Annotated in this window: 38 protein-coding genes; 18 read left to right on the plus strand and 20 right to left on the minus strand. The window is 63.0% G+C overall.

From position 1 onward, the window contains the following. The 5 genes from F4Y72_12940 to F4Y72_12960 form a co-directional block, all read right to left on the minus strand. Positions 1-2,320 (minus strand): cadherin-like beta sandwich domain-containing protein (locus F4Y72_12940; protein MXZ29189.1); only part of this gene is annotated, 2,320 nt, incomplete at its 3' end. A 98-nt stretch (positions 2,321-2,418) separates the two neighbouring features. Further along, positions 2,419-3,369 carry an N-acetylmuramoyl-L-alanine amidase gene (locus tag F4Y72_12945; protein MXZ29190.1) on the minus strand — a complete coding sequence of 317 codons (951 nt, stop codon included), beginning with the start codon at positions 3,367-3,369 and terminating at the stop codon, positions 2,419-2,421. Next, positions 3,366-4,133, minus strand: a complete 768-nt coding sequence (locus tag F4Y72_12950) for a glutathione S-transferase family protein (GenBank protein MXZ29191.1) — start codon at positions 4,131-4,133, stop codon at positions 3,366-3,368. The genes F4Y72_12945 and F4Y72_12950 overlap by 4 nt, the downstream gene beginning before the upstream one ends. Continuing rightward, positions 3,965-4,534, minus strand: coding sequence for a nuclear transport factor 2 family protein (locus F4Y72_12955; GenBank protein ID MXZ29192.1), 570 nt, complete (start codon positions 4,532-4,534; stop codon positions 3,965-3,967). Before F4Y72_12955 ends, F4Y72_12950 begins: the two co-directional genes overlap by 169 nt. An 80-nt stretch (positions 4,535-4,614) precedes the next feature. Continuing rightward, positions 4,615-5,322, minus strand: coding sequence for a DUF3108 domain-containing protein (locus F4Y72_12960; protein ID MXZ29193.1), 708 nt, complete (start codon positions 5,320-5,322; stop codon positions 4,615-4,617). A 97-nt stretch (positions 5,323-5,419) separates the two neighbouring features. Between F4Y72_12960 and F4Y72_12965 the strand changes: the two genes are divergently transcribed. Continuing rightward, positions 5,420-7,351, plus strand: coding sequence for an NAD(P)-binding protein (locus F4Y72_12965; GenBank protein ID MXZ29194.1), 1,932 nt, complete (start codon positions 5,420-5,422; stop codon positions 7,349-7,351). Between the two features lie 15 nt (positions 7,352-7,366). Here F4Y72_12965 and F4Y72_12970 read toward each other — a convergent pair whose 3' ends face one another. The 5 genes from F4Y72_12970 to F4Y72_12990 are packed head-to-tail and all read right to left on the minus strand — an operon-like array spanning position 7,367 to position 11,132. Continuing rightward, positions 7,367-8,122 carry an SDR family oxidoreductase gene (locus F4Y72_12970; GenBank protein MXZ29195.1) on the minus strand — a complete coding sequence of 252 codons (756 nt, stop codon included), beginning with the start codon at positions 8,120-8,122 and terminating at the stop codon, positions 7,367-7,369. A 35-nt stretch (positions 8,123-8,157) separates the two neighbouring features. Continuing rightward, positions 8,158-9,051, minus strand: coding sequence for a nucleoside phosphorylase (locus F4Y72_12975; GenBank protein ID MXZ29196.1), 894 nt, complete (start codon positions 9,049-9,051; stop codon positions 8,158-8,160). Next, positions 8,915-9,772, minus strand: coding sequence for a carbohydrate kinase family protein (locus tag F4Y72_12980; protein MXZ29197.1), 858 nt, complete (start codon positions 9,770-9,772; stop codon positions 8,915-8,917). Before F4Y72_12980 ends, F4Y72_12975 begins: the two co-directional genes overlap by 137 nt. Beyond that, a complete protein-coding gene (locus F4Y72_12985) occupies positions 9,766-10,329 on the minus strand; it encodes a cysteine hydrolase (protein MXZ29198.1) in 564 nt (187 codons plus the stop codon). The genes F4Y72_12980 and F4Y72_12985 overlap by 7 nt, the downstream gene beginning before the upstream one ends. An 8-nt stretch (positions 10,330-10,337) precedes the next feature. Next, a complete protein-coding gene (locus tag F4Y72_12990; protein ID MXZ29199.1) occupies positions 10,338-11,132 on the minus strand; it encodes a GntR family transcriptional regulator in 795 nt (264 codons plus the stop codon). A 139-nt stretch (positions 11,133-11,271) separates the two neighbouring features. On the opposite strand from F4Y72_12990, the gene F4Y72_12995 reads away from it, so the two are divergent. From F4Y72_12995 to F4Y72_13035, 9 genes are read left to right on the plus strand one after another with little or no spacing between them, the layout of a single operon-like run. Further along, complete coding sequence (locus F4Y72_12995) at positions 11,272-13,554, plus strand: TonB-dependent receptor plug domain-containing protein (GenBank protein MXZ29200.1); 2,283 nt, start codon at positions 11,272-11,274, stop codon at positions 13,552-13,554. Between the two features lie 35 nt (positions 13,555-13,589). Further along, on the plus strand, positions 13,590-14,054 hold the full coding sequence (locus F4Y72_13000) for a VOC family protein (GenBank protein MXZ29201.1): 465 nt from the start codon (positions 13,590-13,592) through the stop codon (positions 14,052-14,054). 16 nt (positions 14,055-14,070) lie between these two features. Next, positions 14,071-14,811, plus strand: coding sequence for an SDR family oxidoreductase (locus F4Y72_13005; GenBank protein ID MXZ29202.1), 741 nt, complete (start codon positions 14,071-14,073; stop codon positions 14,809-14,811). After that, a complete protein-coding gene (locus F4Y72_13010) occupies positions 14,808-15,938 on the plus strand; it encodes an MFS transporter (GenBank protein MXZ29203.1) in 1,131 nt (376 codons plus the stop codon). Before F4Y72_13005 ends, F4Y72_13010 begins: the two co-directional genes overlap by 4 nt. Continuing rightward, positions 15,935-16,699: an SIS domain-containing protein gene (locus tag F4Y72_13015; GenBank protein ID MXZ29204.1), complete on the plus strand. Its 765-nt coding sequence runs from the start codon at positions 15,935-15,937 to the stop codon at positions 16,697-16,699. The genes F4Y72_13010 and F4Y72_13015 overlap by 4 nt, the downstream gene beginning before the upstream one ends. Positions 16,700-16,709: 10 nt before the next feature. After that, on the plus strand, positions 16,710-18,173 hold the full coding sequence (locus F4Y72_13020; GenBank protein ID MXZ29205.1) for an aldehyde dehydrogenase family protein: 1,464 nt from the start codon (positions 16,710-16,712) through the stop codon (positions 18,171-18,173). Between the two features lie 18 nt (positions 18,174-18,191). Further along, positions 18,192-19,139, plus strand: a complete 948-nt coding sequence (locus F4Y72_13025) for an alpha/beta hydrolase (GenBank protein ID MXZ29206.1) — start codon at positions 18,192-18,194, stop codon at positions 19,137-19,139. 14 nt (positions 19,140-19,153) lie between these two features. Then, complete coding sequence (locus F4Y72_13030) at positions 19,154-21,160, plus strand: pyrroloquinoline quinone-dependent dehydrogenase (protein MXZ29207.1); 2,007 nt, start codon at positions 19,154-19,156, stop codon at positions 21,158-21,160. Positions 21,161-21,165: 5 nt separating this feature from the next. Next, complete coding sequence (locus F4Y72_13035; protein MXZ29208.1) at positions 21,166-21,825, plus strand: thiopurine S-methyltransferase; 660 nt, start codon at positions 21,166-21,168, stop codon at positions 21,823-21,825. A 15-nt stretch (positions 21,826-21,840) separates the two neighbouring features. On the opposite strand, the gene F4Y72_13040 is transcribed toward F4Y72_13035, so the two are convergent. The 7 genes from F4Y72_13040 to F4Y72_13070 all read right to left on the minus strand — a co-directional run bounded on the left by F4Y72_13040 (position 21,841) and on the right by F4Y72_13070 (position 29,600). Continuing rightward, positions 21,841-23,568: a mucoidy inhibitor MuiA family protein gene (locus tag F4Y72_13040; protein MXZ29209.1), complete on the minus strand. Its 1,728-nt coding sequence runs from the start codon at positions 23,566-23,568 to the stop codon at positions 21,841-21,843. Further along, positions 23,519-24,334 (minus strand): energy transducer TonB, encoded by an 816-nt coding sequence (locus tag F4Y72_13045; GenBank protein MXZ29210.1) that lies wholly within the window; start codon positions 24,332-24,334, stop codon positions 23,519-23,521. The genes F4Y72_13040 and F4Y72_13045 overlap by 50 nt, the downstream gene beginning before the upstream one ends. A 5-nt stretch (positions 24,335-24,339) precedes the next feature. Continuing rightward, positions 24,340-24,723, minus strand: coding sequence for a biopolymer transporter ExbD (locus F4Y72_13050; GenBank protein MXZ29211.1), 384 nt, complete (start codon positions 24,721-24,723; stop codon positions 24,340-24,342). A 41-nt stretch (positions 24,724-24,764) separates the two neighbouring features. Next, on the minus strand, positions 24,765-25,163 hold the full coding sequence (locus tag F4Y72_13055; protein ID MXZ29212.1) for a biopolymer transporter ExbD: 399 nt from the start codon (positions 25,161-25,163) through the stop codon (positions 24,765-24,767). Then, positions 25,153-25,842 (minus strand): MotA/TolQ/ExbB proton channel family protein, encoded by a 690-nt coding sequence (locus tag F4Y72_13060; GenBank protein ID MXZ29213.1) that lies wholly within the window; start codon positions 25,840-25,842, stop codon positions 25,153-25,155. Before F4Y72_13060 ends, F4Y72_13055 begins: the two co-directional genes overlap by 11 nt. Positions 25,843-25,911: 69 nt before the next feature. Further along, positions 25,912-28,458: a TonB-dependent receptor plug domain-containing protein gene (locus F4Y72_13065; GenBank protein MXZ29214.1), complete on the minus strand. Its 2,547-nt coding sequence runs from the start codon at positions 28,456-28,458 to the stop codon at positions 25,912-25,914. Positions 28,459-28,469: 11 nt separating this feature from the next. Continuing rightward, on the minus strand, positions 28,470-29,600 hold the full coding sequence (locus tag F4Y72_13070) for a cytochrome-c peroxidase (GenBank protein ID MXZ29215.1): 1,131 nt from the start codon (positions 29,598-29,600) through the stop codon (positions 28,470-28,472). A gap of 141 nt (positions 29,601-29,741) precedes the next feature. Here F4Y72_13070 and F4Y72_13075 point away from each other — a divergent pair, with 141 nt between their 5' ends. Beyond that, a complete protein-coding gene (locus F4Y72_13075; GenBank protein ID MXZ29216.1) occupies positions 29,742-31,301 on the plus strand; it encodes a VCBS repeat-containing protein in 1,560 nt (519 codons plus the stop codon). Further along, on the plus strand, positions 31,301-33,292 hold the full coding sequence (locus F4Y72_13080) for a hypothetical protein (GenBank protein ID MXZ29217.1): 1,992 nt from the start codon (positions 31,301-31,303) through the stop codon (positions 33,290-33,292). The genes F4Y72_13075 and F4Y72_13080 overlap by 1 nt, the downstream gene beginning before the upstream one ends. 79 nt (positions 33,293-33,371) lie before the next feature. Here the strand turns inward: F4Y72_13080 and F4Y72_13085 are convergent, their stop codons facing one another. Next, on the minus strand, positions 33,372-34,748 hold the full coding sequence (locus tag F4Y72_13085) for a HAMP domain-containing histidine kinase (GenBank protein ID MXZ29218.1): 1,377 nt from the start codon (positions 34,746-34,748) through the stop codon (positions 33,372-33,374). Further along, complete coding sequence (locus F4Y72_13090; protein ID MXZ29219.1) at positions 34,748-35,419, minus strand: response regulator transcription factor; 672 nt, start codon at positions 35,417-35,419, stop codon at positions 34,748-34,750. Before F4Y72_13090 ends, F4Y72_13085 begins: the two co-directional genes overlap by 1 nt. Positions 35,420-35,492: 73 nt before the next feature. Between F4Y72_13090 and F4Y72_13095 the strand changes: the two genes are divergently transcribed. From F4Y72_13095 to F4Y72_13110, 4 genes are read left to right on the plus strand one after another with little or no spacing between them, the layout of a single operon-like run. Continuing rightward, positions 35,493-36,236: a type 1 glutamine amidotransferase gene (locus F4Y72_13095; GenBank protein ID MXZ29220.1), complete on the plus strand. Its 744-nt coding sequence runs from the start codon at positions 35,493-35,495 to the stop codon at positions 36,234-36,236. A gap of 19 nt (positions 36,237-36,255) precedes the next feature. Continuing rightward, complete coding sequence (locus tag F4Y72_13100; GenBank protein ID MXZ29221.1) at positions 36,256-37,524, plus strand: FAD-dependent oxidoreductase; 1,269 nt, start codon at positions 36,256-36,258, stop codon at positions 37,522-37,524. Beyond that, complete coding sequence (locus F4Y72_13105) at positions 37,524-38,693, plus strand: alpha-hydroxy-acid oxidizing protein (GenBank protein ID MXZ29222.1); 1,170 nt, start codon at positions 37,524-37,526, stop codon at positions 38,691-38,693. The genes F4Y72_13100 and F4Y72_13105 overlap by 1 nt, the downstream gene beginning before the upstream one ends. Further along, positions 38,690-39,664 (plus strand): pyridoxal-phosphate dependent enzyme, encoded by a 975-nt coding sequence (locus F4Y72_13110; protein ID MXZ29223.1) that lies wholly within the window; start codon positions 38,690-38,692, stop codon positions 39,662-39,664. The genes F4Y72_13105 and F4Y72_13110 overlap by 4 nt, the downstream gene beginning before the upstream one ends. A gap of 48 nt (positions 39,665-39,712) precedes the next feature. Here F4Y72_13110 and F4Y72_13115 read toward each other — a convergent pair whose 3' ends face one another. Continuing rightward, positions 39,713-40,231, minus strand: coding sequence for a hypothetical protein (locus F4Y72_13115; GenBank protein ID MXZ29224.1), 519 nt, complete (start codon positions 40,229-40,231; stop codon positions 39,713-39,715). A gap of 109 nt (positions 40,232-40,340) precedes the next feature. Between F4Y72_13115 and F4Y72_13120 the strand changes: the two genes are divergently transcribed. Both F4Y72_13120 and F4Y72_13125 read left to right on the plus strand, forming a co-directional pair. Continuing rightward, positions 40,341-40,535 (plus strand): hypothetical protein, encoded by a 195-nt coding sequence (locus tag F4Y72_13120; GenBank protein ID MXZ29225.1) that lies wholly within the window; start codon positions 40,341-40,343, stop codon positions 40,533-40,535. 103 nt (positions 40,536-40,638) lie between these two features. Beyond that, on the plus strand, positions 40,639-40,922 hold a 284-nt coding region (locus tag F4Y72_13125), incomplete at its 3' end, for a hypothetical protein (GenBank protein MXZ29226.1).

Genomic DNA, 40,922 nt, shown 5'->3' on the forward strand with positions numbered 1-40,922 from the left:
AAAGGGTCTTCTTCACGGTGAACGCGCCGCTGGCGAGGTTCGCGGCGGCGGCCAGGGCCTCGTTGAAGGCGATCGCCAGCGTTGTGCCGTTTACTGTCGCGCCCGTCGCTGTCGGCGCGGTCGTGTCGCCCGCCGCCCGCGTCACCACCACCGTGTAGGTTCGGGTGGTCTCGCCGTCGCTGGCCGCCACCTTCGCCTTGATCGTGTTCGCGCCGACCCCGAGGTTCACCTGGAAGCCCGCGGCGTTGCCGTCGGCGTCGGTCAGCGCCGAGTCGGCGCCGTCGAAGTAGTCCACCCTGGCGCCGATGTCGCTCTTGGTTCCGGCGATCGTGATCTGGCCCACTCCGTTAGCGACGCTCGCGGTGTAGGCGGTCGTCGACGAGTCGAATGTCGGGTTGAGCGCGATATCGGTAGCGGTACCGCCGTCGTCCCATGTCAGGCCGAGGTCGGTCAGCGTGGCGTCGCTGGAGGGCACCACGGCATAGCCGCTTACATCGACAAACGGCACCTCGTCCGCCGTCGTCCAGACCCCCGAATTCCGGATCCCGGTATGCCGATAGTTGTTCATGCTCCAGCCGTCCGCTACCTTGCTGATATCGTCCGACTTCGTACCCCAGACCTTGTAGTATCTATAGAGTTGCGAGAATTTTGAATCGAGCACCAGGAAGTACCGGGTGTTCGGCTCGAGGGTGGCGTTCGCCGGCGCGTCGAAGGTACTGACGCGGGCGGATTCCTCCGGCCCCTGGTCCGTGGTGGGGAGGACGACCGTGCCGCTCAGGGTGTACAGACTGCTGTCCGGGTTTCCCTCCGCTGTGCTGCTGAAGATCCTCACCCGCACGCCGGCCAAACTCGAGAGTTCCCAGATTAGAATCTTGACCGAGTTGAGGACGTAGCCTGCATCGTTGCCGCCGGTTTCGAATCCCAGTGCCTGGACCCGCAAGATCTTGCCGGGCTCGAGATTGCCGACGAAGAGCCTCTTGCTGAAGTGCTCGTCCAGATTGCTGGCCAGCGCATCCGCCGACACCCTCGACGCCTCTCGCGTCACCACCATCGTGTAGGTCCGGGTGGTGCTGCCGTCCTCGGCGGTCACCCGCACATTGATCGTGTTCGGGCCGACTTCCAGATCGACCTGAAAGCCGTCCTTCACCGAATCAGCGTCGGTCAGCAGCTGGTCGTCCTCGTCGAGGTAGTCCACCGTGGCGCCACCGTCGTTGTTCGCGGTCCCCTGGATGGTGATCCGGTCGATGGGAGCGCGCACCTTTTTGGCGTAGGAGGTGATCGACGAATCGAAGTACGGAGAGTAGGTGACGAGCTTTCCGTTCCCGTCCCGCATCCGCAACGCGCTCAGGTTCGCGTCTGTGGCTTGTACGACGGCATCGCCGTTGATCTCGATCAGCGGGACCGCGCTGTAGGTTGTCCAGGACGCCGAATCCGTGTTTCTGGCGTGCCGGTCCTCACTCAGGGTCCAGCCGACCGCCTGGCTGTTGAGGAAGTCCGACTCCGTTCCGCGAATTTCGTAGTCGTTGCCGGCGCCCGACGCTGTCGAGTCGAACACTACGAAGTACCCCGCGTTCTTCCGCAGCGTAGCGCTCGCCGGCGCGGTGAAGGTCAGGGTCCCGTCGGCGATCACCGGGTTGGTCAGCGTGAAAAAGCTGATGTACGGCGTTCCGATGCTCCTCGCGCCGAAGATCCGGACCCGGACACCGTCCAAATCCGAGGCGTTCGCGAGCACGGCCTTGACCGAGGTGATGTTGTAGCCCCGCTCGTTGCTGCCGGTCTGGAATCGAATCGCCTGGGTGAAATCGTCGTTCGGGGAATCGGTCGGCGTGCCTACAGTCATGCCGGCATCGTTGCTTTCGTCGAGATTGCTGAGCAGGGCATCGGTCGACGCCCTCGGCGCCGCCCGCGTCACGACTACCGTGTAGGTCTCGGTGTGGACGGTGTCTTCGGCCGTCACCTTCACCTTGATCGTGTTCGCGCCCGCTTCCAGAATGACCTGGAAGCCCTCCTTCACGGCGTCCACGTCCGTCAATTCCGATTCGGCTGCGTCGAGGTAGTCCACCCCGGCGCCGTCGTCGCTCTTGGTGGCCTCGATCGTGATCCACGCCACCCTGGCGGGCGCACTCGCGGTGTATGAGGTCGTCGCAGCATTGAAGCCGGGGGAGAGCGCCACGGCGTCGCCGTCCCTGTCCTGCACCGCCAACGCGCTCAGGGTCGCGTCGGTGGAGGCGGCATTGGCAACGGCGGCGGCAGAGCAAAGGAAGGCTGCGAGCGTTCGGGCCAGCACGGCCCGCAGAAACTCGTCCCAGTTCGCGCACACGCCTGCATTGTAGGAAGGACTTGCTCAATCCGCGTCCCCAATATTGGGGACTCTTCCCGCGGTTCGCCGTACTCACCGGGAGCCGCGAACAGAGATCGCTACAACGGCGATTCCAGCAGGTGGGACAGCGCCCTTGGCCGGTACTTCTCCAGCAGCGCAAACAGGATGGCGGCCGTTTCGGCGTCGGGCTGTCCGGACCAGTCCGACGGTCTGAAATGCATCTGGAACGCCCTTAGCGCGGCTTGCGTGCGTGGATCGTGGTCTCCGGTCTCGTCCAAGTCGTAGCCATAGGCCCCGAGGGCTCGCTGGAGCTGCGCCAGGGTTGGCGGCTGCGCCTCGAAGCGTTCCCGGTACCGGTCCACGGTGTCGTCGTCGTACCAGGCTCCAATGCCGTGTTCGTACAGCCTGCGCCAGGGAAATGTCGGCCCGGGGTCCAGTCTGCGATCGGGCGCTATGTCGGAATGGCCGACGATATCAGCCGGGTCGATACGGGGATGGCGTTCAAGGATGTCGAGCACGAGTTCAATGACGAGATCGATCTGTTCCGTGTCAAAATCGTGAAACTCGTAGCGATCTTCCGGCGGGTCCGGCTCAGTGCCCAGAGGCACCGGGGAGCAAGCCGACCGATTCACGATTTCGATGCCGATGGAACTGGCATTGAGTGCGTCGTCGCCGTTCCAATGGCTGCGTCCGGCATGCCAGGCGCGGTGTTCCTCGTCGACGAGCCGGTATACCCGAAGCCGCGGGTGCGGATAGGTCGGGTCGCCGCTTTCCGGCACCAGGTAGTGCGCGCTGACGGGGCGCTCCCCGCGTTCGGTCAGCATGCGCATCGACTGGGCGAAGTCGACGCTCGTGAAATGCATGACGAGGTGTTCGACGCGGCTGCTCTGGTTCTCGGACGCCACATCGACGAAGCGCAGGGGAGTGCAGGCGAGAAGGGCGAACGCGGTCATGAAAGCAACGGCCGCTGTGCGCGCCAGCGTGACAAGAGGGTTCGGGTTGCCCGCAGGCAACGTGCCCGGCGTGATCGGCGCAACCGTGCCGATCACTTCCCTTTGGGTCTGAACACCGTCGCCACGATGCCGTCGAGCCGGTTGCAGCGGTCCATCCAGGCCCGCACGTGCGGATACGGGACGTAGTCGATCGCCTGCCCGTGACGGCCGAGCAGGTACGGGGCGATGGCGAAATCCACGATGGAAAGGTCGCCGAGGACGAATTCACGACCCTCAAGCTGGCCGTTGAGGACTCCGATATTGAGCTCGACATCCTTCTCGGCAGTCTTGCTCTTCGCTCGCACCGCGATGACCGTATTGATCAGATGGAAGGCCTGCCAGTAGAGCCAGCGGTCGCAGTCCGCCCGTCCACCGGGATCGCCAGGCAGCATGCCGGTTTCCGGGTGCAGCGTCGCGAGATAGCAAAGGATCGCATTCGACTCCCAAAGGCAGAAATCGCCGTCCACCAGGAGCGGGGCCTTGCCCATCGGGTTCATGCGCCGATAGGCCTCCGTTCTGTTCTCCTGCTCGCGGAAACCCATCGAGTGGATCTCGACGGGCAGATCGAAGTGCTTGATGAACGCTTCGACCTTGCGGTTATTGGGCGTGGGCGAGAACGAATAGAGTTTCACTCGGAATCTTCCCTCGGCCGCTACTCGCTGGCGGCCTGCTCTGCGTATTCGGCCCTCCAGGCTTCCTTTACCTTGCGCGAGCGCTCGATCAAGGGTGCGAACTTCTCGTGGTCCACGTCCCGCTGGAAGAGCTTCTGGATATAGACCAGGGGCGCCATGGGGGACTCGGCCCAATGGATATAGCGCCATCCTTCCGGCTTCTTGCGCAGGACCGCGCTCACCCGGACGTCCTCTCCTATCGGGAGCTGGCCCCGTATCTTCATTTCGAAGTGCATGTTCCAGGCGGCAATGGCCAGGTCATCGGCGATGAGTTTGACCGATATGTCCCGCATCTCCTCGCGCAGGCCCTCCACCGCCGGGCTCGGCAGCGGCGGGTCGAGATAGTCCTTGAGCGGCTCCCAGCCGATGAACCAGTCGTCCTGCTCCTCGGCCAGGTAGAAGGGCACCTCTTCGTCGGGGTCCCAAAGATCCAGGACCTTTCGGAAGTCCTGTGAGTTCCATCGCTCCGCGGTCTCGTGAACGAGCGCCCTTACGGCCTCGATCTCGTCCTGCTCGGCGGCATCGGCCGAGTGAATCGCAAGTGCGGTCATGGTCAATGCCACCCCCAATGCAAAAGTCGCCCGCAGCGACGCTAACACAGTTGAATGCACAATCACCTCCCTTGCAGTCACTAGTACTCCTCATCGTATTCGATCAGGTCGAAATGGGCGTTCATGTATCCGCCCACGGTAATCTTGACGAAAAGGAACCCGTCCGGAGTGCACCACACGTCCTCGGTCGGGTGATAGTCGAGCAGGAACCGGTAATGGTCGGTTTCGAACGTCCCGGCCGGCACGGTGATCTCTTCGCGCCCTACGTATTCCAGGTCGAAATCGGTGGTGCACAGGTTGGGGCCGGAGCATCCGTCATGCTCGCGTGACGACATGAGCACGCCGCGGCACGGTTGCGGATTCTGTTTCGAGGAGTGAATGAAGCGGGCGCAGTGGATCGCGTCGCAGGACACGGGATGCGCTCCGAAGGACAGCGGCGGCGTGGTGAGATCCATTCGCTGGCTCGTGCGTCCGGTCGTGACATTGACCGCTTCGCACTCGGCGCCGCCGTCGGTGAAGCGGAACCAGCCGCTGCCGAGAAAATTCCCGCTCTGGTGCAATCGGACAAAACAGTCCAGCGGACGGTAATCGGGGTCCGTGGTATAGACCGTTTCCCGCAAGACGGACCGGTCGGCGACCACACCCGGTTCGATTTCGCAATGCGCCCGCAGGGTGCGCTGGCCGTCCTCGTGGAAGGTGACCGACCACCATTCCCGCCCGAAATCGCGCCGTTCTCCTTCCGGATCAAAAATGTAGGCGATCTTGCCTCGTACGTTTCGATGTTTCATTCCGCAAACCTAGCACAGTAATGTTGACGGAGCGTGTTTAAGGCATCATGTGAGCCCGCCTCAGGGACTCCCTCTCTACCAGATCTTTCCGGGAAAAATGCGCAAGCGGCAACAGGCACGATTCGGTGCGGGCATAACGCGGCGCGACTTCGTGAACGGGGTGGCGGCTGGCGCGGGCGCCGCACTTACGGCGGGCGCCGCTTCGGCGTATGGGCAGGCGGTTTCCGATCCGCTGGTGCTGCCGCTGGACGACGACTGGTACGGCTACGGCGGGGTCGGACCGTACCGTCATTCGCACGGCAATTCCCCGGAAGTCGTGGAAGCGGCGCATCGCATTCTCGACGGTCGCTTCCCGGTCGATCTGGACCAGCTGGATTCGGTCGAGGAATACGATCTGGCGATCGTGGGGGGAGGGATGGCCGGCCTGGGCGCTGCGCTTGAGTTTTCCCTCAGGCGCCGGAACGGTCAGACCTGCATCCTGCTGGACAACCATCCCATGATCGGCGGCGAGGCCAAGGAAAACGAGTTTCTGGTAAACGGCGAACGGCTGATTGCGCCGCAGGGCGCGAACGGCTTTTTCGTGCCGGACGTGCCCGGCGACTTGAGCTCCGCCCAGGGTGACCCGTACTACTATGCCGAACTCGGCGTCCCGCGGGAGTTCACGTTCGCCGCCTGGCCGCAAGACAGAAAGCCCTTGCGCTTTTGCCGTGACAACTACGGCTACCTGGTGGTCGGGCTGCAGCGCAACGCCAGCGTGGGGCACTTCTTCGACGATGGAGCCGGCGGGGAGGGCCATTGGGCCGTCGACATGTTCCGCAATCGGCTGGCCGACACGCCACTTTCCGAAGCATCGCGAAAAAGCCTGATGGCGTGGTTCGAGTCGGGCGCCGCCCGCCGTTTCCATTCGCCGGAGCAGGCGCGGCGGGCGCTCGACACGATGTCCTACGAGCAGTTTCTCCGCGACGAGCTGAACCTGGGCGAGGAGGGGATCCGTTACGCGGACCTTTTCCTCGCTTCCGCCTGCGGCCTGGGGAGCGACTGCGTGTCGGCCTATGCCGCATACCAGATGCCCATGCCCGGACTGTTCGGACCCATGCCGGACAACATGCGGCGGGTCTCGTTTCCCGGCGGAAACTCCGGGTTCGTCCGGTATTTTCTCAAGCGCCTGGTACCGGACTCGATTCAGGGTGGGACCAGCTTCGAGGACATCGTCACAAAGCCGGTGGACGCGGCCGCGCTGGACCGGCCGGGCCAGCCCATCCGCATGCGCACGAGCGCTACAGCCGTGCATGTTTCGCATGAAGGCGCCGCGGCAGGCGCGGGTTCCGTTGCCGTGATTTACGCGCGCAACGGGCGCTACCACGGCATCCGGGCGAAGGCGGTCGTGATGGCTACGGGGAACTGGATCAACCCGTATATCGTGGGCGATATGCCGCCTTCGTACCGGGAGGCCTGCGCAAGCTTCCTGCATGCCCCCTTTCTGGTGGCCAACGTGGCCCTGACGAATTGGCGCTTTCTTTACCGGCTCGGCATTACCGCCGCAATCTGGGACCGGCAGGAGGACGGATTCGGCTTCACCTGCAACATCCGCAACCCGATGCAGGTGGGCGACTACAGGCCGCCGCTGGATCCCGAAAAGCCGGCCGTCCTGTCGTTCTATACGCCCTTTCATTCGCCCGGCCTGGACCCGAAGGTGCAGGTCACGCTGGGCCGGGCGGAACTGCTCGGCGCCTCCTATCCCGAATACGAGGCACGAATCCGCCGGCAGATGATGCGTCTGTTCGCCCCCGCCGGCTTCGAGCCGGCAAAGGATGTGGCGGGGCTCATACTCAATCGCTGGGGGCACGCGTATTCTGTGCCGTATCCCGGGTTTTATGGCGGCGCGAACGGTACGGCGCCGCGCGATACGCTGCGGGAGCACTACGGACGCATCGCTTTCGCGCACTCCGAGCTTGACGGCAATCAGCATTATGGGCCGGCCGCCGACGAAGGCCGCCGCGCGTACCGGCAATTGGCGGACGCGCTTTGAGCCGTCCCCGCGGCGCTATACGCGGTCGGAGCGGCCGCCGTCCACCGTGATGTTGGCGCCGATGACGAACCGCGCCCGGCGCGAACAGAGAAACACCACGACGTTCGCTATCTCTTCCGGCGTAGCCATGCGGCCAAGCGGGATCTCCCCGGCCTTCGTGCGAACGTACTCCGGGTCGTCCGCCTCCAGTTGCGCCCAGATCCCGCCCGGGAAGTAGGTCGGCCCCGGCGAGACCATATTGACCCGGACGCCGCCGGCCGCAAGCTCATGCGAAAGACCCTTGGCGACATGCGCGAGCGCGGCCTTTGTGGCCCCGTACGCGTCCCGTTTGCGCGAGGAAGCGGCGGAGGTCGAGCCGATAACGACAATGGCGGCATCACCGCGTTCCCGCGCCGTCTTCAGAAGATGCGGGCCGGCGGCATCTACGATGCGCGTCAGTGCGGCGATTTCAAGCCGGTAGTTGGTTCCCCAGGCCTCCTCGGTATTGCCTGCAGCCATGGCGCTGGCATTGAGTACCAGTATGTCGAGGCCGCCCAGGCGATTTATGGCCCGCTCCAGCCATTCCAGCGTGGAACCGGAGTCCTCCAGGTCCACGGCCGTGCCCTGAACCGCGGTCGAGGAAGCGCTGCCCGAAGGCTTTGTTGCGGGCAGCGAACGGGCGCAGTACTCGACACGGCACCCTTCGGAAGTCAATCCTTCCACGATGGCGCGTCCTATTCCGCGGGAACCGCCGGTGACTATTGCCCGCGATTGTCCGAGATTCAGGTCCATTCCGCTTTGGCTTGGGCGGTCGAGATGCCGGGCCCTCAGGCCGGATCGACCTGCGTCAGGGCTTCAAGGGCGATGGAGATGAGCGAACGCTCGGCCTCGGCATGCTCCCGCTTGCCGATTTTCTGCTTCTTCAGGCTGTTGACGGTGGATGCGCACATGCTTCCCGCCCTGCACCCCAGTGCCTTGCCGACGGTGAGGATCGCGGACGTCTCCATGTCAACGGCGAGAACGTCCTGCTCTGCCAGTCGTTCCAGGTTATTGCGGACCCGGTCTTCGGTTGGTTCATCCAGCGCGAACATGTCCTGGTAGAAACCGTCGAAACTGGCAAACGCGCCGACATGATGGGTGGCTTCGCGCCGCGACGCCGCGAGGGTCAGGGCGCTCACCAGGCGGGGATCGGCGCTGGAGTTTCCGGAGCCGTGGGCGTATGCGGAGGACGTGCCTTCGAACGATTTGGCGTTCCGGGCGATGATCATGTCGCCAATGTTGACGGGAGAGAGCCCGATGCTGGTCCCTATGCGCAGGAAGACCGAAGCGCCCAGGTTGGACAGTTCGTGAAGCACGATCGCGGCGATGGGGGAGCCCATCCCGAACGCCGACAAGGTGATCCGGGTGTCCTCGTACATCCCGGTCACGGTAGCGAGCCCCCGGTTGACCGGCATCGCCTCTACGTCGCTCAGGTATTGACTGAACCGGGGCACCCGGCCCGGGTCGCCCAGCAGAATGACCCGTTCGGCCACCTGCTCGGCGCTGCATCCGATGTACCAGGCCTTTCGCGACTTCATCTCCCCGCTACCCATACGAGCGTTCCCGCAACAGCGATGCGGCCGCGTCGATGCCGCTCCCGACGACGGTGCGCAAGTCCGATTCCCCGGCAAGCAATGCCGCCAGGCAGCCGCCCGCCAGGGTATCGCCGGCGCCCGAGGCATCGTCGAAGGACAGGGGTTCCACGTCCACGCGAACCGTGCTGCCGTCCCGTTCCGCCTTGACGGCTTCGCCGCCGGCGGTTTCCACGATCACGGGCTGGCGATGCCCGGGAATTGCCGCTAACCCTTCATCGACCCACTTACGTTCCTGGCGGTTGCAGAAAATGTAGTCGGCGCGCGCGGCAAGCGCCGCGCGCAGTTCGATCGGATACGAGAGCGGATCGTTCTTCATGACCCATGCCACCTTGCAATCGCCGTCGATCAGATCCAGAGCCTCTCCGGCGATCCCGGGAGGCCCCACGGTGACGCACAGCAAATCCGCGGCCGAAATTACCTCCTTCTGCCGGTCGGTCAGCGTTTCCCGCCCCAGCATGCCCGGATCGAACAGGCAGCCGCAACTACCGTCCTGCTGGTAAATCATGAAACATACCGGCGTATTCCCTGGCTCGATGGTGGCGATCGCGTCCACGCCGACGCCATCGCCTTCGGTCCAGGAAGTGAACAGCTCGCCGTGATGATCCGCGCCCACCCAGGTCACGATGGAAACGTCAATGCCTTTCCCGGCGATGGGGCGGGCCACATACAAAGGGCAGCCGCCGGGCCGGGGAAAGGCGTCGGCTGGGCGCTGCTTGATCATTACCGTGCGGTCGCCTGAAAAAAAACCGTCGAGCACCGCGGGAAAATCGATCGACGCGTATCCGATCACCGCCACCTTGTTCACGATAGCAGCCTGACGCCCTCTTCAAGCGGCACGACCCAGCCCAGGTAGCGTTCGATATCCTCCAGGGATGCGTCCGCCAGGTGCGGGCGATTGGAGTTGACGGCGTCGCGCACGACGTGGCAGCGATATCCCAGCGAGAAAGCGTCCTGAACCGTGGCCCGCACACACACGTTCGCCTTGACGCCGCCGATGACCAGCGTGCCGACCTCGAGTTCCCGCAGCAGCAGGTCCAGGTCGGTGGCCTGAAACGCGCTCATGCGCCGTTTGGGCAGCAGGATTTCCGCGGGCCCCTGCGGCGAGAAGCCGTCCACAAGCTGCGAGTCGAATTCGCCGTCCACACAATGGACCGGAAGTTTTGCCTCCTCGAAGTCGGTCAGCCCGGGCCGGTGCCGCTCGGCGACGAAAATGACGGGACGTTGCGCGGTTCTGGCGCTCTGAAGCAACGCCCGCAGAGCGGGGAGCAACTCGGCGCTTTCGGAATAGTAGTTCTGACCGTCTTCGTGAAAGAAGGAATTCTGCAGGTCGATGAGCAACAGCGCGACGGCTGTGGCGTTTCCCATATGCTCGCTCACGAAGACTTGCGCGGGTCGTTCGGCTCTCCTTCATGGTACAGCACCGACAGCGGATTCGAGCGCACCAGGCGAGCGTCATACGTATAGCAGTCCTGAAGATAAACGGCTTCGATCAGCTCGATGAGATTGCCCCTTTGATCGAAGCTCTTTCGATGCACGAGCATCACCGCGGAGGGCAGCTCGATGCCGAGCTGTTCGGCCTCCTTGTCGGTGGCCAGGCGCACGTTGATGGTTTCGTCGGCATGGTCGATCTCGAGTCCGGCTTCATCGAAGGTCTTGTAAAGCGAGAAATCCGAATCCGCCACGCGGCTGTCCGTCCCAATCAGCGCCGGTACGGCGGCGGCTATGCGCGTTGGCACAAGCGCTGTGTGTATGGCCCACGGCAGGCCATCGACAAAGCGGATTCGCTCCAGCAGCAATGCGGGTTCGTCGCAGCCGTACTGCAGGGCCTCGCTTCGGTCCAGTTGCCGCTGCCCCATCAGGCGATGCGAAGGGACCCGGCCCTGGCGCCGCACGGTTTCCGAGAATCCGCGCAGGTAACCGGGAGAACGGTGCAGGGCAGGCCGCGACACGAAAGTACCCACGCCCTGGCGCCGCTGCAGCAGGCCCTCGGCGAGCAACACGTCGATGGCCTTTACGACCGTGCCCCGGCTCACGCCGAACTTGAGGCAGAGTTGCGCCTCGCTGGGCAGCAGGTCGCCAGGCACCCATTTGCCCGCGCGAATGCCGTCGCGGAGTTCGTCCGACAAGACCGCGTAGCGCGGTTTTCCTGCGTTCCGGTGTGGGGTCATCGGGAGGATTCCTTGTGTGGAAGTGCGATTGTGCAAATGACTACTTGACTAGTCAACTGAATAATTATATTTTCATTCCTACCGGTGCTTCAAATGCTGTCGGGTCATTCGACAAATCCATCCATCAAGGGGACACGCCATGCGAAAGATTTTATTGGTCCTTACCGCCGTTTCGATCCCATTCCTGATTGCGGATATCACGGTTGCACAGGATTCAACGGCAGTTCTCGAAGAGATCGTCGTTACCGCCCAGAAGCGCGAGGAGTCGCTCGCCGACGTGGGCATTGCGGTGGACGTGATCAGCGGTGACCGGCTGCGTGAGGCCGGCGCCCTGTCGCTGATCGAAGTCGGACGGTTCTCGCCGGGCCTCAACATACAGACGCCGTTCGGGGAATTCGGTTATCCGCTCATTGCGATACGCGGCGTGAACACGGACGGCTTTATCGAAACGCTGCCGCAGTCCACCGGTGTCTATGCCGACGGAGTCTATGTCTCGCAACCGCCCATGCAGGCTTTTCGATTGCTCGATCTGGAGCGCATGGAGGTATTGAAGGGGCCGCAGGGAACCATTTACGGGCGCAATACCATCGCCGGAGCCATCAATCTCATCTCGAAGCGTCCCACCTTCGAACCGGAGGGCTATGCGACCGTGGGGTTCGGCAACTACAGCAGGGCATCGTTCGAGGGGGCCTACGGCGGCCCGATATCGGACACGGCGGCCGGGCGGATTGCCGTGAAGTACCTGCGTCAGACGGACAGCCCCCTCACCAACCTGGATCCCAACCTGGACGATGGTGGCGAACTGGATCAACTGATGGCGCGCGGGTCACTGCTGTTCCGCCCGAACGATGATGTCGAGCTGCTGGTACGGTTCTACGCCGGGCGTGACGATTCGGACGTCTGGCCCTGGGCGGCCATCCCCGCGGGGCAGGACACCGACGGTGACGGCATTCCGGACCAGGTTTGCCCCGAATATGCGCGCGGGGACGTGGCCGCGGCACAGGTGAATTGTCTTGCCAGGGACCCGTTCGTCAGCGGTGACACGTTCAACGATACGGACGGTGATCCATACACGATCAACCAGAACGCGATCGGTAACCACGCATACCGGTCAAGCGGCATTTCGGCGGAATTGAACTGGAGCCTCAGCCAGATGACCTTGACTTCGGTGACCGGCTTAGACGATTTCGAACGGCACGACATACTGGATGAGGACGCCGGTCCGACCGTGGCTCTGGACGATGTCCGGAAATCCGACGTGTCGCAGTTCTCGCAGGAAGTGCGGCTCGCTTCCAACGCCGGCGACGGAATGCAGTGGCTGGCGGGAATTTACTACTCTTCCGATGAGATGGAGGGCGACCCCTCCTTCGATTCGGGCGGCCGCCAGGATTACTCGACACTGGAAACCGATACCCTCGGCTTGTTCGGGCAGATCGAGTACCCCCTTTCCGCCGATCTTGCCCTGACCGTGGGTGGCCGATGGACCGACGTGCAACGCGATTTCGATTATCGAACGACCGGTTTCTTCGCCTCCGCGGAACTCCAGGCCGGTGCGAGCAGTTCGTTTTCGGACAGCGATTATTCCGCCCGGGTGGCGTTGGATTGGAGCTACAACGACAACACACTGATCTACGCCAGCATTTCCCGCGGATTCAACGCCGGCACTTTCAACAGTCAGTTCCTGGCGACCGTCGACAACCTGGAGCCGACAAAATCGGAATCGCTGACCGCCTATGAGGTCGGTCTGAAATCGACATTTGCCGGCGGGCGGGCGAGCGTCGAGGCTGCCGTCTACTACTACGACGCCACCGATCCGCAGGTGGTCGCCGTTGAACCCTTAAGTCTCATATCGGCCAATTTCCTCATCAATGCGGATGATTCGAAGATGCAGGGCGGTGAAATTCAGCTTCGCGCACTTGCCGCAGACTGGCTGGAACTCAGTTTCGGCGCCGCCTACATCGATAGCGAATACGGCAACCTGGTGACTTCGGTGGCCGGGACGGGCACGGGCAGTCCGTACCCCGACAACGCCCCGGTGTTCGGGTCCACGCTGGCGGACCTCACCGGCAATCGCATTCCGAACACGCCCGAATTGAGCATCAATTCGTCGGCCACGGTCGAATGGCCCGTAAATGACGGATGGCGCTTCATCGGCCAGCTGGACTTTCTGTGGGAAGACGACATCCCGCGGGATCTCCGCGCCTCCCCGGCGTTGTTCACGGAGGCCCATATCGACGTGGACCTGCGATTGGCCGTACGGTCCGCGGACGACAAATGGGATGCCGCCTTCTGGGTGCGTAACCTGACGGATGAGGAATACCTGACCGAAGCCTACGAGGTGCTGGGTTTCGGCTTCTATATCGCGGCCGGCAACTACAGCTATCCCCGGACGTTCGGGCTCGAACTGACCCGCAGGTTCTAGGTCGGGAGCACGAAGCACAAGAGGTAACGCTGGCCATGCGGGAGAACAGGCCGAAGGTCGCGATTTCGATCATCACGCTGGGCGTTGACGACGTGGAGCGCTCGGTCCGTTTCTACACCTCGTTCGGCTGGGAAATGTCGCCGGATTCCGACCCCGCAATGTGCACGTTCATCAATACGCCCTCGACGGTGCTGGGGCTGGTCGGGTACGAGTTTCTGGCCAACGACGCGCTGCTGAAGGCAAAGCCCCGTGCGCAATACCAGGGCTTCACGCTGGCCGTGAACGGCGCCTCTCCGGAAGAGGTGGACGCGATATTCGAGAACGCCATCCGCAACGGCGGCACCGCGCACCAGCAACCGCAATGGAAGGACTGGGGCGGGTACGACGGCTATTCCGGCTATTTCCTCGATCCGGACGGTTACCCGTGGGAAGTCGCCTACGCCCCGTTTCTCGAACTCACCGAGGATGGCCGGCTGATGCCGAAATCCGTGTCCGAATAAAGGGACCTGCGCAGGCGTGGCAACGGAGACCTCTCGCGGGCTGGCGATCGTCACCGGCGCCAGCCGCGGCATAGGACGCGCGCTGGCGATCGGTCTGGCCGAGGCCGGTTACCGGCTGGCACTGGTCGCCCGCGACGAGGACGCGCTCAGCGGCGTGCAGGCGGAGATTCTAGGCATCGGTCCCGGCATGGCAGCGAGTTGCCATCCGCTCGACGTTACCGTCGCGGCGGCGGTCCGTGATCTCGTGTCCGGACTGGCCGCCGGGCACGAGGCGATCGACGTGCTGGTCAACAACGCCGGCCAGTTCCGGCCCGGCAGCATTGAAGCGGACGTCGAGGACCTGGACGCGGTTGTCGGGACCAACCTGAAAGGCGCTTTCCTGATGCTCAAGGCGGTCGTGCCCGTAATGAAGGCGCAAAAACGCGGCCACATCATCAATCTGTCGTCGATTACGGGAAAGTGGGGCTACGCGGGCTACGGTATATATGCTGCCTCCAAATTCGCGTTGCAGGGCCTCTCGGAGAGCCTGTACAAGGAGATGCTGGAGCACGGCGTGAAGGTGACGGCGATCTGTCCCAACTGGGTCGCAACGGAAATGGCCGTTGCGGCCGGCGGGACCCTGCCGCCGGAGGACATGATTCAGCTTGACGATCTGGTCAGGACGGTGTCGTGGCTGTTGAGCCTTTCGAAGGCTGCCTGTCCCCGCGAAGTGGTGATCGACTGCATGGGGCATCCGTATGACAGGAATACGCAATGAAATTGGACAACCGTAACTTCGCCGGCGCGCTGGGCATCTACACGATCGGCGGGCTGTTCTGGGCGTTCCTTCCGTTCTTCGTGGGACTGAAGGTGTCCACCGGAGGGTTCAGTCAGACGCAGGCCGGCTCGCTCGGTTCCGCCTACCTGATCGGCTTTTCGGTCGCGTCCATGACCGCATTGTGGTGGGCGGGCCGTTTCAATTGGCGGAAACTGGCCGCGGTCATGGCCGCTGTCGTGATCGCCGCACTGCTGCTGCTGGCGAGGGTGGACGGCTTTGCCCTCAGCTTCATGATCGTGCCCGTCGTGGGGCTCATGATGGGCGCGTTCTGGACGGTCGCGTACCGGATCTTCAGCGGCTCGGCGAACCCCGAACGCGCCTTTTCCATCGGCATTGTGGTGTCGTACAGCGCTCTCGCGCTGGTAACCTTCATCATTGGCGAGTACGTGGTCGCCGACTTCGGGCTGAGCGGCTCCAGCTACGTGCTGGGCGGCGTGGTGCTCGTGCTGGCGCTGTCGGCGCTGCTGCTGCCGCGGGGTCTGCAATCGGGCGGCGATGACACCGGCGAGGCCTCGTATCGGCCGTCGCTACCGGTAGCCCTGGCGCTTCTTGCGATCCTGGGCACCAGTTTCGGCTTTGCGGCCGTATGGGCGTTTACCGAGAGAATCGGCATCGACGCCGGATTCAACACGTCGCAGATCAGCCCGGTCATTGCTTCGAACCTGTTGGCATCGGCGGGCGGTTCGGTGCTGGCGACCCTGCTGGGCATGCGGTTCGGACGCATGCTGCCGCTGTTCGTGGGTATGCTCGCGATCCTGGTGTCCATCGTCAGCCTGGCCACGGTGGACAGTTTTTCGACCTACGCGGCCGCGGTCGCCGGCCTGGGCCTTTCCATCGGCTTCGTCATGCCCTACCAGATGGGCTATCTCGCCGCGCTGGATCGAGATAACCGTTTCGTGCTGCTGATTGCCGCCGCGCAGGGCATCGGCTCCGCCGCCGGGCCGTTTGCCGGAGGCGCCGCGGCGGACGCGGGCGGATACCGCCTGCTGGTCATCGTGGCCGGCGCCGTCGTTGCCGCCAGCATGCTGGCCATATTGATTTCATCAAGGGTGAAGAACCAACAATGAGCATTATTCAGGACTACCGGCGATTGCTGGATGAGAAGCTGGCCCTCGTTTTCGAAAACCAGGAAGATTCGATCGACAAGGCGGCGGAAGTCTGCGCCGCCAGCATCGGGAAGGGCAAGCTGGTGTTTACATTCGGCACGGGCCATGGCTCGTTCGCGGCACTGGAGATGTTTCCAAGAACCGGGACCGCGGTCGGGTTCCGGCCGATTGTTGAAAGCACAATGATCTCGTTTCATCGGGTGCTGGGCGATATGGGGGCGCGGCAATACCGCTTCATACACGCCCAGGAAGGCTACGGGAAGGCGATACTGTCCTCTCATCAGACCGACGCGGATGACGCGATGCTGATCTTCTCGCATTCAGGGATCAATGCCGTCACCATGGATATCGCCGTCGGCGCCAAAGAGATCGGCATGAAGGTCATCGGCGTAACCAGTGTCCCGCATTCTTCGCAAGTTCCGTCCCGGCATTCTTCGGGCAAGCGGCTGTTCGAGGCGGCCGATGTCGTAATCGATACCGGCGCCCCGCTGGGCGATGCCGGCATTTCCATCGATGGCCTGGAAGGTAGCGTCGGCGCCACCTCCACCAGCGTGGCCATTGCGGTGGGGCAGGCCATCAACGCCGCCACCGTGGAAAAACTGGTGGCGCGCGGCGCGCAGCCGATGATCATGGTCAGTCCGAACACCACCGAGAAGGCCAGGGCGAACCGGCTCAACGATCTGAACTACGAGGAGTTGTGGCGGCGCTTGTCCTCGCGGTAATCTCCCGCGAATGCCAGCGTCACTTGAGTGCCTGCCCTTCTATGGGGGCGAATTTCACGCCCCGGCGTCCGATGAATGGCATGTCGTAAACGATCCCGCGGACGGTTCGCGGGTCGGGCGATGTGCGCTCGCGAACGCCGCGGACATTGACCGGGCCGTCGGCCATGCGTTACGGGCCAAATCCGCCTGGGCGGACATGCACGCCGACGGACGCGCCGCGATCCTTCATCGTGCGGCGGACCGGATCGAGGCGCGAACCGACGAGATCGCGGAGCTCCTAACAAGGGAGCAGGGCAAGCCGCTTTGCGACAGCCTCAAGGAGATCGGCTTCGGGGTCCAGGTGATCCGCTATTACGCCGAGGAAGGCCGGCGCAAGTTCGGCTCGCTACGCCCTTCCTCCCTGCCGAACGTCAAGAACGTGGTTTCGTATTTCCCGGTAGGGGTGGTGGGCGCCATCGTGCCCTGGAACTACCCCGTGGACCTGTACTGCTGGAAGGTGGCGCCGGCGCTGGCGGCCGGCTGCCCGATCGTCGTCAAGCCTCCTCACGAGACGCCGTTCGCCATTGCCGTGGTCCTGGAGTGCTTCGTGGAGGCGGGTGTGCCTTCGGGAGTGCTGGCCAACCTGCCGGGCACCGGGGTGGAGGCAGGCGCCGCACTGGCGCGCCACCCCGATGTGGCCTGTATTTCCGCCACCGCCTCAGTAGCGGCCGGACAGGACATCATGCGAAACGCGGCCGGCAATCTGAAGCGGCTGTCACTGGAACTGGGCGGGCACTCCCCGTTCATCGTGCTGCCGGATGCGGACATCGAAGCGGCGGCCAAGGCCGCCATGCGTCGTTCGTTCTCCAACATGGGGCAGATCTGCATCACGGTGAACCGCGTCCTCACCCACCCCGACGCCCATTCGCCGTTCGTGGACGCGCTGGTCGCGGAAACGGAAACGATCGAGCTTGGCCCCGGCCTCGACCCCGGCAGGCTGTACGGTCCGGTCACGACGGCCTCGGTGATCGAACGCTCGCAGCTCCACATCGACGACGCGGTCTCCAAAGGCGCCAGGATCATCATCGGCGGCGGCCGCGCCGCAAGCGGCGAACTGGACAAGGGCCTGTTCTTTCAACCTACGCTGCTCGATGGCGCGTCGCTCGACAGCCTTCCCATGACCGAGGAAACCTACGGACCGGTGGCCGCCATCAGAAGCTGCGGGTCGCTGGATGAGTTGCTGGCCGTATCGAACAGCCTCAACTTCGGGCTCGCCGCCTACGTTTACTCCGAGAACCTGGAGCTGGCTTGGGCGTTGGCGGACCGTCTGGAATTCGGGGCCGTGGGCATCAACGTGTCCGACACTTCGGAACTCCAGGCGCCGTTCGGCGGCTGGAAGCTCAGCGGTTTCGGGCGAGAGCTCGGGCCGGAAGGCCTGGACGCGTTTCTTGAGCCCAAACATGTCAAGATGCGGGTGAACCCAATGGGTTCCTGACACTAGAGAGGAGTATGAGTGAGCATTCACCCGGAACTGCTGCCCTTTCGCGATCAATTCCCGACGCTGGAATTGACCAGCGAGAACCTCGTGCAGACGCGCGGAGAACTGAACCGGATGACGCTGGAGACGGCGGCCGCGATAGAAGGTTTTGATCATGTCGATGTCGAGGACAGGCGGATCGACGGCCCGTCCCCCGGCCAGTCACTCAGGCTCCGGCTGTATTCGAGCGGCGATTCACCGGGCTTGCGGCCGTGTCTGTTGTGGATCCACGGCGGCGGCTACATCCTGGGCTGTCCGGAGATGGACGAGCAGCTTCTTTGCCGCAAGGCCGACGAGCTGGGCTGCCTGGTCGTGGCCGTCGATTACCGTCTGGCGCCCGAGCATCCTTATCCGGCGGCCCTGGACGATTGCGATGCGGCCCTGGGCTGGATTCTGGAGAATGCCGGCGAGTTGGGCGTGGACACGAGCACGCTCGTGCTCGGCGGGGCCAGCGCCGGCGGCGGCCTTGCGGCGGCGCTGGCGCTCCGTGCACGGGACCGCCGGCCCGGCGCAATCACCTTTCAGTGCCTGATCTATCCCATGCTCGATTACCGCACGGGCACCGCGGAGGCGGAAAGCGCAAGGGATTACTGGCTGTGGGGCGGCGATCACAACCGCTTCGCCTGGAGCGCTTACCTCGGACCCAACGATATGACTCACGGCGTCTCGTCGTTGGCTTCACCGGCGATGGCCAAACGGCTTGACGGCCTGCCGCCCACTTACCTGTGCATAGGAGACCAGGACCTCTTCTACGAGGAGGACATCGACTACGCGCGCCGGCTTCGCGACAGCGGAGTGGCGGTTGAGCTCGAAGTCGTGCCCGGGGCTCCGCACGGCTTCGACAAACTGCCGGCGCCTCTGTCCGAACAGTCCCTGCAGCGCCGATTCAAGGCGCTTTTCCGGCACTTCTCGGCGCAAGCCTGAATCGAGGGGGAAAGATGCGCAATCTTCCGAACAACCGGCGGCCGTTGATGATGGCGATACTGGCAGCCGCCCTGCTCGCCGGCTGCGGGGATGACGGCGGGCGGCCGTTCGAGGCGCGCCCGGTTATCGAGGGTCCGGGCTGGCCCACGTATGCGGGCGCGGAAGGGGGAACGCGCTTTTCGCCGCTGAACCAGATCAACCGCTCCAACGTGGAGGACCTGGAGATTGCCTGGACCTACAACACGGGTCACCTGGAACTCGCGCCTCAGTTGCGACCGATGGTGGGCTTTCAGGTGACTCCGATTCTCCTGCCGGACGAGGCCGGGCGGCACCTGGTGCTGTGCGATCCATTGAATCGGATCATGGCGCTGGACCCGGCGACCGGAGAAGAGCGCTGGCGGTTCGATCCCGAGATCGATCTCAGGCCTTTCGCCGGGCGCTTCAACTGCCGAGGCGTTACGCACTGGCGCGACCCCGAGGCCGCCGAAGCGGACGCTTGCGCGCACCGTCTGATTCTGGCCACCAACGACCGGCGCCTTGTCGCCGTCGATGCCCGCAACGGCGAGCCGTGCGCAGGATTCGGCGAAGGCGGCTTTGTTGACGTAACGCCAATCATTCTCGAACTGCAGCCGGCCAACCGGCTCCTCACCATGCAATTGAATTCGCCGGCCGCGTTGGTGAACGGCGTCATCATCATTGGCGGGACCGCCGACAAGTTCAAGGACGCCAGCTCCATGAACGGCGCCGTGCGGGCCTTCAGCGCCCGGACCGGCGAGCACCTTTGGACCTTCGACACGCTGATCCGCGAACCCGCGGACGATCCCGAGAGCAGCGCCTGGCATGTCGGCGGCGCCAACGCCTGGATCAACATGAGCTGGGACAGCGAGCACGACCTGGTCTTCATCCCCACCGCCAGTCCCGCGCCGAATTTCTACGGCGGCAAGCGTCCGGGCAACAACCTCTATGCGAACTCCGTCATTGTTCTTCGCGCTGCCACCGGGGAACTGGTCTGGCACTACCAGATCCTGCATCACGACCTGTGGGACTGGGACCTCCCAACCAATCCCATACTGGCGGAGATCACGCGCGACGGCGAGAAGGTCCCGGTTGCGATGCAACTGACCAAGCAGGGAATGATCTTCACCTTCCACCGCTATACCGGCGAGCCTTTCTTCGAGATCGAGGAGCGTCCGGTTCTGACCGACGGCATGCCCGAGGACGACGTTTCGCCCACGCAGCCGTTTCCGGTCAGACCGCCGCCGCTGGTCAAGCACGGGATCGGCCCGGAAGACGCCTGGGGGCTAACGCCGTATGACCGAAACCAATGCCGCGAACTGATCGAGTCGATGCGCTACGGACCGATCTATACGCCGCCGACCACGGAGTTCACGCTGATGATGCCGAACGTGGGCGGAGGCATGAACTGGGGCGGTGGCGCCTTTGATCCCGCCAGCAATATCCTCGTTACGCCGGTGGGCCAATCTCCTTACAGGCTCCGCCTGATTCCCAACGAGGAGATCGATCCGGTAGCGGGCAGGCTGCCGACGGCTGGCCTGCCGATCGGTCCGCCCGGATACATTGAAGGCACCGACTACGGCCTGGAGCAGGGCCCGTTGTTCTCGCCCTTCATGATGCCGTGCACGGCGCCGCCCTGGGCCAAGCTCGTTGCAGTCGACATGGCCGCGGGTGAGATCCTGTGGGAACAGCCGCTGGGACTGGTCGACAAGCTGGCGCCGGTACCCATACCATTTCGCTGGGGCACGCCGTACGCGGGCGGGCCGATCGCTACCGGGGGCGGCCTGGTCTTTATCGGCGCGACCGCAGACGAGCGCTTCCGCGCCTACGACACCGAGACCGGCGAACTGCTCTGGGAGTTCGAAGGCCCCACGTCCGCCAACGCCACGCCGATGACCTATATGGCCGGCGGCAAGCAGTACGTAGTCGTCGCCACCGGAGGGCACAACTGGGTCTATCCCTTCAAGAAGGGCGACTCGCTGATCGCCTACAGCCTCCCCGATTGACACGCATGAAAGCGGAATTCTGGCTGAACAAATGGGAATTGGGAGAGATCGCGTTCCACCAGGAATCCATCAACGAGTCCTTGCAGGAGCATTGGCCGTCCGTGCGGGCGCCGGCTGGCGGTGCAGTTTTCGTTCCGCTGTGCGGCAAGTCGCTGGACATGCGCTGGCTGGCGGAGCAGGGCCACCGGGTCGTGGGGCTGGAAGTGAGTCCGCTGGCCTGCGACGCGTTTTTCGAAGGGCTTGAAGCCAGGCCGGTCATCGAAGAGGCCGGCGCCTTTCGTTGCTACAGCGCCGGGCCCTACCGCATCCTTCAAGGCGATTTCTTCACCGCGACGGCCCCGGATCTGGGCGAGGTTGCGGCCTTCTACGACCGTGCGGCGCTGGTCGCCATGCCGCCGGACCTGCAGCCGAAATACATGTGCAAGCTGACGAGTCTGCTGCCGCCGGGCGCGGTGGGGCTGATCAACAGTCTCGAATATCCGCCGGAGGTCATGGAGGGGCCGCCGTTCTCCATTAACGAGAAAAGGCTGCGCGGATTGCTGGGGCCTCGCTGCCGGTTAAGCCGGCTTGCGGCCCGCGAAATCAATACCGAGGGAACCAGCCTGGAACAAAAGGGGCTGGTGGGTCTCGCCGAAACCGCTTACCGGGTGCAGATCGGGGTTTGAGCGCTTGCCGGCGCGCTACAAGGGATCCGTCAGCATCGTGTCTTCCGGGAAGCTCACTTCATACTGGTGGGCGATCCGCCAGCGCTCGCCGGGCTCCAGCGTCTTCCGCCAGACAATCACGCCGGGGCGTTCGTCGATGTTCTCCTCGTCCGGTTTCGTGGCGCTGCGCGGAACCGACACCTCGATGCGTTCGTCGCGGGAGACCGGGTAGTAGTCGACGACTTCGATGGTCGTTTGCCTGGAATGACGGTTGACGACCTCGAAAAGAAAATCGGCCAGCTGTGTATTGCGCGAAGTGAGGAAGCCCTCGCTGCCTTTCCCGCCTCCCTGGTCCGTGGCGCTTACCTCGACCTGCCGGTCCGGTCCCATGGGAAGCACGGCCTCGGCACCGGGAAGCAGATCCGGCAGTTGCGCCAGGCCTGCGAAGGCTCCATCGACGAAGACACGCATGGGTCCGCCCAATAGCGGCGTTTCGCTATCGTGCGCATACCGCGCGCTCAGGAACGCACTCGCGTTCCGCCGGGGATTGGTGCGGGTCACCAGCGAAACACCCACGCGATATTCCGAAAGCGGCACGCCCTGGGCCTGATCGGCGACATTGGAAATGCTTGCGCGTTCCGATGCCCGGTAGAGAACCGCATACCTGCCGGAAGGCAATCGGGCCGATGAGACCACTACTTCTTCCAGCATCTGGGCCGCCTCGAACCTCCTCTCGACTCCCGGACGGGCCATCCTTGCACCCATCCGGGATTCGTAAAGATCGAGAAACCGGCTGTCCTGCTCGGGCGCCTGCATAGCGCCGCCGGGATTACTGGTGGACAGGGTCAGTTCGACGTTATTCCAGTCTTCGCTGGAAGTCTGGCTGACTTGCGCCTCGTGCGTAAGCCGCAGACGGTTGGCCTCCGTGTCGAGATAGGCCGCATAGGACGAACTCCAGCTCGCCTGCCGCTGGAAATAGGTGACCCGCAGGTTGGATTCCAGCGAAGATTCCGAATCCAGGGAGATGCGCAAAACAGCGGAATCCTCCCGGCGATCCCGTTTGTTCTCCAGTTCGCGCTCCAGCATCGACAGTTCCGCTTCCTGATCGCGACGCGACTTGCGGGCATTGCGGATCTTCTCCATTGCCGTGCCTGCGCCGCTGCCGATAGAGTCCATGGCCTGCTGCCAGGACGCGACGTCGGCCTGGCCCGACACCGCCTCGCGGCGTTCCCGGCTCGCGGAATCCTGTACGAGTCCTTCCAGGAACTTCAACTGGAATTCCGCTATGGCGATTTCATCGTCGATTGCCTGGATTGCGTCCTTCACCTCCGTAATTGCGGCCTGCAGGCGACGAACATCCGCGTCGTAGGCATCGCGCTGTTCCCGCACGTCCATCCGTATGGATCGCACCTCGACCGTCTGATTCTCGACGATGGCGGTCAGGCGGCCCAGATCGATATCGCCCGGGAAGCCTTCCAGCAGCACGCTGTTTGCGCCGGGCGTCAGGGAAACGCGCGCAACCCGGGTCACATCCGCGCCCCGCGGGTAAACGGTCACCGCGTCGATGCGCGATTCGAGCGCCTGCGCCAGCGGCGCGGCTAAAAGAGATGTTGTCAGGAGGGTGGCGGCGATGGCCGGAGTTCTTGATTTCATTGGAATATCTCCCGCTGCGGTGCACCTGGCCCTCGATGGGGTTCCGCCGATTGCTCTTGCCTCACAGGGCCTGCAGCGAAAACGAAACGGGGAAGTCCACGCGAATCTCATCTTCAGTCATTGATGCCGGAAAGGCCGGCAAGGGTTGCGCGCGTTCCAGCATTCGCAAGACCGCGGCGTCCAGCGCATCCGACCCCGAACTCTTGCTGATCCGGAAGTCCTTGACGGTGCCGTCACGCAGAATAACCAGCGAGAGAGTGGCTGTGCCTTCCTCGCGGGCGCGACGCGCGGCCATGGGGTAGTGCTTGTAGCGATTCACCTGTGCGGCCAGGGTCGCCGCGTATGCCGCCTGCCGGCCTCTCGAACCTCCCGCACCGGGGGAATCTCCCGCGCCGGAACCCTGGCGTCTTTGTGTGATGGCGTCATCGCCGGTGCTGCCGCCGGCCGACGGCGCCGCCGCCTGAACCCCGGTTTGCGGTCCGATCGCCGGAGCGTCGGTGACCGGTTCCGCTGTCTGCGATTGCTCCACCACCGGGATGATTTCCTCGACCGTATTGGTCTGCACCGCCACCTCGGTAACCTGCTGCGGTGTTTCCGGGTCCGTCGGCGGGGGCTGGAAATCAGTCTGTATGGGCTCGGGAGGCTGTGGCTCGGGAGGCTGTTCCACGGGCAGTTGCATCGTTTCGGCCGCATCCGAAGTTTCCAGCGATTCGCCCATGTCGCCCAGCATGCCCAGGCCGATTTCGATCCCGCCCTGGCCTTCGCCGGCCGCGCCGTAGGGGTTCAGGCCCATGTATCCCACCACCAGCAATAGATGCGCGGCAAACGCCACACTTACGGCAACGCTCCAATGGAGCATCTTTCGCTGAGGATGCATGCGGGTCAGCCGGGTGACGCAACCCCCAGCGCTTCGGTCGCCAGCGAAACGCGCAATAGGCCGGCGGTACGCAGCCGGGCAAGAACCAGCCTCAGCTCGGTGGCCGGCAACGTGGCGTCGGCCTTGACCAGCACCCGCACGCTCTGCGGGTCGGCGGCCGCCTCGAGAATGCGGCGGATTTCGCCGGCGAGTTGCTCCCGCCGCAGCGGCCGGTCGTTCAGATAAAGGGACTGTTGCGCGGTAATCAGCAGCGTGGCCGAATAGTCGCCCTGGACCTCGAGGCTCAATGAGTCCGGCGGGTCGAGCCGGACCGCGTCCGAGCGCTCGATCTGCCCCAATATCATGAAGAACGCCAGCATCAGGAAGACCACGTTGATCAGCGGAATCATGCTGTTTTCCTGCGTCTGCGGTTTACGCTGCCTGTAGAGATTCACGATGTTTCCCCGATCAGGGACAGGTTCCTGGCGCCGGCCATGTTCAGGCGGTCCAGCAGCGTGACCAGCGCCTGGCTGCTTACGCCCGGCGCCGTGTCGAGGGCATAGGGGGCCGCGGGATCCGTCGCAACGAGGCTTTGAAGCGCCTCGGGATCCGAACCCGGGTATTGAAGCCCCTCGAACGTGAACGACCCGTCTTCGGACTCCAGGCGAATGATCCTGACCTCCTGGGCCGAGGGTTCGGCGTCGGGGGTGGGGAAGTCCACCGGAATCTCCCGAGCGCGTATAAGGCTGGTGGAAAGCATGAAGAACAGCAGCAGAATGAAGACGACGTCGATCAGCGGGACCATGCTGATGGCGCGTTTGCGCCGCCGGACCAGGTGGTCAAGCCGCATGCGACCCCGGCGTGGATGGTTCGGCCGTGTCCTGGGCGCCCCGGCTGTTGTAGAGCGTGAAAACCTGGGTGACGGCGTCGTTGATCTGCTCCGACACCCGCTGGGTCTTGCGGTCCATCCAGTTGTAGGCGGCCATCACCGGGATCGCGATGGCCAGCCCCATCGCGGTCGTCAGCAACGCTTGCCAGATTCCTCCGGACAGCACCGAGGGATCGACCTGGCTGCCTGCGACCTCCATGGCGCGAAAGGCGGCGATCATGCCCAGCACGGTGCCCAGCAGGCCAAGAAGCGGAGTCAGAGTGCCGATGACCTCCAGCGCCGGCAGTTGGGCGCGCAGGCCGTTCAGCTTTGCCAGGGCGATGCGCTCCAGTTCCTCCCTGAGCGTCGCCTGATGCGCGTGCCCCTGGGCCAACTCGCGCATGGCCAGAGCGACGATCTCCGAACTGAACCGCTCGTTCTTGAGCATGCGCCAGGCCTCTTCATGCCGTCCCTGCCGCCAGGTCGAGAGGGCCTCGGGCAGCTCCTCGTTGTGCTCGGGCCTCAACTGGAAAAATTGCCAGAGTTTCATCAGCAGAATACTGAGCGCGGCGATCGAGATGGCGAGCAATATCCACACCACCGGCCCGCCCGTTTCCAGAAAGGCGGCAAGCCGTCCCAGACTGCCCTCGGCCCCATTCATGGCACTGGGAGTGAGTTATTCCCGCGCGCCGGGGCCACGCAGAGAAGCAAGAAACCGTTCATCCGTCCTTTAGAAGTAGCGCATCCCTACTTCCATCCAGAACCGCCGCCCTTGGGTGTTTAAACGCCTCATTTGCCTTACGGCTATTGGGCGAGTTTGTGTGTTCACGACCCGGTCAAGTAGATTGTGAATCTCGAAGCGGGCGTAGATTTCCGATCCATTGGTCAATGGACGGGTCCATTGAATGCGCGAGTTGATCGTAAACAGGCTGCCGAACTCGTGATCTTCATAGACGTCATAACGCACGCCCGTATCCGGGCTCGTGTAATCTTCACCGAAATCTACGGCAACAGTTCCACCACGGCGGATGACGTAGAAATTTGACCAGGTGAGTCCCCAACCGGGAATCGCCGTTACGGAATTCAACCGAAAGCTCAACGGTATGTTGTAGTCCCACGCAGGGAGTTCTTCAGGAGGAATCAATTGATCCTTGTAATAGATCAGGTCGGTTTCCAGTTCTTCATCGTAGCTGTCGTCGTCGTAGCGATTACTTTCCGAGTCGCGCCAGCCCAGACCCATCGTAAAACGTGTTTCCGTCGGACCGAGGACCAGTGGTGTGCTGTTGGTCAATTCCAAAGTGGCGCTCCGCGTCGAACTCCGGCCTTCGTTGTTGTAGTAGTAAAGCCCGTCGTCCTCGCGCCGCCGGGATACGCCCTTGCGGCTCTCGCGCGTCAGCAACTGCAATTTGCCCTCGAAAGGACCAATTCTTTGACGCCAACCCAGTGATATCTCGTCAGAATATGGCGTGTCCAAATCCAGAAGGCCACTGCGATTGTCAAATGTCCGGTGCGTACATTGCGGAAACTCAGGTCTGGAGCAAGGCATCTCCTGGCCGGGGCGGCCACGGAATCGGGTGAGGTACGAATAGATTTCCCGCCAGCCGTAAATTGCTTCGTTCAATTGGTAGCGAAAGAAGCTCCTGCCGTAATAGCGGCTGGCACCTGCGGTGAGTTCTCCACTGCCTTCTTCAAAAGGCGACCAAGCCACACTGACGCGCGGCGAGACATCAAAGTTTTCCAGGAAACTGCCCCAATCGCCGCGCAGTCCCAGATTGACCTGCAGGTTGCCGAGATCGATTTTGTCTTCAGCGTAGATCGAAAGTTGGTTGTAATCCAGATCAACCTTGCCCGCGTAAAAGAACTGAAGTGCGCCGTATCTTTCATCGCCTGTATCGCTCTCCCCGCTTCCGTCTTGGTCCACACAACCAAGGCCTGGCCTGGGGACGTCCCTGATACAGTCGTAGCGTTCAAAGGTAATGTCTTCCGGGCGTTCATAGTAGGTGCTCGTGTTGCGATACTCACCTCCAACCGTAATGGTATGTTCACGACCGGCCAGATTGATGGGATCAAGGCTCCATTTCGGCTTGAGGGCGATGCGGGTTTGCTGTTGTTCCATGTCCCCGAAGGCGCCTTCATACTGGAGCTCGGTGCGCTCATAGGCTTCGTGTGCGGTGAAGTAACTTGATTCGCTGTTGAGTGAATCGGAAGAGCGATCAATACTGAGTTTCAGGTCCAATACCCCTGCGGCTACGGGCCTGCCCAGATCCACGGTGAATCCGTAGCTCTGGTGATCCTTCTTGAATGCGCCGGTGTAGTTTGTGCCCGTTATGCCATCGTGCCGGCGGTTTGCGTACCGAAAAGAAAGTCCGGCATCGGTGTTGCCCAACCTGGTGTCCAAGCGGCCCATCAGATTGTCGATATGGTCTTCATATTCGACCATCCGCACGATGTCCGTTAGTCCCACCTCATATTCCTGGGTGAAACGGGACTGGCGCCGCGTTAGTCCCAGCGTCAGCCCGAGATTCTCGCCAAGGCCCTGTTGCATACTGATACCGAAGTTGGTTTTCTGGTAGTCGGGTGTATAAACAGCGTTAATTCGGTCATTGGCGGTAATGTCGTCTTCGGAGACATGAAACCTTTCCCACTCATCCCGCTGCATGCCGAAATGCCAGGAAAACGTATCTTCTCCCTGGTATGACTTGACTTGGGCTGAAACCACCCCGCCTGTGAAGCCCCCGAACTCCACCGGGATATTGCTGTCGTACACCTCCACTTTGTCGAGCAATTCGACATCCAGGTAGTAGCCCTGCGGTGAGCTCCCATTGATCGGGGCAAAAAGGCTGGGAATACTGAAGACATCGCCGGTGTGATTACTGTTCAAGAGCCGTTTCGCAATCGCGGGATCAATGTCGCTGGTCGTGTCCGCGCCATCGATGAGGAATAGATTCTGGTAGTACAACTGGCCATGAATCGAGATTTCGTCGGGCCGGAGCGTCCCTGTACCAACACCAAGATCGGCAGTACGGGAGAAATCCACCGCGGGGTTCATGCGCAGCAGGTCGGCCAGGTCGCCCTGTCCGGTGGGCATGGTTTCGATGAACTCGGCGTTGTATTCGCTGCGGCCCTGCTGAACGCGCAGCTCGGGGGCTTCGACCTCAATGGGAACAACCAGGGCCTCTTCTTCGTCCTCTTCGGTCTCGGATTCCTGCGCCAGGACGGGTTGCGCGGCCAGGGAAAGCAGGGCCAGGCAAAGGGCCGATCGTTTGAGTATGTCCATGGTTTGCCCCCTCAAGGTCGCGGGGTATGGATAGTCCCCGTGGATAGTAATTCTGTTGTGTCGCCGGGATTGGATGTAGATGCGGACTCGGACAGGCCGGGCAGGGCGGGCGGTTCGACGAATGCCGGGCGCCGGCCTATGGCGCCGAGAAATGCTTCGAGTGCCTCGATCTCGTGGTCGTCCAGACCGAGAGGCCGGATCAGCGGCGATAGTTTGGGGGCTCCGGGCCGCGCCCGGGCGCCGACCGGGATGCCGCGGTTATACATGCGCAGGATGCCCGTGAAATCGTCGAACAGCCCGTTGTGCATCCAGGGTCCTGTGTGCCGTACGTTGCGCAGCGTCGGCGTTCGGAACTTGCCGCGGTCTTTGGGGTTCCCGGTAACGTCGTACCTCCCAAGATCCTCGAACCGCCTTCCATAGTAACTCAAGCCCGTGTGGTGAAACTGCCCGTCCGAAAAGCGCGGACCGTTGTGGCAGTTCATGCATCGCGCGCGGGTGCGGAAAAGATGCAGCCCTTCGATCTCCTGCTCGTTCAGACGCCGGTAGTCACCCTGGGCGAAGCGGTCGAAACGGCTGGGCGAGGAAACCAGCGAGCGTACGAACGAAGCGATCGCACGGGCAATTCGCTCCGCGTTGATATCCGGTGAGCCGAACGTCTCGTTGAAAGCCGCCGGGTAGCCGTCGGTATCTTCCAGCGTTGCGACCACGGCCAGGAGATCGGCATTCATCTCCAGGGGGCTCTGGATGGGCTGCAGGGCCAGGTCCAGCAGTCCTGCGGCGCGCCCGTCCCAGAACAGTCGGTCGAAATAGGCCGCGTTCAGCAAGGTCATCGCATTGCGCCGTCCGGCGCGGCGGTCATGTCCCGCCGCCACACGGCGGCCGTCACCCCAACCCAGTTGCGAATCGTGGCAACTGATGCATGCAAGCTGGCCGGAACCCGACAGGCGAGGATCGAAGAACAGCAGCTTGCCCAGGTTTTCACTTTCAGGCGTGTGCCAGGCAACGGGCGGCAGGGCGGGCAGGGGTCCGATGTCCTCGGCCTGCACTCCCTCGTCCACGATATAGGCCGGCCATTCGGACGGCGGGCGGCGGTATTTCTCCGCCAGGTCAGCAGGTTCGTCCGCCCTCGCGCCGTTCAGCATGAGCGCGCAAGCCAGCAACAGTATCAACGCCATCCCGACCGTAATCGTAAATCATCGCCTCTTATCTCGCCGTAAGGTTCGCGTAACCGATACGATGCAGAATAAACAGTAAGGCAGGTAGGTGAGAATCAAACCTTCAATATGAAGTCGGGAGATGTACATATGCGCAAAATCAACACACTGATCGTTATCGCGGCCTTTGCCTGCAGTGCAGCGCAGGCCGACGAGATGAGTTTTCCGAAGCTCATGCCCGTGGACGTTCCGGGTGCGCCGCAGCTTTCCGACCCGTTCCTGGTGATGGGCGGCGACAAGCCGATATTGACCGAGAAGCACGGGCTGGCGGCGCCGGCGCTGTGGGATTGGGACGGCGACGGCAAACGGGACCTGCTGGTGGGTGAGTTCGAAACGAACATGCCGCCCGAATTTCCGATGGGCGCCGATGGTTCCACCATTCGCGTCTATCTGAACGTGGGAACGGATTCGCAGCCCCGGTTTACCGAAGAATTCCAGTGGGCGCGCGATACCGAAGGCACCATCATGGAGGTCCCGCAGTGGTGCTGTATCGGGTTCACGCCGATGTTCTACGATCTTGATGCCGACGGCCACCTGGACATGATTACCGGCCAATATCACCCCGGCGAGGTCACCTGGTTCCGGGGCAGTCCCGAAGGATTTCTGCCCGGTCAGAAGCTGCCGCAGGAAGGTGATCCGGCGGCGGCTGTCAATACGATGTTTGAGGCCGTGCAGGCCCAGATGGACCCCGATTTCGTGCCCTATGAGGGCGAGCCCGGCGATATTGGCACGTTTGACTACTGGGTGTACAGCACGGCCACCTTTGGCGATCTGGACGATGACGGCGACTACGACCTGATCGTTGGCGGCAGCGGTGGTCTGCGCGTCAGTGAGAATACAGGGGGACCCGAGAACCCCAGTTTCGGAGCCCGCAAGCTCTTGCTGGACATACACGGAGAACCTCTCACGACTCTCGAACTGGCGCCGGAGCAGCAGTCGCAGCTCTTGGCGGCAGGTATGAGCTTGCCGCCGAGTGGCGATATCAAGACCAACCCACTGGCAGTCGATTGGGACCAGGATGGCGTGCTGGACTTGCTGGTTACCGACTCATATATTTTTGCCAATAGCCGTGCCGTATCGTTCTTCCGTGGCGTAAAGACGCCGGACGGCCACCGCTTCGAGCCGGGCATCGACCTGTTGCCGGCCGAAGGCGGCGCCAAGGCGATTCCGGGCAGCGGCCAGCGCGTCTATGTCGACGACTGGAACCTGGACGGCGTACCCGACCTGATCATCGGCGCCAGCGTCGCTACGGTCAACGGGGGTGAGTTCAGCGACGAATTGTCATGGGAATGGGAGTCGGTCAACAAGGTCGAGAGCGCCGGCAAGGATCCCGGCCTTTATCCGCCGCAGCCTCGCCCGACCCTGGAAACGCAGCGCGCCATGTACGAGGAGATTATTTCCATGCGGGCTGTGGAGGGAATCACCATCGATATGCCCAGCGACGAGGAATTGCAGAGCATGGCCGAGCAGCAGGCCCCATTCTGGGAGGAAACGATCGGCCGGCTGTACAGGGAAAACAAGGAACATTGGCTGACCATGCGGCACCAGGGTCGGATCTACGTCATGTTGGGCAGCAAGCCGGGCGACTCGGAGCCGGTAATGGCTTCCCGCGATTTGGAGAATAAGTAATGAAAAAACTACACATATTCGGTCTGGGACTGGTTCTTTCGATTGGCGCGGCGCACGCCGACGAGATGAGTTTTCCGAAATTGATGCCTGTGGCTATTCCAGGCGCGCCAAGTCTCAGTGAGCCGTTTCTGGTGATGGCCGGCGACGGCCCGGTGCTCACCGAGAAGCACGGGCTGGCGGCGCCGGCGCTTTGGGACTGGGACGGCGACGGCCGGCGCGACCTGCTGGTGGGCGAATTCGAGACCAACAGTGAGGATTTTCCGATGGGCGCGGACGGTTCCACGATTCGCGTTTACCTGAATGTCGGAACTGATTCCGCACCGGTATTTACCGAAGAGTTCGAGTGGGCGCGGGATACCGAGGGCACTGTCATGGAAGTTCCGCAGTGGTGCTGCATCGGCTTTACGCCCATGTTCTACGACCTGGACGACGATGGCTACAAGGACATGATCACCGGCCAGTATCACCCGGGCGAGGTCACCTGGTTCCGGGGCAGCTCCAAGGGGTTCCTGCCGGGCGAGAAGCTCCCGCAGGAGGGCGACCCTGCCTCCGCTGCGACTGGAGATCCGGAGATTGAAGCCATGCGTGCGGAGTGGAACCCCGAATATGTACCGTATGAGGGCGAGCCCGGCGGCATAGGGACCTTCGATTATTGGGTGTATTCGACAGCCACGTTTGGCGATCTGGACGACGACGGGGACTACGACCTGATCGTTGGCGGCGGTGGCGGCCTGCGCGTCAGCGAGAACATCGGGGGACCTCGGAATCCGAGCTTCGCAAAGCGCGAGTTGCTGCTGGACGTCAACGGCCAGGCGTTGATGTCCCGGCCGTACACGGAGATGCAAGAGCAATTCGCCGGAATGGGGGAGCCCCTGCCTCCTGCGGGCGACATCAAGACCAATCCCTTTGCGGTGGATTGGGACCGGGACGGCGTGCTCGATCTCCTGGTAACGGATTCGTATTACGTCGCCGGCAGCCGCGCCGTTTCCTTCTTCCGTGGCGTGAAGACGCCGGATGGACATCGCTTTGAGCCGGGCATCGACCTGTTGCCGGCCGAGGGCGGCGCCAAGGCCATCCCGGGCAGCGGCCAGCGGGTCTACGTGGACGACTGGAACGCCGACGGAGTGATCGACCTGATCATCGGCGCCAGCGTGGCTACGGTGAACGGCGGCGAATTCAGCAATGAGCTGTCCTGGGAGTGGGAAGGAGTGAACAAGGTTGCAAGCGCCGGCAAGGACCCGGGCCTGTATCCTCCGCGGCCTCGCCCAACGCTGGAATCTCAGCGCGCCATGTACCAGGAAATCGCTGCCGACCGGGCTGCCGAAGGGGACACCTTTCAAGTCCCCACCGATGAAGAGTTGATGGAACAGCTAGAAATGCAGCAGGAGTGGTGGGACAAGGACATTGGCAAGCTCTACGATGAGGGCAAGGAGCACTGGCTGACGATGCGGCACCAGGGACGCGTTTACGTGATGCTGGGAAGTGACGGCGCCGAACAGGAGGCGATGATCGCGTCGAAAGCTCCGGAAAGCCGGGAAACGGTGAGTGACAGCGACGCGGGGCCCGCCGATTCGGTAACCGATAACGTAGCGTTCTCCCCAGTTTCGATCCGGGTCGAACCTCTTACGGTTCTGGAGACCGGAAGAAGTGTGGACATCGAGGTTCAGCTCGACATGATGGACGGCTGGTACGTGTATGCGCCTACCGGACGGAATGTCGGACAAGGCATGAAGGAAACCAGCGTGATTTTTTCATTGCCGGACGGCATTGAGGGGGCCGGCGCAGTCAGGATGCCGCCGTACGGATTCAAGGGCTCGTACGACATTTTTTCGGGCAAGGGAGTCACCTGGGCGAAGCCCATAGAAGCGATGGCGGGAACCTTGCCCGGGCTCTATGAAGTGAACGCCGAGGTGACTTACCAGACTTGCAAGGATGACATCTGTTTGTTGCCGCAGACGGAAACCGTTGTGGCGCGGGTGCTGGTGCAGTAGGCGCACCCAGGGCGGCCGGTCTCGCCGGGGGCGAAGGCGTCTCGTCTTCGCGGAGGGCGGGACGCCCTCGCTCTCAGGGTCAGAATTGCAGAGCGAAGGCAGCACCGCCGCCCTTCTGGTTGGCGGCTTTCACGCTGCCGCCGTGCAGGGCCATGATGGAACGGGTGATGGCAAGGCCGAGGCCGTGCCCGGGCCGATTGGGCGGGTTCTTGGCGAACGGCTGAAAGATGCTGTCCAGTTCCTTCGCCGGGATGCCGGGGCCCTCGTCCCGCACCGTGATGTTCTTGTCCCGGCTCACCTGCACCATCAGGCGTTGGCCGATGTCGCTGAACGAAAGCGCGTTGTCCACCAGGTTCGCCAGTGCGATCCGGAGAAGATACTCGTCACCACGTACTTCGACCGGCTGTCCGTCCGCATCCAGATCGATTTCCACGCCCTTGCCGATCACGAGCGGCGCCCGTTCGGTCACAACGCTCTTCGCAATGGAGACGAGATCGACGGCATCCGAAGGCTTGCCCTCGTTGCGCACGCTCATCAGGCGCAACAGCTGATTCACCAGCCGGGACATCCGGCGCAGGTCGTCCTTCAGTTCCTCCTTGTCCTGTCCCTCCGGCAGGCTTTCCACACGCGTGCGGACTATGGCCAATGGCGTGCGCAGTTCGTGGGCAGCTGCCGCAAGGAAAAAGGCCTGCTCCTCATTGGCCTTGTCGATTTTCCGGATCATCCGGTTGATCGCCCGCACCATCGGGAGAATCTCCGTGGGCAAGCCGGTCTCCGGCAGAACGTGGCTGGGAGCCTGGGGATCCAGCGATTGAGCAATTCCGGCCAGGCGCCGCATTGAGCGAACCAGCACAAGAATCAGGCACAGGACGCCAAGCAATATTGCGCCGCCGACCGCCAGAAGTCTCTGCGACGACATCCAGAAATCCAGGGGGTCTGCGCCTCGGAGCAAACCGGTCGTTTTTGCGATCGGCGTCTCGATTCCACCCAGTTCCACGTACCATTCTTCTCCGTCCCGGAGGCCTGTTTGGATCAACGCGCGGCTTGCGCCTTCATCGATCCGGGCAAACGAAGTGCCGAACTGCTCCTCCACGTTAGTGCCTGACGCCAGTTGCGGAAAGTCCGATGCTCCCTCCCACCTTGGTTCCTCTCCAATCCGAATCTCCTCGCCGCCGCGCCGTACGAACAGGCGAAAGCTGCTGTTGACCTCTGCTGCCGCCTGTACATCCTCAGATTCCACAATCGTGCCCAGGGGCATGTTCGGATCACCGAACACCACCCCATATACCGGGCGCAGGACGAGCGATTCGGTGAGTTCCACGGGGTCCGCTTCCCTCTCTACGAAAGGCAGGAAAACGAAGTAAGCCAGCGCCAGCAGCAACAAAGCGCTGGAAAGCAGTGTTATCTGTCCCACCAGGGAGCGGTGGATAGGCGGTATGCGCCATTTGCCGTTCATTACTCTTCCCTCAGCATGTAGCCCACGCCGCGGACGGTGTGGATCCGCACGCCGCAGCCGCGGGCGGCCAGCGTCTTGCGCAGGCGGGACATGTGCGCCTCCAGGGTATTCGATTCGTATTGCTCGTCGTAGCCGTACATGGAATTCTCGAGCGCTTCGCGTCCCACCACGCGGTTTGCGCCGTGCATCAACTCCTCGAGTATGACCATTTCGCGTCGCGGCAGGATCATCGCTTCCGCATCGACATAGAAGTTGCGCGTATCGCAGTCCAGGCGCAAGGAGCCGATTTCCAGCACCCGTCCTACTTCCGGAGTGGGGCGCCGCTCGGCAGCCCTGATTCGGGCCAGCAGTTCTTCCGGTTCGAACGGTTTGACCATGTAGTCGTCGGCGCCCAGATCCAGGCCTTCGACTCGCTCCTGCAATTCTCCGAGCGCGGAAAGCACTAGGAATTTGCAGGAATGCCCCTGCTTCTGCGCGAAACGAATCAAATCGATCCCATCACCATCGGGTAGACGCCGATCCAGGAGCACGACCTCGTACCCGCTGCCCAGGAGTGCGGAGCGGGCCACTGCCAGGTTCTCCGCGACATCCACGATGTAGTTGTGGCGGTGCAACAGTCGTTGCGTAACTTTCGCCAGTTCCGGATCGTCTTCGACCAGCAGGATCTTCATGACAATTAGGATCGCGCGTTTTGATTATCCCAACCTTACGCGATTCACTGCCTGAGGGGTGGCGGGAAGTACAATGCCCCGGCGCAAGAATCGGGCCGAGTCGATGACGAAAGTACTTGTTATCCGCAACGTAAGCTATGAAACCGAAGGCATGCTGGAAGCACTTCTTCGCGATCAGGGGCTTACGCTGGATATCGTCGATTTTCAGCAGGAACCTTCCGCCGAGCCGCGACTGGACGGGTATCGGGGTCTGGTGGTGATGGGCGGTCCGATGGGCGCCAACGATACCGATCGTTTCCCGTTCCTGCTTGAGGTGGAGCGCCTTTGCTCGGAAGCGATGGAACGTTCCGTTCCCCTTGTGGGCGTGTGCCTCGGCGCACAGATCATGGCCAAGGTGCTGGGCAGCGAGGTGTATCCCAACCCGGTGCGCGAAGTGGGGTGGTACGACCTCACGACGGCGGAGGGCGCCGCCGGCGACGCGTTGTTTTCGGAACTGGAACCACTCGAGGTGGTCCTGCAGTGGCACGGCGACACCTTCGACCTGCCGAAGGACGCCGTCCTGCTGGCGTCCTCGCCGGATTGCGTTAACCAGGCTTTTCGTTACGGCGAAAACGGCTACGCGGTGCAGTTTCACCTCGAAATCCTGGAATCGATGATCCGGGAATGGGTCCGGCGGGACGCCGCGCGCGGTTGGCTGAGCGAGGAAGGGCGCATTAGCGCCCCACGCATTCTTGCCGACACGGACACCTACATGAGCCGCTCGGAAGAACTGGGTCGGCGTGTCTATACGCGTTTCGCCCGCATGATCGCCGCCTGAGACCGGCCGGGGCGGGGTCATGCATGTCCTGATCGTCGGGTGCGGCGTCATCGGCGTCAGTACCGCCTGGTATCTGGCCCGGGGCGGCGCCACGGTTACGGTCGTGGAGCGCAGGGAGGGACCGTCCCTGGAGACCAGCTTCGCCAACGGCAGCATGCTTACTCCGAGTCTTTCCGCACCCTGGAATTCGCCGGGCGTGTGGCTGACGGTTCTCAAGTACCTAGGCCGCGAGGAGGCGGCGCTACTGGTCCGGCTGGCGGCATTCCCCGCATTGTTGGCCTGGAGCTACCGGTTTCTGCGGAACAGCCGGCCCGACCGCCACGAGGTTAGCTTTAGAAAGAATCTTAAACTATGTAATTATTCCATTGATATAATGGCGGAAATACGATCAGAAACCGCTATCGAGTACGAGGCCGCCCTCGCCGGCGTCATGGAAGTCTGCCGGGATGAGGCGGCAATGAGACGCGGGCGGGAGCATTCCGCCACACTCGCGACCCACCGGGTGCCGGTCGAGGAACTGAGCGCCGAGGCGGTGGTGGAGATGGAACCGGCCCTGGAGGCGATTCGGCACGATCTGGCCGGCGGATTCTTTTATCCGGCCGATGAAGTGGGGGACGCCTACAAGTTCAGTTGCCGCCTGCGAGCGCAAGCGGAACGGCATGGCGCCGCCTTCCGCTTCGGTGAATCCGTGGAACGATTGCTGACGCACGGCGGGCGGTTGCGGGGTGTACGCTTGCGCGGTGGCGAGGAGATCGAGTCCGATCAGATCGTGGTGGCCGCCGGCAGCTATACGCCGGGGCTGGTGCGCCCGCTGGGCGTTCGCGTGCCGGTTTGTCCGGCCAAGGGTTACTCGCTCACCGCGCCCATGCCGGAAGGATTGCCCGTGCTGGGACACGCAGTGCTGGACGACCGTTACAAGGCCGGCGTAGTGCCGCTGGGCGACCGTCGAATCCGGGTCGGGGGAACGGTGGAGTTCACCGGCTTCAACCTGGAGCTTTCATCCAGGCGGGTCGCGAACCTGCGCAGGCTGCTGGCCGGCGTGCTTCCCAGGCACGCCGAGCGTATTTCCGTTGATGAAATGCGGCCATGGTGCGGCCTGCGTCCCGCCTCGCCGGATGGGGTGCCGATCCTGGGCGCCAGCGGCGTGGAAGGATTGTCCCTGGCGACCGGGCACGGCCACCTGGGCTGGTCGATGGCTGCGGGAACGGGCAAGGCGCTGGCGCAGCAACTGCTGGGCGGACGCCGGGATTTTCCGCTCGCCGGATATGAATTGTCGAGGTTCGGCTGATGTCGCGCAAACTGGATCGCTGCTACAACCTTGAGGATCTGCGCAAGCAGGCGCGCAAACGCCTGCCTTCGCCCATGTATCACTACATGCGTGGAGGCGCAGACGACGAGTGGTCGCTCAACAACAACACCGCGGCGTTCGACCGCTATGAGCTGCTTCCGCGCTACCTTGTCAACGTCGAGAAGATCGACGCCGGGGTCACCGTGCTGGGCCAGGAGCTCGAGTGGCCGCTGTTCCTCTCGCCCACCGGGATGTCGCGTATCTTTCACCATGACGGCGAGATCGGCGCGGCCAGGGCGGCGCACCGCTCGGGCACGATGTATTCGCTGTCGACGCTGGGTTCCACGAGCATCGAGGATGTGGCGGCGGCCAGCGAAGGGCCGCGGATGTTCCAGATCTACGTGCTGAGGGACCCGGGGCTGAACCGGGAATTCATCGAGCGTTGCAGGGAAGCGAAGTATTCCGCGCTCTGCCTGACGGTGGACGTGCCCGTGGGAGGCAATCGCGAACGGGATTTCCACACCGGCATGACGGTGCCGCCGAAGCTGACGTTCATGAGCAAGCTCGACGTGGCGCGGCACGTGAGTTGGACCTATCGCTACCTTACGTCGGGCGCAGCCGAAATGGCCAATTTCGCCCATCGAATCAGCGATTCGGAGGATACCAATCTGATGGGCTATGTCGGGCGCCAGTTCGACATGACGGTGGACTGGGACGACGCCGCGCGGATGATCGAACAATGGGGCGGGCCCTTTGCCATCAAGGGGGTGATGTGCGCGGAGGACGCGCGCCGCTCGGTGGAGGCGGGCGCCAGCGCGGTCATGCTGTCGAATCACGGCGGGCGGCAGCTGGACGGCGCGCCCGCTCCGGTGGATCTGGTGCGCGAGGTCCGCGACGCCATCGGCGATGCCGCCGAGGTGATCGTCGACGGCGGAGTGCGGCGCGGTACGCACGTGCTCAAGGCGTTGGCGCTGGGCGCTACCGCTTGCTCCACCGGCCGCGGCTACCTGTATGGCCTGGGAGCGGGCGGCGAGGCCGGCGTGGACCGCGCCCTGAAAATTCTTCGTGACGAGGTGGAGAGAGATCTGGCCCTGCTGGGCTGTGTGCGCGCCCGCGATCTCGACGGGCGCTTCGTGCGGGAGGTCGTACATCAAGGAGCAAGGAAATGACTGTCCAAGAGCCCCCTTCACTCGCCGAGATTCGCGCCTACCGGGAAGTCGTCAGAGACCGTATCGTGCGCACGCCCGTGCACGAGTGGCGCGGCACGGAAGTCGCCAAACGCGCGCCGGACATGCGCATATCAATCAAATTCGAGCTGTTGCAGATGACCGGGACTTTCAAGGCCAGGGGCGCGCTGGCCTGGATGCTTTCCTTGCCAAAGGAAAAGATACAGACGGGCGTTACCGCGGTCAGCGCCGGCAATCACGCCGTTGCCGTTTCCTGGGCGGCGCATGTGATGGGCGCGCCGGCCCACGTCGTGATCATTTCTCCCGCCAACCCGGCGCGGATCCAACAGGCGAGGGCCTGGGGCGCGAAAGTGGAGCTGATCGACAATGCGGAAGCCGCCTTTCAGCGGGTCCTGAACATCGAGAGGGAGGACGGGAAGACTCTGGTTCACCCGTTCGAGGGACGTTCTATCGCCATCGGCACGGGCGCCCTCGCAATGGAGTGGTTGGAGCAGGCGCCGGACCTGGACGCGCTGGTGATCCCGGTCGGAGGAGGGGGGCTGGTCGCCGGTGTGAGCGCGGCCGTCAAGCGAATTCGTCCGGAGACTGCCGTGTACGGGGCGGAGCCTTTCGGCGCCGATTCGATGTTTCAGAGCCTGACCCGCAACGAGCCCGTTCAGGCGAAGCGGGTGGATTCGATTGCGGACAGCCTGCGGGCTCCCAACGCCAGGGAATACAGCTTTGATCTGGCCAGGCGCCACATGGACGATCTCGGCCGGGTCGACGATGACGAGATTCGAAGGGCGATGCGGCTGATCCTGCAGGAACTGAAATTGATGGTGGAGCCCGCCTGTGCGACCGCGACCGCCGCTGCCCTGGGTCCATTGCGCGAACGACTGGAGGGCAAGCACGTGGGCGTGCTGCTTTGCGGCTCCAACATCGACCTCGCCACCTTCAGCCGCCTCATCAACTGACCCTGGGCGGGGCTACGGTGGCGGCGCCTGCGCGAGGGCGGGACGAGTTCAGTAATTCAGGACGAGGGTGCGCGGTTGTCCGAATGAGGGCAGGCTGATGAGGTGCATTCGTCCCGGTCCGAATTCCGCCAGGTCCAGCGCGGCGGCGTCCCATTCGGCCAACAGCGCCGACGCCAGATTCGTGCCGGCCACGATAATCACGATTTTTCCGCGATGCTGCCTGGCCAGCCCGCGCGCGAAAGCGGCGGGGTCCTCGATCAGCACGTCCGTAATGGGCTGATCAAGTCGTTCGGAAAGCACGCGGACCGTTTCGCGCTCGGGTTCTCCGCCGGCGCTGAAGATCCCGGCCAGCAGGTCCGGGGCAGCAAGGTCGCCCGCGAGCCTGCTGAGCGCCTCGGCACGGGCCCGGCCCGCGTTGCTGAGCGAAGCGGAGTCGCCGTCCTGGCGTTCGGCGGATGTCACGAGCAGCACCGTTGTCGTGGCCTCGCTGTCCTGCAATTGCCAGACGACGATCAGCACGCCCGCCAGGAAAACGGCCGCCAGCAGGTTGCGGTAGCGCGGGCGCATCAGTCTCCGCTTGAGCCGGCAAACAACATGGCCTCGATAGTACTACTGCGATCTGCGTAAAATAAAGCGCGTTGACGACACCCTTTCGCGCATGTGAGGCGAGTTACACGTGGATTTCTTCAACTTTTTCTTCGACAACGTGGGGGCGCTGTTCGCGCTTGCATTTGTGCTGTTCAACCTGGCTGCCTGGGTCATGAGGCGGGTCCGGCAAAAGCGCGAACAGGAACGGTACGGGCACTATCCGCCTGCCGTGCGGGCCGGCCGGCTGAATTACGAGGATTACAGCAAGCGACGCGATGGCTGATTGGCGCATCAAATACCTCAAGGGCTGAATCCCTTGCCGGTGGTATGCTTACCAAGTATGCCGATGGCACGCTAGTTTGGAACCTGAGGGTGGACCAGTTGCAATGAAAGAAACAGTTCGTATTTCAGGGTTTTGTGTGGCGCTCTCCGCAGTGTTGGTTCTGGCGAATTGCCAATCGACACGAGGCGTTTCGTCGCCGTCCGGAGGCCCCCCGGTTTCGATGCCTTCACCTGGCGGCAGTTCGGGTTCTCCCGGCGGTTCGATGGGTTCTTCCGGCGGTTCGATGGGTTCCTCGGGCGGCTCGATGGGTTCTCCGAGCGCCTCGGTGGGTTCGCCGAGCGCATCCGTTGGCTCTCCCAGCGTTTCGGTTGGTTCCATGGGCGGTTC

It is taken from the genome of Gammaproteobacteria bacterium, assembly GCA_009838035.1.
Taxonomy (GTDB): domain Bacteria; phylum Pseudomonadota; class Gammaproteobacteria; order Steroidobacterales; family Foliamicaceae; genus Foliamicus.

Coding starts and splice junctions, on each gene's coding strand:
- F4Y72_12970 (MXZ29195.1), bottom strand. CDS start 8,122: ATGGACCTGAATCTCGGACAATCGCGGGCAATAGTCACCGGCGGTTCC.
- F4Y72_13105 (MXZ29222.1), top strand. CDS start 37,524: ATGTCGCGCAAACTGGATCGCTGCTACAACCTTGAGGATCTGCGCAAG.
- F4Y72_13085 (MXZ29218.1), bottom strand. CDS start 34,748: ATGAACGGCAAATGGCGCATACCGCCTATCCACCGCTCCCTGGTGGGA.
- F4Y72_13095 (MXZ29220.1), top strand. CDS start 35,493: ATGCCCCGGCGCAAGAATCGGGCCGAGTCGATGACGAAAGTACTTGTT.
- F4Y72_13110 (MXZ29223.1), top strand. CDS start 38,690: ATGACTGTCCAAGAGCCCCCTTCACTCGCCGAGATTCGCGCCTACCGG.
- F4Y72_12950 (MXZ29191.1), bottom strand. CDS start 4,133: ATGGCGCTATATCCATTGGGCCGAGTCCCCCATGGCGCCCCTGGTCTA.
- F4Y72_13065 (MXZ29214.1), bottom strand. CDS start 28,458: ATGGACATACTCAAACGATCGGCCCTTTGCCTGGCCCTGCTTTCCCTG.
- F4Y72_13090 (MXZ29219.1), bottom strand. CDS start 35,419: ATGAAGATCCTGCTGGTCGAAGACGATCCGGAACTGGCGAAAGTTACG.
- F4Y72_12960 (MXZ29193.1), bottom strand. CDS start 5,322: ATGAAACATCGAAACGTACGAGGCAAGATCGCCTACATTTTTGATCCG.
- F4Y72_13060 (MXZ29213.1), bottom strand. CDS start 25,842: ATGAATGGGGCCGAGGGCAGTCTGGGACGGCTTGCCGCCTTTCTGGAA.
- F4Y72_12995 (MXZ29200.1), top strand. CDS start 11,272: ATGCGAAAGATTTTATTGGTCCTTACCGCCGTTTCGATCCCATTCCTG.
- F4Y72_12990 (MXZ29199.1), bottom strand. CDS start 11,132: ATGACCCCACACCGGAACGCAGGAAAACCGCGCTACGCGGTCTTGTCG.
- F4Y72_12975 (MXZ29196.1), bottom strand. CDS start 9,051: ATGCCTCGGGCGCCGGCGATACCCTGGCGGGCGGCTGCCTGGCGGCAT.
- F4Y72_13040 (MXZ29209.1), bottom strand. CDS start 23,568: ATGAGATTCGCGTGGACTTCCCCGTTTCGTTTTCGCTGCAGGCCCTGT.
- F4Y72_12965 (MXZ29194.1), top strand. CDS start 5,420: ATGCGCAAGCGGCAACAGGCACGATTCGGTGCGGGCATAACGCGGCGC.
- F4Y72_13075 (MXZ29216.1), top strand. CDS start 29,742: ATGAAGTCGGGAGATGTACATATGCGCAAAATCAACACACTGATCGTT.
- F4Y72_13100 (MXZ29221.1), top strand. CDS start 36,256: ATGCATGTCCTGATCGTCGGGTGCGGCGTCATCGGCGTCAGTACCGCC.
- F4Y72_13080 (MXZ29217.1), top strand. CDS start 31,301: ATGAAAAAACTACACATATTCGGTCTGGGACTGGTTCTTTCGATTGGC.
- F4Y72_13055 (MXZ29212.1), bottom strand. CDS start 25,163: ATGCGGCTTGACCACCTGGTCCGGCGGCGCAAACGCGCCATCAGCATG.
- F4Y72_13010 (MXZ29203.1), top strand. CDS start 14,808: ATGAAATTGGACAACCGTAACTTCGCCGGCGCGCTGGGCATCTACACG.
- F4Y72_13045 (MXZ29210.1), bottom strand. CDS start 24,334: ATGCATCCTCAGCGAAAGATGCTCCATTGGAGCGTTGCCGTAAGTGTG.
- F4Y72_12985 (MXZ29198.1), bottom strand. CDS start 10,329: ATGGGAAACGCCACAGCCGTCGCGCTGTTGCTCATCGACCTGCAGAAT.
- F4Y72_13020 (MXZ29205.1), top strand. CDS start 16,710: ATGCCAGCGTCACTTGAGTGCCTGCCCTTCTATGGGGGCGAATTTCAC.
- F4Y72_13035 (MXZ29208.1), top strand. CDS start 21,166: ATGAAAGCGGAATTCTGGCTGAACAAATGGGAATTGGGAGAGATCGCG.
- F4Y72_13115 (MXZ29224.1), bottom strand. CDS start 40,231: ATGCGCCCGCGCTACCGCAACCTGCTGGCGGCCGTTTTCCTGGCGGGC.
- F4Y72_12955 (MXZ29192.1), bottom strand. CDS start 4,534: ATGACCGCACTTGCGATTCACTCGGCCGATGCCGCCGAGCAGGACGAG.
- F4Y72_13070 (MXZ29215.1), bottom strand. CDS start 29,600: ATGCTGAACGGCGCGAGGGCGGACGAACCTGCTGACCTGGCGGAGAAA.
- F4Y72_13015 (MXZ29204.1), top strand. CDS start 15,935: ATGAGCATTATTCAGGACTACCGGCGATTGCTGGATGAGAAGCTGGCC.
- F4Y72_13030 (MXZ29207.1), top strand. CDS start 19,154: ATGCGCAATCTTCCGAACAACCGGCGGCCGTTGATGATGGCGATACTG.
- F4Y72_13050 (MXZ29211.1), bottom strand. CDS start 24,723: ATGATTCCGCTGATCAACGTGGTCTTCCTGATGCTGGCGTTCTTCATG.
- F4Y72_13000 (MXZ29201.1), top strand. CDS start 13,590: ATGCGGGAGAACAGGCCGAAGGTCGCGATTTCGATCATCACGCTGGGC.